The sequence below is a fragment of the Colwellia sp. 1_MG-2023 genome (genome assembly GCF_030546755.1).
Classification (GTDB): domain Bacteria; phylum Pseudomonadota; class Gammaproteobacteria; order Enterobacterales; family Alteromonadaceae; genus Thalassotalea_H.
This window is the reverse complement of the sequence record NZ_JAUOPE010000003.1, coordinates 1-57,671: the sequence shown is the minus strand read 5'-3', so window position 1 is coordinate 57,671 and position 57,671 is coordinate 1. Positions and strand designations below refer to the sequence as shown.

At 36.6% G+C, this 57,671-nt stretch carries 44 protein-coding genes and 2 tRNA genes (1 of these 46 running past the window's edge); 31 read left to right on the top strand and 15 right to left on the bottom strand.

The window, feature by feature from the left end; all coding sequences use genetic code 11:
* The 4 genes from Q4493_RS04120 to Q4493_RS04105 all read right to left on the bottom strand — a co-directional run.
* On the bottom strand, positions 1 to 1,967 hold the 5' portion of the coding sequence (locus Q4493_RS04120; protein ID WP_303449623.1) for an efflux RND transporter permease subunit. The gene continues 1,063 nt to the left of window position 1, outside the view; the window shows 1,967 of its 3,030 coding nt (coding positions 1-1,967); the start codon lies at positions 1,965 to 1,967; its stop codon lies off the left edge, out of view.
* Positions 1,968 to 1,970: 3 nt separating this feature from the next.
* Positions 1,971 to 2,966 carry an efflux RND transporter periplasmic adaptor subunit gene (locus tag Q4493_RS04115; protein WP_303449622.1) on the bottom strand — a complete coding sequence of 332 codons (996 nt, stop codon included), beginning with the start codon at positions 2,964 to 2,966 and terminating at the stop codon, positions 1,971 to 1,973.
* Between the two features lie 159 nt (positions 2,967 to 3,125).
* Positions 3,126 to 3,200, bottom strand: a tRNA-Arg gene (locus Q4493_RS04110).
* A 152-nt stretch (positions 3,201 to 3,352) separates the two neighbouring features.
* A complete protein-coding gene (locus Q4493_RS04105) occupies positions 3,353 to 4,279 on the bottom strand; it encodes a carbohydrate binding domain-containing protein (RefSeq protein ID WP_303449621.1) in 927 nt (308 codons plus the stop codon).
* Positions 4,280 to 4,504: 225 nt separating this feature from the next.
* On the opposite strand from Q4493_RS04105, the gene Q4493_RS04100 reads away from it, so the two are divergent.
* The 3 genes from Q4493_RS04100 to Q4493_RS04090 all read left to right on the top strand — a co-directional run bounded on the left by Q4493_RS04100 (position 4,505) and on the right by Q4493_RS04090 (position 8,442).
* Positions 4,505 to 5,467 carry a PEP-CTERM sorting domain-containing protein gene (locus Q4493_RS04100; protein ID WP_303449620.1) on the top strand — a complete coding sequence of 321 codons (963 nt, stop codon included), beginning with the start codon at positions 4,505 to 4,507 and terminating at the stop codon, positions 5,465 to 5,467.
* Between the two features lie 146 nt (positions 5,468 to 5,613).
* A complete protein-coding gene (locus Q4493_RS04095; RefSeq protein ID WP_303449619.1) occupies positions 5,614 to 6,267 on the top strand; it encodes a single-stranded DNA-binding protein in 654 nt (217 codons plus the stop codon).
* 66 nt (positions 6,268 to 6,333) lie between these two features.
* On the top strand, positions 6,334 to 8,442 hold the full coding sequence (locus tag Q4493_RS04090) for an SHOCT domain-containing protein (protein ID WP_303449618.1): 2,109 nt from the start codon (positions 6,334 to 6,336) through the stop codon (positions 8,440 to 8,442).
* 32 nt (positions 8,443 to 8,474) lie between these two features.
* Here Q4493_RS04090 and Q4493_RS04085 read toward each other — a convergent pair whose 3' ends face one another.
* The 3 genes from Q4493_RS04085 to ccoG all read right to left on the bottom strand — a co-directional run bounded on the left by Q4493_RS04085 (position 8,475) and on the right by ccoG (position 11,769).
* The gene (locus Q4493_RS04085) at positions 8,475 to 9,125 is read right to left on the bottom strand and encodes a thiol:disulfide interchange protein DsbA/DsbL (protein WP_303449617.1); all 651 of its coding nucleotides are present in this window, start codon (positions 9,123 to 9,125) and stop codon (positions 8,475 to 8,477) included.
* A gap of 53 nt (positions 9,126 to 9,178) precedes the next feature.
* Positions 9,179 to 10,153, bottom strand: a complete 975-nt coding sequence (locus Q4493_RS04080) for a serine/threonine protein kinase (protein WP_303449616.1) — start codon at positions 10,151 to 10,153, stop codon at positions 9,179 to 9,181.
* A gap of 179 nt (positions 10,154 to 10,332) precedes the next feature.
* Positions 10,333 to 11,769 carry a cytochrome c oxidase accessory protein CcoG gene (gene ccoG / locus Q4493_RS04075; protein ID WP_303449615.1) on the bottom strand — a complete coding sequence of 479 codons (1,437 nt, stop codon included), beginning with the start codon at positions 11,767 to 11,769 and terminating at the stop codon, positions 10,333 to 10,335.
* Between the two features lie 143 nt (positions 11,770 to 11,912).
* Here ccoG and Q4493_RS04070 point away from each other — a divergent pair, with 143 nt between their 5' ends.
* Positions 11,913 to 12,269, top strand: coding sequence for a hypothetical protein (locus Q4493_RS04070; protein ID WP_303449614.1), 357 nt, complete (start codon positions 11,913 to 11,915; stop codon positions 12,267 to 12,269).
* A gap of 93 nt (positions 12,270 to 12,362) precedes the next feature.
* Here Q4493_RS04070 and Q4493_RS04065 read toward each other — a convergent pair whose 3' ends face one another.
* A complete protein-coding gene (locus Q4493_RS04065) occupies positions 12,363 to 13,724 on the bottom strand; it encodes a formimidoylglutamate deiminase (protein ID WP_303449613.1) in 1,362 nt (453 codons plus the stop codon).
* Positions 13,721 to 14,521 (bottom strand): N-formylglutamate deformylase, encoded by an 801-nt coding sequence (gene hutG, locus Q4493_RS04060; protein ID WP_303449612.1) that lies wholly within the window; start codon positions 14,519 to 14,521, stop codon positions 13,721 to 13,723. Before hutG ends, Q4493_RS04065 begins: the two co-directional genes overlap by 4 nt.
* A gap of 195 nt (positions 14,522 to 14,716) precedes the next feature.
* On the opposite strand from hutG, the gene Q4493_RS04055 reads away from it, so the two are divergent.
* Positions 14,717 to 17,992: a transporter substrate-binding domain-containing protein gene (locus tag Q4493_RS04055; protein ID WP_303449611.1), complete on the top strand. Its 3,276-nt coding sequence runs from the start codon at positions 14,717 to 14,719 to the stop codon at positions 17,990 to 17,992.
* A 45-nt stretch (positions 17,993 to 18,037) separates the two neighbouring features.
* On the opposite strand, the gene Q4493_RS04050 is transcribed toward Q4493_RS04055, so the two are convergent.
* The gene (locus tag Q4493_RS04050) at positions 18,038 to 19,849 is read right to left on the bottom strand and encodes a methyl-accepting chemotaxis protein (RefSeq protein WP_303449610.1); all 1,812 of its coding nucleotides are present in this window, start codon (positions 19,847 to 19,849) and stop codon (positions 18,038 to 18,040) included.
* A 225-nt stretch (positions 19,850 to 20,074) separates the two neighbouring features.
* On the opposite strand from Q4493_RS04050, the gene Q4493_RS04045 reads away from it, so the two are divergent.
* From Q4493_RS04045 to hemN, 8 genes are all read left to right on the top strand, one after another.
* Complete coding sequence (locus tag Q4493_RS04045) at positions 20,075 to 20,305, top strand: VF530 family protein (RefSeq protein WP_303449609.1); 231 nt, start codon at positions 20,075 to 20,077, stop codon at positions 20,303 to 20,305.
* A 123-nt stretch (positions 20,306 to 20,428) separates the two neighbouring features.
* Complete coding sequence (purU, locus tag Q4493_RS04040; protein WP_303449608.1) at positions 20,429 to 21,289, top strand: formyltetrahydrofolate deformylase; 861 nt, start codon at positions 20,429 to 20,431, stop codon at positions 21,287 to 21,289.
* Positions 21,290 to 21,362: 73 nt separating this feature from the next.
* Positions 21,363 to 23,165: a M61 family metallopeptidase gene (locus Q4493_RS04035; protein ID WP_303449607.1), complete on the top strand. Its 1,803-nt coding sequence runs from the start codon at positions 21,363 to 21,365 to the stop codon at positions 23,163 to 23,165.
* A 149-nt stretch (positions 23,166 to 23,314) separates the two neighbouring features.
* Positions 23,315 to 23,845, top strand: a complete 531-nt coding sequence (locus Q4493_RS04030; RefSeq protein ID WP_303449606.1) for a VOC family protein — start codon at positions 23,315 to 23,317, stop codon at positions 23,843 to 23,845.
* Between the two features lie 801 nt (positions 23,846 to 24,646).
* Complete coding sequence (gene yihI, locus Q4493_RS04025) at positions 24,647 to 25,222, top strand: Der GTPase-activating protein YihI (protein ID WP_303449605.1); 576 nt, start codon at positions 24,647 to 24,649, stop codon at positions 25,220 to 25,222.
* 9 nt (positions 25,223 to 25,231) lie between these two features.
* Positions 25,232 to 25,732 (top strand): DUF2489 domain-containing protein, encoded by a 501-nt coding sequence (locus tag Q4493_RS04020; protein ID WP_303449604.1) that lies wholly within the window; start codon positions 25,232 to 25,234, stop codon positions 25,730 to 25,732.
* Positions 25,733 to 26,050: 318 nt separating this feature from the next.
* On the top strand, positions 26,051 to 28,528 hold the full coding sequence (locus tag Q4493_RS04015; protein WP_303449976.1) for an acylase: 2,478 nt from the start codon (positions 26,051 to 26,053) through the stop codon (positions 28,526 to 28,528).
* Positions 28,529 to 28,676: 148 nt separating this feature from the next.
* Positions 28,677 to 30,047 (top strand): oxygen-independent coproporphyrinogen III oxidase, encoded by a 1,371-nt coding sequence (gene hemN / locus Q4493_RS04010; RefSeq protein ID WP_303449603.1) that lies wholly within the window; start codon positions 28,677 to 28,679, stop codon positions 30,045 to 30,047.
* Between the two features lie 56 nt (positions 30,048 to 30,103).
* On the opposite strand, the gene Q4493_RS04005 is transcribed toward hemN, so the two are convergent.
* On the bottom strand, positions 30,104 to 30,640 hold the full coding sequence (locus Q4493_RS04005) for a DUF1285 domain-containing protein (protein ID WP_303449602.1): 537 nt from the start codon (positions 30,638 to 30,640) through the stop codon (positions 30,104 to 30,106).
* 169 nt (positions 30,641 to 30,809) lie between these two features.
* On the opposite strand from Q4493_RS04005, the gene Q4493_RS04000 reads away from it, so the two are divergent.
* Positions 30,810 to 31,211, top strand: a complete 402-nt coding sequence (locus Q4493_RS04000) for a bacteriohemerythrin (RefSeq protein WP_303449601.1) — start codon at positions 30,810 to 30,812, stop codon at positions 31,209 to 31,211.
* A 114-nt stretch (positions 31,212 to 31,325) separates the two neighbouring features.
* A tRNA-His gene (locus Q4493_RS03995) sits at positions 31,326 to 31,401 on the top strand.
* A gap of 52 nt (positions 31,402 to 31,453) precedes the next feature.
* Here the strand turns inward: Q4493_RS03995 and Q4493_RS03990 are convergent.
* Entirely contained in the window at positions 31,454 to 34,222 is a 2,769-nt protein-coding gene (locus Q4493_RS03990) for a methyl-accepting chemotaxis protein (RefSeq protein ID WP_303449600.1), read from the bottom strand.
* A gap of 436 nt (positions 34,223 to 34,658) precedes the next feature.
* Between Q4493_RS03990 and Q4493_RS03985 the strand changes: the two genes are divergently transcribed.
* From Q4493_RS03985 to Q4493_RS03950, 8 genes are all read left to right on the top strand, one after another.
* Complete coding sequence (locus Q4493_RS03985) at positions 34,659 to 35,126, top strand: phosphatase PAP2 family protein (protein WP_303449599.1); 468 nt, start codon at positions 34,659 to 34,661, stop codon at positions 35,124 to 35,126.
* A complete protein-coding gene (locus Q4493_RS03980; RefSeq protein WP_303449598.1) occupies positions 35,123 to 36,139 on the top strand; it encodes an MJ1255/VC2487 family glycosyltransferase in 1,017 nt (338 codons plus the stop codon). The genes Q4493_RS03985 and Q4493_RS03980 overlap by 4 nt, the downstream gene beginning before the upstream one ends.
* A 220-nt stretch (positions 36,140 to 36,359) precedes the next feature.
* On the top strand, positions 36,360 to 37,415 hold the full coding sequence (locus Q4493_RS03975) for a GGDEF domain-containing protein (protein WP_303449597.1): 1,056 nt from the start codon (positions 36,360 to 36,362) through the stop codon (positions 37,413 to 37,415).
* 133 nt (positions 37,416 to 37,548) lie between these two features.
* A complete protein-coding gene (locus tag Q4493_RS03970; protein WP_303449596.1) occupies positions 37,549 to 38,013 on the top strand; it encodes an isoprenylcysteine carboxylmethyltransferase family protein in 465 nt (154 codons plus the stop codon).
* Between the two features lie 9 nt (positions 38,014 to 38,022).
* Complete coding sequence (locus Q4493_RS03965) at positions 38,023 to 38,994, top strand: WD40 repeat domain-containing protein (protein WP_303449595.1); 972 nt, start codon at positions 38,023 to 38,025, stop codon at positions 38,992 to 38,994.
* A 96-nt stretch (positions 38,995 to 39,090) separates the two neighbouring features.
* Complete coding sequence (locus tag Q4493_RS03960) at positions 39,091 to 40,533, top strand: sodium:alanine symporter family protein (RefSeq protein WP_303449594.1); 1,443 nt, start codon at positions 39,091 to 39,093, stop codon at positions 40,531 to 40,533.
* Between the two features lie 177 nt (positions 40,534 to 40,710).
* On the top strand, positions 40,711 to 41,577 hold the full coding sequence (locus tag Q4493_RS03955; RefSeq protein WP_303449593.1) for an SPFH domain-containing protein: 867 nt from the start codon (positions 40,711 to 40,713) through the stop codon (positions 41,575 to 41,577).
* 39 nt (positions 41,578 to 41,616) lie between these two features.
* The gene (locus Q4493_RS03950) at positions 41,617 to 41,805 is read left to right on the top strand and encodes a hypothetical protein (RefSeq protein WP_303449974.1); all 189 of its coding nucleotides are present in this window, start codon (positions 41,617 to 41,619) and stop codon (positions 41,803 to 41,805) included.
* A gap of 272 nt (positions 41,806 to 42,077) precedes the next feature.
* Here the strand turns inward: Q4493_RS03950 and polA are convergent, their stop codons facing one another.
* Positions 42,078 to 44,825 carry a DNA polymerase I gene (gene polA, locus Q4493_RS03945; protein WP_303449592.1) on the bottom strand — a complete coding sequence of 916 codons (2,748 nt, stop codon included), beginning with the start codon at positions 44,823 to 44,825 and terminating at the stop codon, positions 42,078 to 42,080.
* A 543-nt stretch (positions 44,826 to 45,368) separates the two neighbouring features.
* Here polA and Q4493_RS03940 point away from each other — a divergent pair.
* Positions 45,369 to 45,707: an iron chaperone gene (locus Q4493_RS03940; protein WP_303449591.1), complete on the top strand. Its 339-nt coding sequence runs from the start codon at positions 45,369 to 45,371 to the stop codon at positions 45,705 to 45,707.
* Positions 45,708 to 45,768: 61 nt separating this feature from the next.
* Here the strand turns inward: Q4493_RS03940 and Q4493_RS03935 are convergent, their stop codons facing one another.
* Complete coding sequence (locus Q4493_RS03935) at positions 45,769 to 47,133, bottom strand: sensor histidine kinase (RefSeq protein ID WP_303449590.1); 1,365 nt, start codon at positions 47,131 to 47,133, stop codon at positions 45,769 to 45,771.
* Between the two features lie 105 nt (positions 47,134 to 47,238).
* On the bottom strand, positions 47,239 to 48,594 hold the full coding sequence (gorA, locus tag Q4493_RS03930) for a glutathione-disulfide reductase (RefSeq protein ID WP_303449589.1): 1,356 nt from the start codon (positions 48,592 to 48,594) through the stop codon (positions 47,239 to 47,241).
* Positions 48,595 to 48,883: 289 nt separating this feature from the next.
* Here gorA and prlC point away from each other — a divergent pair, with 289 nt between their 5' ends.
* The 7 genes from prlC (at position 48,884) to ftnA (ending at position 57,574) form a co-directional block, all read left to right on the top strand.
* Positions 48,884 to 50,929 (top strand): oligopeptidase A, encoded by a 2,046-nt coding sequence (prlC, locus tag Q4493_RS03925; RefSeq protein WP_303449587.1) that lies wholly within the window; start codon positions 48,884 to 48,886, stop codon positions 50,927 to 50,929.
* Positions 50,930 to 51,069: 140 nt separating this feature from the next.
* Positions 51,070 to 52,230, top strand: coding sequence for a GGDEF domain-containing protein (locus tag Q4493_RS03920; RefSeq protein ID WP_303449586.1), 1,161 nt, complete (start codon positions 51,070 to 51,072; stop codon positions 52,228 to 52,230).
* Between the two features lie 72 nt (positions 52,231 to 52,302).
* Positions 52,303 to 53,004 (top strand): DNA-3-methyladenine glycosylase I, encoded by a 702-nt coding sequence (locus Q4493_RS03915; RefSeq protein ID WP_303449585.1) that lies wholly within the window; start codon positions 52,303 to 52,305, stop codon positions 53,002 to 53,004.
* 257 nt (positions 53,005 to 53,261) lie between these two features.
* Positions 53,262 to 54,053 carry a class I SAM-dependent methyltransferase gene (locus tag Q4493_RS03910; RefSeq protein ID WP_303449584.1) on the top strand — a complete coding sequence of 264 codons (792 nt, stop codon included), beginning with the start codon at positions 53,262 to 53,264 and terminating at the stop codon, positions 54,051 to 54,053.
* A 133-nt stretch (positions 54,054 to 54,186) separates the two neighbouring features.
* Entirely contained in the window at positions 54,187 to 56,100 is a 1,914-nt protein-coding gene (locus tag Q4493_RS03905) for a methyl-accepting chemotaxis protein (protein WP_303449583.1), read from the top strand.
* Positions 56,101 to 56,427: 327 nt separating this feature from the next.
* On the top strand, positions 56,428 to 56,901 hold the full coding sequence (locus tag Q4493_RS03900) for a peroxiredoxin (protein WP_303449582.1): 474 nt from the start codon (positions 56,428 to 56,430) through the stop codon (positions 56,899 to 56,901).
* Positions 56,902 to 57,046: 145 nt separating this feature from the next.
* Positions 57,047 to 57,574: a non-heme ferritin gene (gene ftnA / locus Q4493_RS03895; protein ID WP_303449580.1), complete on the top strand. Its 528-nt coding sequence runs from the start codon at positions 57,047 to 57,049 to the stop codon at positions 57,572 to 57,574.
* Positions 57,575 to 57,671 lie beyond the last annotated feature (97 nt).

Below are 57,671 nucleotides of genomic sequence, written 5' to 3'. Positions count from 1 at the left end.
GGACCCTGAGTAAACTCTTTAATGGTGATGTGGGCTTGGTGCCAAGTTGAAAAATCTTTTCTAAGCGCGGTGACTAAATCCGTAGATTTCTGCTCATCAAACTCATTTAACACAATTAATAGTTGGCCGTAATGTGCAACTCCACGTTTGGGAATTTCATTGTAGTAAATTCTTGGGTTTGAGTTACCAACATTTAGCGCGACTTCTTTAATCAATGAATACTTTTTCAAGCTTTTAGCAATGTCTTGCATTACTTGGTTTGTATAATTAAGTGATGAGTTAGCAGGAGCTTCAACATCAATCAAAATCATTGGTTTTTCAGCTTTTGGAAATAAACTTAAGCCGACTTTACCAAACAGTGAAAACATAAAAACAAGTGCTGCAACAAAAACCATCACGACAATCATTTTTCGATTCATTAATACTTTTAAAAAACGAAGATAACTATTGCCAGCAAATTGATTAACGTAGTGTTGTAATGTTTTAATTTTACTAGGTTTAACTGTAAACAACTTACTCGCAAGTAATGGCGTAAAAGCTAAAGCTAATATCAATGAAGCTAATAAAACAAAGACAACCGTTACCGGCATTGAACGAATAAAATCACCCGTGTCTGAAGCAATCATTAACATTGGAAGAAAGGCGAATAAGGTCGTTACCGTACCACTTGTGATTGCCCAACCTACTTTACTAGTACCTGAAGCTGCAGCTTCTTTTAAACTAGCAAACTTGCCTTTCTCTCGATGGATACTTTCTGTCACCACAATAGCGTTATCAACCAATAACCCAAGGGCAATAATTAAGCCGACAATCGACATTTGCTGCAAGCCAAAACCCGCAAAATCTAACCAACCAATGGCGATTAAAAAAGATAAAGGAATTACCGCAATAACCACTAGCGCTTCACGCAGCCCTAAAAATAATAATGACATAACGCCGACTAAAATAAGGCCTTGCCACAAATTATTAAAAAAACCATTTACTCTTGTTTCTACACTTTCCGCTTGTTCAAATAACACATCTAATTTGATTTGCTCAGGTAATTGCTTTTTAAAATCAGCAACTTCTGCGTTTAATTGGTTCGTTAAATCAAAAATATTTGTGCCTTTGCGTTGCTCAAGCGTGATAAAAATGACGGGATGTTCATTAAAATAAGCCAAATAAGAGGGCTTGCCATCAGAAAACGCAATGCTGGCAATATCTTTTAATTTGATCACCAACGCATCATTGGCATAAACCACTGTTTCTTTTAATTGCTCAATTTCCTGAAAGTTACCACTGGCTTTAACGTTAAAGCGACGGGTACTAGCATCAACAAAGCCCGGCGTGATATTTAACGCTCGTCTTTGTAAGATTTGATTCACAGAATTAACGGTAATGCCGTAGTGCTGTAATAAATCCAGATTAAGGTCAATAGCGACAACTTGTTGAGGGTAACCCCAAATATCTGCTTTTTTAACGCTAGAGATCGCTTCTAATCTTTTCTCTAACTTTTTGGCATAAAACTCCATGGTTTTATAATCGGTAGGTTCAGTCCATAACGCGAGCTGAGCCACAGCAACACTTGTCGGGGTTGCCTTAAGTACTAAAATATCTTGTACACCATCAGGTAGATTTGGCTCTATGGATGCAAGCGCTTGTTTAATTTCATTAAAGGCTGTTTGCGGATCGCTGCCATATAAAAATTTAATTTCTATTCTGGCGCCATCATTTTTAATTTGCGCTTCAATACGTTTGATCCCTTCAATATTAGAGAATTCTTGCTCTAAAGGGGTAATAATAGAAGTTTCAATATCATGAGAAGAGGCGCCGGGATAAATAACTTCGATTAAGGTGATTGGGATATCAAATTGAGGATCTTCTGAACGAGGCATAGTGAAGTAAGAGACAATTCCTACTAGCACCATTAAAATAACAATCGTCAGCGTAAATTGGGCATTTTTAATCGCGGAGCGCGCTAACTTCATGCGTTATAACTCACTTATGTTCAGTTGTTGCCAACCATTCACTACAAACTCAATTGCATCATTATGACTTTGCGCACGTAAATATATTGATTGTGTATCAATATTTAACACATCAAACGATTGACGCATTAACTTTCCACTGCTCGCTTTAGTAAACAACACTGCAGAGCCTTGTTCATCGATTTCGATTAGAGCACTAATTGGCACCTGATATACTGAATTTTCAGTGGCAAAATGAATAGTAACTTGCGCTAATTGACCTGCCACTACGCCTTGCCCCGCTTGAATATCTTCAAGTAACACTTCAATTAAATATAAAGCGCCTTCGGCATTACTGGTAACTGGTATTTTTGAAATCACTCCGTTAACTCGGCCAATATTCGGCAAATCGACAGCGACCTTTTGGCCTAATTTAACAAAGCTGATTTCTTTATCGGTTAGTTTTACTTTTACCACTAAATTTTTATTAATCGCCGCGACTTCTAATACTTCTTGACCAGGAGCCTGAAATTCAGCTAATTCAGTGTATCTTGCTAAAACAACGCCATCAAAAGGGGCGTAAATTTCAGCTTTTTCAAGGTTGTAGTAGGAAACTTGATAAGCTTCACGCGTGGTTTCAACATTGGTTTGTGCTAATTCTAACGCCTGCTCAGAGCTTAATTCTTGCGCCAGTAATTTTTTCGTACGATTGACTTCTCGCTTAGCTTGCAATAATTGTGCGTAACGAGAGTTTTTTTCTGCGATGAGTTCTTCCGTATTTAAAGAAGCAAGTAATCGGTTAGCTGAAAAGAAATCCCCTTCGTCTACAGAAAGCGTTTTTAAATAACCACTGCTTTTAAAAGACAATTTTATTGTCCGTTTAAACGCAACTTTTCCTGCTCGCTTAACTGATTTTTCAAAAGGAGTAACCGAAACTTGTGCAAGCTCATAATTTTGAGCAGTCACCATCTGGCTAAGAAAAACACTTGCGATGAATATATAAGTAAATATTGATTTCATATAATTACAATGAAACTACCTTGTTGATGTAACTAACATTATTATAGGCTCTACTTTAATATTGTATGGATTAAATGTACATTTTTTTCAATGTGTTTCAATTGTGGGACAAAGCTTTGAATGAATATTCAATATATTTAAGTAAGAAGTAGTCGTTAATGGCGCTCTCGGCAGGAATCGAACCTGCGACTTAGACTCCGGAGGTCCACGTGATATCCACTTCACCACGAGAGCTGCATTAAGAGGTTGCGATTCTAGTCAAATCACTGTCTCTTTACTAGTAGTAGCCAATAAAATTTCATGAAAAATGTGAAAAACATCGTTTTCAATTCTTAACTTCTCGCCATTATTTGTTGCTTCAATGAATTTCACCTTAACTAACCGCTTTATTTTAGGGTTATCTTATCGATATAAAGTGTTTTTTCTTCTGTTAAATCAATCATAAAAAAGCCTATTCGGCTAATTTCGGCTAGATTCAATGTTCGTGTCTTCGGCGCATTGCGAATCTTGTCGAGTGGGATTTCAATAACATTCTTACCGTATGCCAAAGTAGAGCAATAATTAAAACGATCACTATATTCATGACTACCCTCGTCATGACTTAAGTCTGTGATTTTAATACACAGCTTTTCTGCTTTTTGGGATTCACTGCGTAGGTGAAATTCAATAAAACGATAATTGCGCCAATCTTGATAAACTTCATTAAAAGTAAAGCCAGAATATTTTTCACCGGTTGCCAAGGTAAATTTCAATGATTGCCGATGATTTTCGCTCTCATTCGTCATTAACTCCCCCTCAGACCAAAACATTACTTCACCTTTTAGCGAAAAGTCCGCAAGAATAGGTAATTTTTTATACTGTTGATATTTAAGTGAAAGTACTGAAAATAGTGCAAATTGCTCAATAACAATAAGCACTGTGATAAATGCTAACACTGTCATCGTTATTTTATTTTTTTGCCGGCTAAAAACTTGATAGCACAAAATACCTAGCAAACTACCTAGAAAATTTCGATACAGATCTGCATAGTCCATTTCTCTGTTAAGATTGGATTGCACCACTTCTACCAGCACGCCAAGAATCAAGGTGTACAGTAAGGTCAGAATGATCACGGAAAATAATGAATACGAACGTTTAAGCAAATATTTCATGATCATAAAACTGGTCATACAATAGAAAATGATATGACCATTATTCCAGAATAATTTACTTTCAATCGGCGAGTAGTAAGAAGGCCCCCCGATAAAAAACAGAAGAAATAAAGTGATAATAATTAGTAATAATGCAAGATTAATGCGGCGATGCTCTAACAAATTAAGTATTTCTTAATAATGAATATAAATGATGATCTTATCAGGAACAGTAAAAAACGCCATTTTCATAGGTTTTAGCAATTCTGTCAGTTATTTTTACACTCTCATAACCAAGAATAATTCTTTGTATTTTTTTACGTTAAAATACAAAGAGCTAACACAAAGGCACTTGATATGCATAGATATTTATAATTATTAGCAACTAAGCTAAATATGGATAAAAAAATGAATAATATTATTAAGTTATTAAGTTTATCACTTTTCTTAGTTTCTCATTTCTCTTTCGGACAATTGATTGTCACGGGAGATTGCAATGTACAAAATGCTACTTTAACAACAGTTCAACTATCTGATTTAGATATTAACAATAATACCGGCGGTTCTACTGGCGCCAATTTATTACAAAACGGCCCTTATAACGCTTCAGAATGTATTGGTATTTATGCTGGTAATGACAGTCAGCTAGAGAGCCACTTAACACCTCATTTGAATATAGGTCAATTGGGAGATGGATTACTTAATGGTGGCGGTCCTTTAACTGGTAACGAATTTATCGACGGACTAGTTGATGGTGTAGCTAACCCTTGGTTTGATGGTGACAAAATAGATATCGATAATAATGGTAATGCAACTGACCCTGGTTGGATTAACTTAGCAAAATTTGATGTTGACAATAATTCTACGACTTATAAATCCATTACCAATTACGATGAGACTATCTCGCTATTAATTTCGGACGTACTAGAATTCACTTTTGAATGTGTAAATGTAGGTGGAGACTGCTCTTCAATTAATTGGACTTTAACTACAGATAAGGATATTGCTGAAACAGTTGGCCAAGTTTTAAATCGCTCGACATTTGATCATTTAGCTTTTGTTACCAAAGCAGGTAGTGGCAACCAAAACGGGCAAGGTAACCAAGACGATAAAGGTTGGGCAGTTTATGACTTTAACTTTTATGAAATTTTTGGCAGCGAAGCTCCAGGTGCTTTTAATTTTGAAACTGCATATTCACTAGCAGGCTCTATTGATGTTAAGCCTGGTGATTTTAGTGCAGGCCTTTCTCATTTGACTGTTTGGGCAAGAGACCCAATAGGGGATTCAACGACAACGATTCCAGAGCCGTCAACCATTGCACTTTTTGGATTATCATTAGTGCTAATCGCAATCAGAAGAAAACATATTTAACCTAATTAATGTCGAAAAAAAACCATCATATTTATGATGGTTTTTTTATGTCGCATAAGTGACGATAATTAACTCTAGGCACTTGAACAATGTACAAGGCTGACGTAATGTTCAAAACAATTCAATTTATTAAATAACTAAACTAAATGTCATCATCACTCCCACAAAATCACTTATGTAGTATCACCTTATTGGGTAATTTAGTGAACAAACCTGAAATCCGTTATCAAATAAACCCTGTCATAGCTATTGCGGAGTTTGTGGTTGCAACCCATTCAAAGTGGTTCGATAAAAAAACAAATCAATTTAAGGAGTGGACGCATTACCACACGATAAAGATGATTGGTGATGTCGTTGAACGCTCGTTATTACATGCAGAAAAAGGCGATGTAATTTTAGTACAAGGCCATTTGGTCAACAGTAAGAAAACCAACCGTGAAATTATTCACGCGACCTATGCCCATCGTTACCCAAAAGGTTATTCTCGTTCGATCAATCAATTACAGTGCAGTGGAAAAGTATCTAGCGAAATAAAACTGGTAAACACAGAAAACAACAAACAATTAGCTGAACTGCAATTGGCAATAAATTTTTATAGTTTTTCACCCATTACACAAGAATTACGCAGCATTAGCGTTGAACGAACAGTGCATGTTTGGGGCAAACAAGCCGCTTACTTAAAAGATAATGCCACGATAGATGACGAGTTAATTATTAATGGTAGATTAAGTTATTTAAAAGACGCGACAAAATCTCAATTGATTGATGCACAAGACATTATTTTACAAAAAACCAATTAAGGTATATATAATAAAACTGACTAGTTAGGGAATTTATAAAACCAAAGAAGGTTTTAGCCATTTTATATGCACTATTTAATTTATAATTTTAGTAATAAAATCGCCTTCAAGGCCTATTACACGCTAATAATTCTGCTAACTTTTTTAGGAAAAGTTCACGCTGAAGCGTTAAATTCATCTTTAAAGGTTTATCATCATTTTCAAAATCAGTCGAACATAAAATGGCAAGCAATTAACAAAAACCCTTCGACAAAGCAAAGTTACTTTGTACATGATGATGTTGGAAATATTCACCTAGTTAAAGACAATGAGATTAACGCAGAACCAATTATTCATTTAAAGAAGCACTTCCCTCAAGCACATTTATTAAATGATATTTCACTTCATCCAAGTTTTAAACTTCAACAAGATTACGGTTATTTAACTTTATATACGGCACATATAGAACCACCGGATAATAGTAAATCCGCCTTACGAATCCATGACAACAACCAACAAAACGAGCACAAGTTTGAAATAGTGATTAGTGAATGGCAATTTGATAATGATAAATTTACGTCGTTTAAAACGACTAAAAACCGACCAAGAGAAGTACTCAGAATTCCAACGTTTTCAATTGATAATGGCATTACCCAACTAGGGTTTAACCCTTATATGAAGTCTTGGAACGATAATTATGGCAATCTCTACTTCACATTAAAGGCTGATCCTAATAAACCTGATTCAGCATTATATTCAGGCAGTATTCTTAGAATCAACCCCAAACGATTTGGATTAAAAAACTATTCAATTCCAGAGAGAAACCCGTTCATTAATACAGAAGATATTAATAATGAAATTATTGCCACCGGATTAACGTCACTTTTCGAAATTCATTGGTCAAAAGATGGCAAGCAACAACTTCTAGTTACGCAGAGTAATCCTCAAACGTTTAGTGCCGCAACTATCAAGTACGGTGAGGATTTCCGTAAAAATAAGACTGAGCTTACCTACATACAAGCACCGCTGCCTCAGCAAAGTAATAGTGTTATTTATCGAGGTATGAAATTCGCGAAATTTAGAAATAATATTATTTATTTAACCTGGGATAACCACTGGAAATTAATCGCGATAGATAATGAACATCCTTTTGAAGTTTCAACCCTACTAACTATCAAAAATAATGATTTTTCCAAAAGCAGTAAGTTGGCCTTGCTGACAGATGAACATGATGAATTGCTTGTTGTCGATAAATCATCGAATGTCATTTTCACCGTTAATTCACCCACAGAATCAAGTCATCCAAACAAAAAACAAACGGTTAATAAGACCCCTGCACAGCAGGATTATGTAAATTTTTCTTGGATAATTTTAATACCTTTATTTATAGCTAGCATAGTTATATTGCGTCGCATGAAAAAGTCTAACTTACCGAAAGCATTATTACGGAAGCAGTTTGCAAAATATGAAGTTCATGAAAATAAAAAGCACCTCACTATTTATAAACGCCATGAAGAAATAGCAAGCACCGAAGTTAATATTTCCGAGATTAAACGATGCGAAATCTTCCTCAATAATAACTTAATCTATTCATTTAATAGCAGTGAGGCACAAAGTTGTTTTTCAAACGAAAAAGAACAAATGCTCAATCTCTCTTTTTCTACAGAAAAAAGAGGAAAAATGATCGATGATAAAGTGCGTAAAATAGAAATGGTGCTCACTGACCAAACGTCACACACTTACCCTATATGTGTTTATCTACGAAAAGGCAATCAAAGACTTACAAGTGGTAAATATGAAGAAATCTGTAAACAGCTAATTGATTGGTGTTGGTTATTATCCCAAACAATATTCCCTGCATTAACAGAAGAGCGCATTATTTTAAAACCTGTTGTGCCAAATACGCCCAATATGAATAAAACGAATAAAAGTGAAACTACAGATGCTCAATCATTGAATAAAAACCACAATGTCACTGGAGCAAACAACGCAAAACCACAGGAGCCAAAAAGTTTATCAACTACCCCTACCGATCATAATACAGCAGAGGTAGATGAAAGCGTCGAACTTAAAGATATATCACTGATCAATGCGTTAGATAAATTAGGCAAGCTTAAGCAACAAGGACTACTCACCGAAGAAGAGTTTAATCAAGCAAAAGCAAAAGTATTAAATAATCTCACCCAAAACGATTAACCTCATTCAAGGTTAATCGTTGCTATATTCGATTACTTCAAGGTCAACAAATACTTCACTAAATCATTATATTCTTGCTCAACATTTTCTTCACTCGAACCATGATCATGAGAATGACCGTGCCCAACAACCATATATTTCCCATTAACAACAATGCTAGGTACACTTCTCAAATCGCCACTTTTAGCTAAAGTGTCTTGGTTGTTTTTCATCTCTTCAACTTTCTTAGTCACTTTTTCGCTGTTGAGAACTTGGTCAAACTTATCGCCGTCTATACCATTGAGAATAAAAACATTACGTACATCTTTAACTGAAGTAAATACTGCTCTATGCACATGAATGTATTTGAAGATAGCCGCTATTTGGCTTTCTGCTACATTTAACTCTTGGGCAGTGATCAAGGCTCTTGATAATAACGATTGCATTTTTTGAGAAGCACCCGGTAAGAAATCAACGTGATTTTTAACAAATGTTACATTCTCAGGTAGGTTTTTCTTGATAGATTTCGCCATCACTTCAAATTTATAACAATGGCCGCAATAAAAAGAAAAATACTCTCTCACTTCAGGAGAATCTACAGGTAACTCGTGTACTTTAACGTAATGCTTGCCTTCTTGATAATCACTGGCATGGGTAAAAAAAGATAGCGTTGCAACAACGAGTAGACTCAATAACTTGTTCATTCAATAAACCCTTATTAATTTTTTAATGATAAATTTTATATGATTGCTTCGATTTATGGCATTAATGTGAGCGGCGGTTGTTGTAAGGCTGACATTTGCTCTTTCAGCATCAACACTTGCTCTTCCCAATACCTTTGAGTATTAAACCATGGAAAACTATGCGGAAACGCCGGATCTTGCCATCGTTTGCATAACCAAGCCATATAATTTACTACCCGCATAGTACGCAAAGATTCTATCAAGGCAAACTGTTTTGTATCAAATTCATAAAACTCTTCATAGCCCATTAACAGGGTATCAAGTTGCAAGGTTTGCTGTTGTCTGTCACCCGATAACATCATCCATAAATCTTGAATCGCTGGCCCCATACGACAATCGTCTAAATCAACAAAATGAGGACCGTCATCTGTCCATAAAATATTGCCTGCATGACAATCACCGTGTAGCCTAATTTCATCTTTTGGTTGGTATTGCTGACACGCCAACTCAATTACTTGTTCTAAAATCGTGTAAAAAGCATTTTCAATATATTGCGGGACAAAAGCAGATGCTTTGATAATGTCTCGAGCTTGTATCAGAGATTCTTCTTTACTGTAGATTGGTCGTGTTTGAAAAGGAGATTTGCCAGCAACGGCATGTATTCTGCCAATAAACCTGCCCATCCATTCTAAATGATCTAAATTATCCACTTCAAATATGCGACCACCTCGACATGGATAAATGGCAAAGTAATAACCTTGATGCTCAAATAATGATTGACCAGAAAACTTTAACGGCGCAACTATAGGTAACTCTTCGTCAGCAAGTTCAAAAGCAAAGTCGTGCTCTTCTTGTATTTGGGCTTTTGACCAACGTTGTGGACGATAAATTTTAGTGACATATTTGACTTTATCTTCATCATGAAATTGATAAACACGATTTTCATAACTATTTAATGCCAGTAAGCCACTATCAACCTGCAAGCCGATACTTTCTATGCCATCAAGAATTAAATCAGGCGATAACGAGGTAAAATCAAATACGGACATAAGTTCTCAACGAGTAAAGTCGTTATTACAATTTAATAACGTGATGCCCTAGGATACAGGAGTTGATAAAAGGCGGAAAGCCAAAACCACTTCAAATAATTCACAAAAAGCATGTCTGCGTCATAAAAAAATAGACGCGTGAGTAATTAATTATCACGCATCTATAAATTTAGTTCAGCTTAACGCTTATTAAAAAATCGACTTTCTTTTTCAAGCTTTACTTCGTCTTCATCAGAGATTAATTCAAGCACAAATGAGATATCACTCATATAAGCGCCACCAAGCTCATAAGGGTCAACCGAAATACTCATAGGTAACGTACGCACAGAAGCGGCTTTAACAAATACTTCTTGTTCGCCATGCCATTGGGTATTTTCAATGCCGATAACGGATAAACGATAGCGGTTATCCGTTTGTGACTTATTAAGAATTTTCAATGTATAAACATTTTCAATTTCACCGTTAAAATTCTCTTTAGCAAGTTCAGTTCTATCACGAATAATATCCAAGGAAACTGGTACACGATTAACAATTTCAAGTATCAGTAAACTGCTCATAATCAATAAAACAGCCGCATAACCCAAAAGTTTAGATCGTATGAGATGAACTTTTTTACCTTCTAATTCATGCTCTGTTGTATAGCGAATTAGCCCTTTATCATATTTCATTCGCTCCATGACGCCATCACAAGCATCAACACAGGCTCCGCAGTTTATACATTCGTATTGCAAACCATTACGTATATCTATACCAGTTGGGCACACTTGCACACATAAATTACAGTCAATGCAATCACCTAAACCAAGTTCTTTCGGGTCTTGTTTTCTTGAGCGTGCGCCTCGATTTTCACCGCGATTCGCATCATAAGAAACGGTATAAGTATCTTTATCAAACATAGCCGACTGAAAACGCGCATAAGGACACATATGCAAACACATAATTTCACGCATCCAACCAGCATTTCCATAGGTACAAAGTGCAAAAAACCACACAGTTGCCGCAATGGCAAATGAACTATTAAAAGTAAAGAAATCTAGAAATACCGCCTGAACAGGCACAAAGTATCCGACAAAAGTTAATGCGGTTAATAATGAAAAAAACAGCCAACAAGTATGTTTAAGTGTTTTTCGCCAAAACTTATTAACATCGAGTTTTTGAGAGTCTAGCTTTTTACGCTGATTTGCCGTGCCTTCAATTTTTTCTTCAAACCAAATAAAAATGAACGTCCACACCGTTTGAGGGCATAAATACCCACACCACACTCTGCCTAAAAAGGTCGTGACAAAAAAGAGTAAAAAAGCACTAAGAATAAATAACCAAGCGAGTAAGGTTAAGTCTTGTGGCCAAAGCGTTAATCCCCAAAGGGTAAATCGCTGTTCGACAATATCAAATAGAATCGCTTGATTGCCGTTATATTGTAACCAAGGTAACACCGCGAATAAGGTTAAAAAGAAAAAGTTCATTTTGCGGCGTAACGCTTGAAAAAATCCTTTTACTTTTCTGACATAAATTTGATCGCGAGGTTTATAGTGCTCAACCTGATTAGGCTGATGAATTTTGATGTTTTTAATCGGTATTTTAACGTGTTGCTTGCTTTGTTCTTTTTCTGATTTCACTGTGAATCCTGTGCAATAAAACCCGTGAAAAATCGAGCTGCGTCCTTAAATTAACGACCAATGCATGGTTAATATTTAAAGAAGATGTATTGTTGACGCAAAATTGATTATTCTATTAATAAGTTAACATTATACGACATACTATGAAGAATTTATTGATCTTAATCGTAGCGATTGCAATTTATTTGCACTTTTATCCTCAACCTGAATTAGAAAGTTGGTTTGAAGAACAAAAAACTATGGTACTTTCAGAGTTTTCAAACGCAACGGACACTAAGGTCCGACTGAATCCTGATAAAATTTATAAGGATTTACAACCCAATATTGAACAATTTAATACTGATGAACTCGCATTTGTTAAGAATGTCACAAGCTCTAGAGAATCTGTTAAAGAGTTTTTCAAGAATTATTGTAAAGAAAAACGCCCTACACCTAAACTTCATCAGAAAAATCAACAATTACTTTGTACTAAAATCAGCAATTATCAGTCGCTGTTTTAAGCCAAAAGGCTTTTCATAGTTGCTTGCCACACAAAATCGCATTGATTGAAGTCAACCGACATATTCTTCAATCAATGCTTGTTATCACCAATGCTAAGCTGAAATTCTCGCCAACATGTCAGCAAACGCTTTGGCTGCACTTTGCTCTTTCGCATGCGAGCCAGCTTTGACAACCCAACACCCATTGACCATGACATCTTTTACTACATTGGTTTGCGTGGCAAAAATAACACTATCTAATAAATGTTGTTCATCATTAGCAAATAACGCTAACGTTTGATCGTTTAACACTAATAGGTCTGCTTGCTTACCAATCGCTAATTCACCGGTATTACTATGGGTACTTTGTGCGCCACCTAATGCGGCGCTTTGCCAGAGGTTTTGCCCAACCGATAGTTGTTTTTCATTAGCAAGAATAGCTCGTTGTTGTTTAATTAACCGTTGCGCGTATTCAAGCCAACGTAACTCTTCAATTGGATTCACTGAAATATGACTGTCTGAGCCAATAGCGAATGTGCCTTGTTCTGCTAAAAATTCAGTCGTTGGAAAAATACCATCGCCTAAATTCGCTTCTGTTGTTGGGCAAATACCGGCAATACCTTGCGAAGCGATCATCCCTTGTCGCTCTTGCTCATTAATATGTGTGGCATGAATTAAACACCAGTGTTTATCTAATGACATATTGTCTAATAACCATTGTACGGGTCTTTTACCATAGTGAGCGAAACAATCATCCACTTCTTTTTGCTGCTCTGCGATATGAATATGAATTGGCGCATTAGCATCTAAGGCGCGCACATGTTCAACCGCATCCGTTAATAAAGCTAAATCAACAGCACGCAATGAGTGTGGAGCTATACCAACATTAGTATTTTCATAGCTTTCACTTAGCCTAAAACAATCGCTAACAAGTTGATTAAATTGCTCAGCGTCGTTAATAAAACGTTTTTGACCTTCGGTAGGCGCTTGCTGTCCAAAACCACTATATCGATATAATACCGGTAATAATGTCAGCCCTATGCCTGAATCTTTCGCGGCCTCAAAAATAGCATTCGCCATCGTCGCCAACTCCGCGTAAGGCTCGCCGTTTAAATCATGATGTAAATAATGAAACTCAGCCACGCGGGTGTAGCCCATTTTAAGCATTTCAATATACAGTTGCGTTGCGATCACCTGCGCATTTTCAGGAGTTAATTGCGCTAAAAACTTGTACATGACATTGCGCCACGTCCAAAAACTGTCTTGCCCTTCACTGCCTTGTTCACTAAAACCAGCGAATGCCCGCTGAAAAGCATGAGAATGACAATTCACCATACCAGGTATAACCGTATCAACTTTTTCAGCGCCAGTTTGCTCGCCTGATTCAATCGCTTTTATTATGCCGTGCTCAATAGTAAGTGTTTGCTGCTTTGCCCAACCTTCGGCTAATAAAATACGCTCTGCAAATATCTTCATGGCTCATCTCTTGTTTCTTGTGCAAATTCAATTAAACATTCTACTAATGCTTTTAATTTAGGTTTCACTTGGGCAGCAAGCGTTTCATTGTATGCTAACGTTGCTTCATTCATGTAGGTGATCTGCGATAGTTCGAGTTGCAATGCATGAATATTATTGTCAGGTTGACCATATTCACGAGTAATAAAGCCACCTTTAAATCGTCCATTACTAGTCATGCTATATGGTGAAAAGTCTAATGATTGTACTTTTTGTAGCATAGTTTCGCTGCAGCTTTTTCCATCGGCATTGCCAAAATTAAAATCGGGTAATCGACCTTCAAAAAATCGTGGCACATGAGATAGGATAGAATGCGCTTCTAACAAAACCGCTTGGCCAAACTGCTGTTTTATTTCAGCTAAGGTGTTACTAATAGCCTGATGATAAGGTTGCCAATATTGCATGATTCTACGCTTAATTTCTTGTTTATCAGGGGTATATCCATCTACATATAATGCTGACAAGTCAAAAGCGGTAGTCGGACAAAGCTCCGTTGAGTTAGCACCTGGATATAAATCAATTCCGTTTGGATCACGATTTAAATCAATAACATAACGATTATATTTAGGGATTAAAATATAAGCGCCTAATTCAACAGCAAAATCATAGAGCTTATCTTTATACCAATCGGTATCCGGTACCTGTTGTGCTTTCTCGCTCATTTTACTAGCGATATCGGCAGGAATTTCTTGACCGTTATGCGGCATGCTAATCAGTAATGGTACGCGACCTTTGATTAGTTGATAACTTGATGACATAACCTTCCTTAAATTGTATATACAACTTTGTTGCTGTTAATTTACCATGTCAGCTAGCATCCAAGCAATATTATTTATCGCGCAAAATATATTTGCTGGATTAACGGTTATCTAATATGGTTAGTTTAAGGGATTAACTAATTAAAAATACTTAACTTTATGCAGAATAACCAAGTCGGGCAAATATTAAGATATTTGAATTTTTTTTCCCAAAAAAAGTGGTTACATATTTTACCGCTTATCGTTATTTTTATTGCTTCGTTTAACGTAACTATTGCTTTTGCTCGTTCGTCTGCCAGTCCAGTTCAAGAAAATAACATTGTTAACAAAGATCGCGTTATTCGCATTTCATTTCCTGATCAAGCCAGTATAGAAGCAGCGGCACCAGAACGCGTACAACAAGTGGTTAATTTTCTAAAAGAATATTGGCAAATTTGGGCGATAGATAATGAAGTAGATGTGCAATTCGTTTATTTACCCACTATTGAAGCGTTAAAACAACTTCAAGAAAATACTGTTGATGTGGTCGCAATAAATATTTACCTACCAGAATATTCCAATGTTCTTTACAGCATACCGTATGCCAAATTTAAACAAACGCTTTTTCAACGTATTAATCAAAATGAATCTGACGGCTTTCAATTAGCGATTCATGCTGAGGATAAAAATACCCTGAGATTTTTATCCGATAAAGTTTCTCGACAATATTTTACAGACCTTTCAGAGCTACTAAATAATATTGAAAACTTTGATGCTATTTATTCTTCAAAACCTTGGCTGATAAAAAAAGCACTAGAAGAATTATCGATGAGTAATCAATTTTATATTAATAAAGATGCGATGGAGGATATTAATTTACACTTTACTACCCGTAAAAATGATCGCGATTTACTCGCATTAATTAATGATAATTTACGGCACGTAAAAAAGGCTCAAGTCAAACTATGGCAAGAAAAGTATTTATCCAGTGAGGAAAGTAACTTTCAATTATCACTCGGCAATTATACGCAAGAACTTACCGAGCAAGAAAAACAATATGTTATTGATCACAATATTGTTCAATACCCAATTACTCATGAGGGCTTTCCTCCTTATATTATCACCCAAAACCAGAGTAATATTATTGAACGAGGTTTCGCTATCGATTTATTACATTATGCGTCGGAAAAGCTCGGTATCATTTTTAAACCTGTCTATGTCGATAATTTTAATAATATTATTGAAGAAGTGACAAAAGGAAACGCGGAATTATTAGTTAATATTGAATATGACAAAACGCTTGAGCAGCAATTTAGCTATAGTATTCCATACTTACAAGCTCGCTATAGTATTGTTTACAACCCTTCTATTCCACAAAACCAACAATTTTCAAATTTAAATAACCGCACTATTTCCGCCATTAATAATTTTAAAGCGACAAAATTACTGCAACAAGCTTACCCAAAAGCGACCTTTATTTTGTTCGATACCCTTGAATTGGCACTAACGGCTGTTTCTCAAGGAAATGCTGACGTGTTTATTGGCAGATCTTTAGCAACGTCTTATTTAATTAAAAAAAATCAATTATCTAATTTAACTTCACAACCTTTACCCGACTTTCACAGCGATGCACGGTTCACTTTCGCCACCACTAAAGCCGAACAAACTTTGGTGTCATTATTAAATAGAACCATTAATGCGCTATCTGCTGATCAATTTGAAAACTTATATGCAAAATGGAGCCAAGCTTCGTTTCCAGAAGCTAATGTGCAGGCACAGGTTAATGTAGTTTATCGACAAGCCAGTTATGTGTTCTTTGCAATTTTATTGATCGCATTAATTATTTTTTGGATTTACTACCGTCAACTACAAGTCAGAAAAATAGCACAAGCAAAAGTTGAACATGCCCTTGCGATCGCTGAATCTGCTAGAAATGAAGCCGAAAGGTCAGCACAAGCAAAAATAACATTTTTAGCGCGTATGAGTCATGAAATAAGAACACCAATGAATGGTATTTTGGGTATGGCTGAGGCGCTTAATTTTACTCCTTTAAACCATGATCAAAAGGAACTTCTTGATACACTTGGCGGCTCTGCCCGACACTTGCTTGCCTTATTAAATGATGTGTTAGATTTCTCTAAAATGGATGCTGGAAAACTGACCCTAGAATCTGTACCGGTTAATTTTCATTTGTTAGCTAAAAACGTGCTAAAAAGTTTTGAAATGGTCAATGATCAGAAAAATATTCAATTATTATGCGACGTTGATAATGACATCACGCATAGTTATTTTACCGATCCAACCAGACTAAACCAAATACTCAATAATTTAGTGAGTAATGCCATAAAATTTACCGAGCAAGGCTCAATAACGTTATCGATAAAACATAAAGAAACATTTATCGAAAATGATGGTATTTATGACGCCATTAGAATTTCGGTTCTCGATACCGGAATAGGCATATCAACACAAAAACAATTACAACTTTTTACTCCATTTATTCAAGCGGATGATGATATAACCCGTAAGTTTGGCGGCACTGGCTTAGGTTTAAGTATTTGTCAGGAAATTGTAATGGCGATGGGTGGAAAAATTCATATTAATTCGATTGAAAACAAAGGCAGTGAATTTTATTTTGACCTGAAGTACAAGCAAGCCGGTTTTGAAAAAGATACCGAAGATAGAAGAAAGCATAGTCGTCATGAAACTACTTCACAAGATGATCGTTTTAAAGATATACAGGTATTAATCGCGGAAGATAATTTAGTCAATGTCAAAGTGTTAACCGCGCAATTATCACGATTAGGGATTGAAGCTGATATCGCCTATGACGGTGTTGAAGCGTTCGCTATGTATCAATCTAAGTCGTATCAGTTGATCATTTCAGATTGTCATATGCCTAATATGGACGGTTTTGAGTTAGCACAAAAAATAAAGGCATTAGCCCTTGAACCTATTTGGTTAATTGCAGTTACTGCTGATGCGCTAAGCGGCGCGGCGGAAAAATGTTTACTGGCTGGTTTTGATGATTATATGGCGAAACCTTGCCCTCAAGAAGAAATAGCCAATAAAATTAATCACGCTTATCGAGAAATTCAAAAAAAGCAATTGTTAAAAAGCTTACATCATGACAACAAGCAGCATTCATTATTTAATGAGGCAGCAATTCTCGTAAAACATAACCATGATCGCGAACAAGCCGAGCGAGAGATACAAGCCTTTATCAATACTTGGGAAAATGAAAAATGCTTAATACTTTCGGCGTTAGATCAGTTAGATATCGCCTCATTATCTGCACGTTTAAATACCATTCTCAAACAAGTAGAGACTTTAAATCACTCAGACATTTCGGCATTAATTAATAACGTATTACTTGTTTTAAATAATGCTGAAACATCGTTAATTAAAGCGGCGACTTTAAATATATATAATAAACTCGACCTATTTTATCTTGAAATATTAACTTGGCGAAACCAAGCAAACGAAAGTTAATCGATATGCAAACTTTCACCACATTAAAAAAACTCAGTGTTTAGGCTACACTTTAAACTTCCCTATCAAGCTGTTTAAATCACTAAATTCCGCTTGTAAGCTATCACAAGCCTGATCCGTTTGTTGTAAATTCTCAACACCTTTTTGATTTAATTCCATTAAATGTAAAATATCTTCATCGATTGATTTAATTACATCACTTTGTTGCAGAGTAGCATTAGCAACTGCATGGTTTTCATGATCAACTTGCTGTAAGGCTTGAATAATTGCTTGCATTTTATCATCGGCAATAGTGGCTTTTTCAACACTTTCCGCGCTATTTCGTTGACTTTCTTCCATGGTATTGACCACAGAAATAGTGCCTTGCTGAAGGTTTTCGATCATTTTCTCAATTTCAACCGCGGCTTCTTGAGTGCGTTGTGCTAAATGTCTTACTTCATCGGCAACAACAGCAAAACCACGGCCTGCTTCACCAGCACGAGCAGCTTCAATAGCAGCATTTAACGCTAATAAATTTGTTTGAGAGCTTACGCCTTTAATAACATCTAAAATGCTCGCTATATTTTGGGTTTCCGCATTTAACTTCTCAATATCATCACTGGAGTTTGCCATCGTGCCTGATAATTGATGTATTGATTCAATATTATCATTTAGTGCCTGCATACCTGCCTGTGACTGCTCTTGCATATTACTGGTTAATTCTGAGGCTGTAGCAGCATTATTAGAAATAACACCTGAAGAATCATTTAGTTGTGTAATCGCATTTGAAACATTTGCCCCTCTATTTAGCTGCTGCTCAGTCATCTCAATACCGTGATGCGCACTTTGACGTACTTGTTCAATTTGTTGATTAAGTGTGTCGGTAGATGCTTTTACTTGCTGCATAGAGTGATGAATCGTTTCTATAAATCCATTAAAATTTAACGATAGTTGACCAATTTCATCTTTAGTATCAACAGATAAGCGCTGTGTTAAATCGCCATCCCCTTCTGAAATATCCTTAATAGCATCATTTAAATGATAAATAGGTTTCATTAAATGCCCGAAGAGAAAATGTAGTAAAACTATCGTCACTAATAAACTCACCAATCCAACTAAAACAGCCGTATTTCTTGCTGAAACAAGTGATTGATAGGCTTTATCTTTGTCAAGAATGACACCAACATACCAATTAACGGACGCGATGCCTTTAATAGGAACAAACGACACAATATTTTTATCGTCCAGTTCATTTAAAGTGGAAGTAAAAGCGGGTTTACTACCTAATAAATCGCTGACATTTTTATTCACCATTTTGCTATTGGGATGGCTGAGTATTTTCCCCTCTGAAGTAAGCAAATAGGCGTAACCTAAGTCTAGAAAGTCAATTTGATTTAATATTTCAGAGATATCATCAAGCACAATATCGCCACCCGCCACACCAACAAATTCACCATTAGGCATAACCGGAGCTACCGGAGAAATCACTAATTTATTAATGGTGACATCTAAATATGGTTCGGTAAAAGAAGACTGTCTCGCTTGTTTAACTTGCGTATACCACGGGCGTTGTCTTGCATCAAAATCCGCCGGTAAAACCAGTGATTCATCATCTAAAATAAATTTACCACTGCGTTCAACGCCAACATAAGCATTTTTAAATGCGCCAGCTTTAGCCGCTTGTTGAACGACTTTTAGAACTGTGGCTGTTTCTAGGTTTTCTGAGGTACTTTGGGCAATAGAGTCAACTATACGTAGCTTTCCATTTAACCAGTTAGCGATATTCCCCGTGACAGAATAACCGATTTCGTCGATGGCTCTATTGAGATTCGCTTGCGTATCATTTTTTATTGATATGTAATTAATTGTTGTCGACACTGACAAAGCTAAAATTAGAAGTATTACGCTTACTGCTATGATTTTATGGGCAAATTTAAATTGAAACACTCACAACTCACTTATTATTATTAATCAACTTCTACCATATCATCGCCATTGTTAAGTTCCAATAATCGGTAGAAATTTCATGGATGAATTTTTGTAAAGTATTAACAACTCTTAACTGATAAAATATATTTTCAAGTACTAGAATGAGCAAAAAATTTGAATAATCAGCCTTATAACCCGTTACATGGCATTACTTTAAAAGTATTAGTCACTGAGTTAGTTGAATATTTTGGCTTTGATACTTTAGGTAAAGAAATTAAGATCAAATGCTTTACTCATGATCCAAGCATTAAGTCATCATTAACTTTTCTAAGAAAAACGCCTTGGGCGAGAGAAAAAGTAGAAGCTTTTTATATCAAAAATAAGCAAAAGCTCCAAAGCAAGTAACCTTACCTTGGTAAAAAATGAATATGCTTATTCATTAGTTTTCTAATTAAAATGATAAATTTGATTGTTAATCCCTTTAAAACTGGCAAACTCTTTTCATCATCCCTAAAAATTTAACTTCACATGAGTGAAATCAATCATTACATATTAACTTGGCAATGCCCCGATACCTCAGGGGTATTAGCAAAAGTAGCACAAAACTTATTTGAGCATGGCGCCTTTATTACTGAAACGGCACAGTACAGTGATCCAGATACCGATACTTTTTTTTCACGTATCGCCTTTGATGATCGCAACATGACAGTGCCAATGACAGAGTTTAGTCGCGGTATTGAAGAGCTAGCAACGCCATTAAATATGCAATACCAATTACGCAATGTTGAAGATGTACCGAATATTGTTATTGCCGTTTCAAAAGATGACCATTGCTTAGTGTCACTATTAACGAAATGGAAAGCCAATGTTTTGCCGGTAAATATTGTTGCTGTAGTTTCAAATCATCGTGATTGTCAGCCACTCGTTGATTGGCATGATATTCCTTTTCATTATTTACCAATGAAACAAGGACAAAAAGCGCAACAAGAAGCACAAATGCTGGCCATCATTGAAGAAACGCAAGCAGACTTACTGGTATTAGCGCGCTATATGCAAATACTCTCAGATGATATGTGTGATAAGTTACGCGGTCATGCCATTAATATTCATCACTCCTTTTTACCCAGTTTTAAAGGGGCACGTCCTTATCATCAAGCACATAAACGTGGCGTAAAAGTCATTGGTGCTACCGCTCATTATGTTACGGCTGATCTTGATGAAGGGCCTATTATTGTGCAAGAAGTCAAACCTATTAACCACGCATTTACTATCGAGCAAATGGTACATTTAGGACATGATTTAGAAGCAGTTGCCTTGTGTCATGCCGTGAAAATGCACGCTGAACAACGAATTTGTTTAAATGGCGATAAAACGATTATTCTAACTTAGGGCGTTAAAATAATTTTAGGTTTTCTCATTTTGGCGTTATGAATTTACCTGGCATTAGGGTATAAAAGCCCTAATGTACAATGAGAGTTCAGCCATTATGACCGTTCAATATAAAATTTCTCCTTCAAATCTCAATAGTCACTTGTTTGATGTAAGTATTCACTTTCAAAGTGAGTCAGATAAAACCTATACACTTTCACTTCCGGCATGGTTACCCGGTAGCTATATGATCCGTGATTTTGCGAAGAACATTATTACTATCACAGCAACAGATGAACACAATGATCAACTTGAGCTACAAGCCATCGACAAACAAACTTGGCAAGTAACCGCAACAAACAAGCAAATCAATATTCATTATCAAGTGTTTGCTTTCGATTTATCTGTGAGAACGGCCTATTTAGATAACCAGCGTGGTTTTTTCAATGGTAGTTCAACGTTTTTAGCCATTGAAGAGCTCAAAGACCATGCGTGCTCTGTAGAAATATCTGCGCCAGTTGATCAAACTCATTGGCGTGTAGCTACGGGGTTAACTCGCGGCAAGAACACCCCTAAATATGCCTTTGGCGAATATCATAGTGATGATTATGCACATCTTATCGACTGTCCAGTTGCCATTGGTGACTTTGACAGTTTTGAATTTGAAGTGGAAGGCGTGATTCACCATATGGTTTTTACCAGTAAACATTATGGTGACCGTGCACGAATTTCGGCCGATGTTAGTAAACTTTGTCAACACCACATTAACTTATTTGGTGAAGCTCCTTTTAAAGAATATTGGTTTATTACCCATTTATTAGCCGATGGTTTTGGCGGCCTTGAACATAAAAACTCCACCATTTTGCAAGCGAGTCGTTTTGACCTGCCAAATCCTAATCAGCCAAATGAGCTATCAGAAGACTACCAAGCCTTTTTATCATTATGTTCTCATGAATATTTTCATGCTTGGAATGTTTGTCGCATTAAGCCTAAAGCTTTTATTCCTTATCAACTAGATAAAGAGTCTTACACTGAACAGTTATGGGCGTATGAAGGTATTACTTCTTATTATGATGATTTTTCACTATTTCGTGCGGGGATCATTACTTTTGAAGCCTATTTAGCGATATTAAGTAAAGCTGCAACACGTGTATTTCGTGGTAAAGGCGAGCTTAAACAAAGTGTCACCCAATCAAGTTTTTATACCTGGACCAAGTTTTACCAACAAGGGCCTGACGCCGTTAATAATATAGTTAGTTATTACGTAAAAGGCTCTTTAATAGCTCTATGGCTAGATTTAACCATACGTGAAAAGTCGGCCGGTCAATACAGTTTAGATAATTTAATGAAAGAGTTATGGATACATTTTGGTCGCCCTAATGTTGGCACGCAGCAAGAAGATTTTATCAATATCGTGAATATTTTGTGTAATGAAGACATCAGCGACGATTTTAAAAACTTGCTGAACACTGCAAAGCGCGTTGAATTATCTGAATTATTAAACAAGGTTGGCGTTACATTTAGCACCAGTAAATTCAAAGAACTCAATAAAATTGAGACCATTGCAACTACCGACTATGTACCTTATATCGGCGCGCAATATAAGCCGCAGCCTATTGGTTTAAAGGTCAGCCAAGTGATTGAAAATTCACCAGCTGCCCAGGCAGGTTTAGCGGTGAATGATGTCATTATTGCTGTCGATAATATGCATGCTACTGAGAAGTCATTACAAAAGTTAGCGAATTATTTACCTGAAAATAGTGAAGTAGACTGCCATTATTTGCGTGATGATCAGTTACTATCAAGCAAATTACAGTTTACAGATTCACCGTTAACTGGCGTCACTTTAACTGAAACAGACAAAACACTTAGTCAAAAATGGCAGGTAATTATTTAAAGATGACAATTCTACCTTGACACTAAGTGTAAATATTAACGCACAATATCGTCTATATCGTTTGCCGTTGAGCTAAGTGTAAATTAGTAACAAAAGTTACTTTATTATACACTTAGCCAAAACATGACAATCACAGCAGAGATACTAAAATGATTAACATTGAAAAAGTGCATCACGTTGCTTATCGTTGTAAAGACGCTAAAGAAACGGTTGAGTGGTATAAAGATAAGCTAAACATGGACTTAGTTCTCGCCATCGCTGAAGATGAAGTACCATCAACCAAAGCACCAGATCCTTACATGCATATTTTTTTAGATGCAGGTATGGGCAATGTGTTAGCTTTTTTTGAATTACCAAACTCTGATGATATGGATCGCGATCATAACACGCCTGCTTGGGTGCAACATTTAGCCTTAAAGGTTGCTGATGTTGACGCATTAATTGCTGCGAAAAATTCCTTGGTTGAAAAGGGCGTCGATGTGTTAGGGCCTGTACACCATGGTGTATTTAAGTCTATTTATTTTTTCGATCCTAGTGGTCATCGTTTAGAGCTAGCGGCTGATATTGGTACGCCAGAGCAATATAAACAATTAAATGAAGTTGCGCATGCCATGATAGACGAATGGGCCGTCACAAAACGTGCCCCTAAACATGCTGCTTGGTTACACGAGCACGATTAATCAATACTCATTATTATGAAAGCCCATATTGTCGATATGGGTTTTTTTATATCCTGAATTCTTACTTTTCTTATCAAGTTAACTCTTTCAATTATTGTTACTAAAAACCACAAGGAAGCTAATGAACACGTTACAACGAATATTTTCGTACAATATTCAAACAAATCACACCTAAGATATTGGCTATTTTTTTTGTAAGACATTGACCATTTTTTATGTATTCATTCAAATCTTTAAAATGATTTAAATCAAGTTTAACTTTATAAAACAGAAAGATAGTTCATAAAAAACTATACCTTTTAAAATAATATTTATTTATTACTTGCTCCATTTTCTCACTTAGGTAAAGTATTTCTAGCTACAAAGTAGCAATAATAAAAAGGATGATGTCGCAAGGACAGTGATATATATTCAAAGAATATGTTAAATTCGAATAAGGATGATTGCCTAAAATCAGGAAGATCGTTTATTTAATTGTCCAGGGGGACAGTAAGGATAGCCCAAAAAAGTGTTAGGATGACCAAGAAAAACAAATAAATATGGAAGCTAAATAACAATACTGGAACATTGTAATAATTGCTAAAAATAACAGGGACTGTGCTAATAGGTTAGGATAACCATTTAAGAATTGGACTATAAATTTTGCAAGTTAAGTCAAAATTATAATCTCCTGAACGACGGCTTTGCCGTCGTTTTTTCTTTTCTATCATAAAATATATATATATTTTTCACTGAACTTACCTTTTCTTAGCAAACTAACGTAAAATAGCGTTATTGCTCGATAAACAAACTTCAAAAATTATGTCACGTAAGAAAAAATCAAGAAAGCCTGGTATTGCTCCAATTAGCGCCAACAAAGAAGATAGAAAAAAAACTATTGAGGTGAGCAATAAAAGAGTAAAGAAAAAGCACGGTAAAGCACCAGGTAACCGTCAACAAGAAGCACAAATTAAACAAAATAAAAATATTACTTCAAGTACAAATAAAGATCCTAGAATTGGCAATAAAACGCCTATTGTTCTAACGAAAACAACCCCAGCGGAAAAGCAATCTACGCCGAAAAAAGTTAAATCGTCGCCGATTGCCGCTATTAGAATGATCGATAATCAGCAAGCTTATGAAGAAGAGTTATACGAAATTGAAGCGGATCCTCGTATTCAACAAATTTTACAAAAACAAGATGAAGATATTACGCTTAGCGAAGAAGAAATTGACTACTTTAATTTAACAATGGATCGTCACAGCACATTAAGAGAAAAATTAGGCTTAACTGACGACGATGATGATATGGAAACATCAGAGCAACCTCAGTCTGAAGTTGATGAAGACGCCTTATGGGATAAGTTAGACAACAATAAATTTTCAGACTTCGAGTAGGATATTTCCATGTTAGAAAATCCTTGGAGTTACTTAATCGTTATCGCTGTGATTATTGTTGCATCTTTGGCGTTTTACGCGATCAAACTCTTAAATCAATTAAAAGTACAAACGTCCCAACAAGCGCAAGCAGAGCAAGAACGTCAGCAGGCGCTTAATCAACATGATAAAAAAATCCTCGACAGTATTGTTATTATCGTCAGAGCAATGAAAGAAGAGCAATGTGACATTTCGGAAGGCTGTTGGCGATTGTCAGTACTGCTAGAATCACTGAAAACTAGTGAAAATCATCCTCAGCAATTCCCGGCAATTTTTGAGCTTTATCAAGCAATCAAACATATGCCAATTTTGGAAGCACGCAAAAAACTAGCAAAACGTGAGCGCATGAAGCTGGACTTAGAACGAATAAAAGTAGAAGCAAAATTAACAGACGGCGTAAAAGAAGATGTTAACAACTTGCATCAATACGCTAACGAAAGAATAAACGAACTCATGCAAACAGTGGAGTAATTCCTTACTCCACTGATCATCGCAAACGCAGTGTCATCTAAATAAAACCAACACACGCAAGCCCCCATACTTAGTCAAAACGAAAGCATACCCTGCAATATTCAGCAAAAGTGCTACAGTAAATAATTGTTAATATAACTATCAATTTTTCGTTCTTGTTAATGTGTCATTGCATTCATGAAATTATACAAATATACAATATTGTGTTACAACTGGTAAGAGCATCTACCAGTAATAAGATAGTGCACTATAAAATATAATAATTAGTTAATTGGGGAATAAATTTTGAAAGAATCATTAAAGCAACTCATCAAACCTATGACGGTTTTAAGCCTCTCCTGCTTACTTGCTGCCTGTGGCGGAGATTACAAATATAATAACACCTCAACCTTCGAGCCAGCTCAACCAACTGAGCCAACAACACCTCCCGCACAAGCTGTACCTGTGCCAGCATTTGATAGTGATGGTATTCTAAGTGCCAATATTCGATGGACAGATTATGGGGTACCTCATGTTACTGCGGATAATCTTGAAAGCATGTCTTACGGGGTAGGCTACGCTTTTGCCAAAGACAATATTTGTGTCCTCGCCGATCAAATTCTTAAATATAACTCTCAACGTGCAAAGTATTATGGTCCAGATTTAACGCCAGGTTCTGGCGATTCCGAACATTTAATCAATGATTTTGGCTATCTCACCTTAGAAATTCGTGAGCAAGCCGAGAAAAACATTCACTTTATGTCAACGAATAGCCAAGCATTACTTTCAGGTTATGCACAAGGGTATAATAAATATTTAGCCGATACCGGCTCTGCGAATATAGATCCTGCATGTGCCGGCCAACCTTGGGTGCAACCAATTACGGATGTAGACATGCTTACCTACTCATTAGGTGTGGCATTACTACCTGGCGCATCAAATTTCCTTGGCGCCATGTTTTTAGCCGCTCCTCCTGGCGAAAGTTTTTTACCTTATTCTGTGGCGACTAACCAAGCAACTCAGCTAAAAATGCAGCCTAAAATTCCACTCCCTGAAAAAAATCCAAATGACTTAGGGTCAAATGGCTGGGGCTTAGGAAAAGACAAAACAGAAAATGGCATGGGCATGGTTTTAGCTAATCCTCATTTCCCACATACGGGTAATTTACGCTTCTGGCAATTTCACACCACGATTCCAGGACATTTAAATGTTATGGGTGGCTCTCTCATGGGAATGCCTGGCGTTGTTAACATTGGTTTTAATGAGAATGTTGCGTGGACGCATACTTTTTCTACCGCTGAGCATTTTGTTGTCTATCAATTAGCAATAGATAACAGTGTACTAGGTTCGTTGAATCAGTCAGTTGATGGGGTAGCTCGCCCGATAGAAAGTAAAGAAATAATGATTGATGTCGCCGTAGCTCCAGGTGTCACCATCAAGCTTGCTAAGAAAAGTTACTCGACATTACAAGGCCCTATGATTGTTGTTCCTGGCAATTTCGAATGGACATCAACGGGGGCATATGCGATTAAAGATGCGAATACAGAAAACCTTGATATTGTTGATCATTGGTTAGCAATGAATTTAGCCAATAATATTGATGAGTTTAAACAAGCATTTAAAGATTACGATGGGGTAATCTTCAACAATACGATGTCAGCCGATAAAAATGGGGATGTATTCTATATTGATGATTCTACCGTACCAAATTTATCTGATGTTGCTATTACGAACCTTACAACAAACCCATTATTAATTGGTGCAAAACAAGCGGCTGGTTTTACTATTTTACCAGGCCACCTTTCAGCATTTATTTATGATAATGCTGTACCTTATGAAAAAGCACCAAAATATGCTGGCACCGATTATGTTCAAAACTCGAACGACAGTTTCTGGCTAACTAATGCTGAAAACCCAATTACCGGTGTTTCACCGCTCTATGGCAAGGTTGATAATCAGCAATCTTTACGCTCTCGTATGGCACATACATTGTTAAATGATGAAGCAGGTGCTGATAATTTGTTTTCAATTGCTGAAGTTGAACATGCCTTAATGGGAAATCGTAATTACCTCGGTGAAGCAATTCATAATGATCTATTAAGTGCTTGTAGCGCACAAGGGACTGAATTAGTTAATGGTATAGATATTAGCCACGGTTGTTCTGCACTGGCTTTATGGGATGGAACCATGAATATAAATAGTGTAGCCGCTCACTTATTTCGTGAATTTGCGTTTCAATTTAGTACCAATCCACAATGGGAAACGCCGTACGATCCAAGTAACCCATTGCATACTCCGTCAGGTTTAATCAATAACGAAATAACCTTAGCACAATTTGCTCAAGCTATTCAGAAAGTAGAAATGGCGGGGATCGCACTAGATGAAAGCCTAGGAAATGTTCAGTTTGTTGAACGTAGCAAGCCAGATGGCACTGCGTCAGGCGTTAAAATACCATGGGCTGGTGCACACAATATTGAGGGTGGATTTAACGTATTTAATACTAGAACGGGCAACGATGGTACATTACTGCCACGCCATATTTACCCCGCTCAAGATGCTACGTCGATATTAAGTGATTTAGCAAAAGGTTATCATATTGCTTACGGAAGTAGCTGGATGAGCGTAGTCAACTTCACAGAAGATGGCCCCGTAGCTAAAGGTTTACTCAGTTATTCACAGTCTCATACTTACGGTGAAGAACAGAATACTGACCAATCAGAGCTCTATTCTGCCCAACCTCAGTTACGTCCATTACGTTATACTGAGGAAGATATTGAGGCGAACATAATTGCTGAAATGACAATTACTTCTCAGTAAGTTAAGACGGCAAATCAATTAATTTATCAAACCAGTCTTTTTAGGCTGGTTTTTTAATGTAAAACTCACCTGAAGCTTGAGCGTGATCAATAACCTAAGCTGTCACTTCATTATAATAACCTCACAGTTTTTAGTTTAGTGAACGCTCATGCAAGCCAATCAATTTTTCGACAGCACACTGTTAAGCAAATACAACACGAGTGGTCCGCGCTATACCTCGTATCCAACGGCTTTGGAATTTCATAATGAATTTTCAGATCAAAACTTTATCAACGCTATAAAAAATTCCCCTAATCGTGAATTATCTTTATATGTACACATACCGTTTTGTCATAGCCTTTGCTATTACTGTGGCTGTAATAAAGTGATTACGCGCCATCGCAGCAAAGCTGATACTTATTTAGAGTATCTCGCGGAAGAAATTAGTGCTCGGGCAGAGTTATTCACTGAATATACAGTAAAGCAATTACACTGGGGCGGCGGCACACCTAGCTTTTTAACGCATGAACAAATTACAAAACTAGTGACCTTATTAAAAACGAAATTTCATTTTGCTGAACAAGTGGAAATGAGCATTGAGATAGATCCGCGTGAAATTGAAATGAACTTGGCTGAGCATTTATATGATTTAGGGTTTAATCGTATCAGTATTGGTGTACAAGATATCGACCAAAAAGTGCAAGAAACCATTAACCGAGTGCAATCTACCGAATTTATCAGTGACTTTATTGCTCATGCCAAGAAAGTCGGCTTCAAGTCCATCAATATAGATTTAATTTACGGCTTGCCTCATCAAACTATCGACACCTTTACCAGAACTTTAAACAAAGCACATGAAATGGATGTAGATCGTATTTCATTATTTAGCTATGCCCATTTACCGAGCCGCTTTGCTGCACAGCGTAAATTACGTGATGAATGGCTACCAAACGTACAACAAAAATTTGCGTTAATGAAACTCGCTATAGAGAAACTTTGCGGCTTTGGTTACGACTTTATCGGCATGGATCATTTTGCTAAACCGAATGATGAACTGTCTATCGCACAAAAAAATGGCACCTTACATCGAAACTTCCAAGGATATACCACCCAAGGAAGTTGTGACCTATTAGGACTAGGTGTTTCATCAATTAGTAATATCGGACATTCTTTTAGCCAAAATATTAAAGAGCTTCAAGACTATTATAAAGCGATTGAAACGAGAAAAAACGCTCAAGTTAAAGGCGTAGAGCTAAACCAAGATGATGTGATCCGCGGTGAAGTTATCCGTGAACTAATGTGTAATCTTCACTTAGATAAAAATGTTATTAATGAAAAGTACAATATTCAATTTGATGAATATTTTGCAGAAGACTTACTGCTATTAACACCTTTCATTAATGATGGTCTTATCGAATTAACGCCAGATGCCATTCATGTCGAACAAAAAGCACGTTTATTGATACGTATTATTTGTATGAGTTTTGACGCTTATATGAAACAACATATCAACCAGCAACGCTTTTCACGGGTGATCTAAATAATGGTTAAATTCAACGGATATCATTCAACAAAGTAAAAGTGATATCCGCTTGTTTATTCAAGGTACCCTAAAGTAAACTGGTCTCCTGCGCTTTCAATTGCTAAAGCAACTCTGTTTTCTTGAATCACTTCTTTGGCAAAATTTACCCACTGGTAATAAACATTTCGATGTACTTTTGCCATTAAATTTCGACGAACGTTGACATAAAGGCCGCCTTGTTCAGAAATAATTAAGGGGTGTTCTTGAGACAAGATAAACGTATCTTCTAAGTTAGTATTCAGTTGCATGATTGTTTGTTTATCATCTAACCAAGACCATTGCGTGATTAACAAAGGAGCATCTTCAACAGTGATTTTGACTTTTTCTACTGGGGTAACGAGAAAATATTCATCGGCTTCTTTTTTTAAGACCGAAGCAAATAATTTCACAAGTGACATTCGTTTAAAAGCAGTGCCATTATAAAACCATTGGCCATCAGCTTTTATTTGCAGATCTATTTCGCCACAATAAGGAGGGTTCCATAGCTCAACAGGTGGCATTTTTTGGGTGGCGCTGGATTTAAGTTGTTCTGATAACTTATCTAAAGACATGATTTCACCTAACAAAAGTAAGCGGTCAATTATAGTAACAAACGATGAGATTGTTTGAAAAGCAAAGTCAAATATTCACTCTTTTGACCACTTTTGCAATTAAGACAATATCGATTATCTTTAATAATAGTGTATTAATCGCTAATGCTAAGGAGAATACTTAAAGTCGATGTCTTTAATTGAATGGGATGATGCAACCCTAAGCGTTGGCATTAAACATATTGATAATGAACACAAAGCATTACTTAATTATATTAATGAGCTATCTGCATGCCTAGAAAACAACCTTGCTAAAGAAAAATTAACCTTGTTGTTTGAGCAACTCATTCAATATACCCAAAACCATTTTGCTAGTGAAGAACGCTACTTCTCTCAATTAAACTTAAAAGATCTCCGTTTACATCAGTTACAACATAAGCATTTTATGGAACAGTTACATCTGTTGAAAAAGCAAAATGATGATCATGTTAGCCAAGATTTACTTGAATTGTTACTAGATTGGCTTGTCATTCATATTCAATGTGAAGACATGAAGTTTATTCAAGACAATAAAATACCACAAAATAAATAAATCTTAGCAACCGGACGCTCAATTCGAAAAAGCGAAGATTTTTCTTGTCAATCTACACATAAATGCAATATACTCTCCGCGCCTTATCACAAGGCGTTTTAAGTAAGTTCAGTGGTGGCTATAGCTCAGTTGGTAGAGCCCCGGATTGTGATTCCGGTTGTCGTGGGTTCAAGTCCCATTAGCCACCCCATTTTCTTACAAAATATTTATCTTGCCCAATTTACCGAAATCAATCCTTAGCTTTATTTTGTAGTAAACGCTGATGACTCTTTTTCTAATTCAGTGGCTAATCTAGCAAGTTCGACACTTGATTCTGCAATATTGTCAGTAGCATGACTTGTTTCTGTGACGCCTGTATTTAAGGTTTCAACGTTTTGTAAAATTTCTTCAACAACAACCGCTTGTTCTTCTGCTGCAGTCGCAATATGTGCACTTAAATCAGTGATTTGATGCATTTCACCTTCAACCACTTTATTTAGCTCCATCACTTCTTTAGCGTGTTCCTGTACATTTGTGGCATGAGTCACACTACTTGACATAATTTCAACCGATGAGTTTGCGCCATTCACAATAGTGTTGATCATATTATCTATTTCTTTGGTTGAGTCTTGCGTGCGCTGTGCTAATTGTCTTACTTCATCAGCTACCACAGCAAAACCTCGCCCTTGCTCTCCGGCTCTCGCCGCTTCAATAGCCGCATTTAATGCTAATAAGTTAGTTTGATCGGCAATACCTTTTATCACGCCTAGTATATTAACAACTTGATCAAAATCACTTCTAACGCGTTTGACACTTTGCTCTGATTCTTGAATTTGAGTCGCCATGTTCATAATTGATTGATAAGTCTCATTCAGTTTATTTGAACCCTCGAGTACTTTTCCTTGAATACTATCTACTGCTGTTGACGTGGTTGCTGTACTTTGGGCTATTTCGTTCACTGTTGATCCCATTTCTTGCATCGCCGTAGCCAACTGTTCTGAAATAGATTGTTGTTCAGCGACGGTTCTGTTGGTTTGAGTGGTTATTGCCGCTAATTCCTCAGAGGTAGATGCTTGTTGTAAGGAAATACCTGAAATTGTACTCACCATGCTAGAAAGGTTTGCCACCATCAGTTGTATGGCTTTTTGTAATTGGCCCACTTCATCATTTGATGTTTGCTCAATCGACATAGTTAAATCGCCACTTGCCACCCGTTCTGCAACAGCGGCTACTTCGATGATAGGAGTTGAAATTCGTTTCGCAAACCAGAAACCGGTTACCCCAATAATAAGGGTGAATATAAACATTAATCCCATCATGAAATAGGTATTACTTCGGATAGAAGCAAAAGCTTCTGGCTCATCAATTTCTGAAATAATCGCCCAATTAAAGGCGCCAAACTCAATGCGGTCAAACGAAGATAACACTGGGTTACCATTATAATCGTCAATAATATTGGTATTTTTTTCGCCTTGTAATGCCCGCTTAACCGCCTCAGTATTAACACCATTTTTTGCCACAGTGCCAGCAAAACTCGCTTTTACTGAGTGACCTTTAGGGTCGAGAAATGAATTGCTTCGCATCTTAAAATCGCTACCAACTAAGTAACTTTCACCGGTTTGCCCCATACCTTCCCTAACACCCATGATGGTTTGTATGCCTTCTAGTGGTAATTGCAAAGCGACAAATAATGAAACTTCGCCATTCACGCCAAGCAGTGGCTGGGCAATAAAAGCGGCAGGTTCATCATTACTGGGGGCGTATGGGGCAAAATCGATGAGGTCGTATTGTTTCGTTTGACTAACTTTCTTAATTAGTGTGCCTAGATTTGAGCTTGCATAAGTGCCACTTAATATATTGGTATTGAAATCAGCTTCTTTAGTAACAGTATAGAAAATATGGCCATTGGGATTAATCAGAAATAAATCGTAATACCCGTATTTTTCAATATAAGTTTTGTAAAACTCTTCATTACTGGACGTCATAGGATTAAACGCTTCAGCGACATCAATCTCAGAAATAATCGCCCATCGAACGCCGTTATCAAGTTGAATATAGTCCCAACTACTTACGACAGGATTATCGTTATAATCCATAATAACTTGCGTGCCTTTTTCCCCATTCAGTGCGCTGTTTGCCGCTTGAGTGTCTACAGTATTACCTGCTGAAAAAGATGCTGTTACAGAGTATTCGGTGGGATTTAAATAAGAGTTTGATCGCATTAGTTTGTCTTGGCCCACCAAATATGACTCACCAGTTTCTCCCATTCCTTCTCTATTACCTAAAATGGCATTCAGCTTATCGATAGGTTGTTGGTAGGCAATATAACCAATACGTTTACCCTTAACTGAAACAGGCTTAACCGCAAAAGCAGCCGGATCATTATTGCTAGGCGGATAAGGAAGAAAGTCACCAAAGTGACTGTCATTGGTATCAGCGTTACTCGCCAAATTGAACGCTTTTTCAAAAGAAGTACCTGATAAATCAAGGGTAATTTTTTGGCCTAAATCACTTTCTCTTGTCACGGAATATATAATGGTGCCCCGTTGACTGATGATAAAAAAATCATACCAACCAAAGTTAGTCAGTAACGATTTATAATCCTCATCATATTGATCTAGCAATGCTCGCCACTTAGGTTTATTTGCAAAGTTTTCAGTTAACACATTTATGGAATTTTGAAGTTCTCGATTGTTCGCGAGCATTTCTAGTTGAACGGTATTATTTGCAAAGTAATCTTCCACTTGCGTTTTCTTAAGTGTAGTAATAGCCGTTAATTGGTTAAATGCTTGAGTTTTCATGGTGTCAGCAATATTGACCAGTACTCCCATATCACCTTTACGTTCATCAAAGTAATTTGTGATGGTTTGCTTTTTTATCTGGTTTATTGCTGTTAACTGGCTATATACCTTATTTGAAACATCATCGGAGCTATTTAAGGTTGAGATAATACTGATAACAATCGCAGGAATTAAACCCAATAAAATAAACGCTGACGTAAATTTATTTTTCAACGTATTAAATTTAAACATGATGATTTTGACCTTATCGGTTATTTAATTCATTAACTATTTGCTTGATTGTGCAAATTATTATTTGCAATAAGGCTATTTATGAAAGCGCTTACTATCTAGAAAAATATAGTAAGGCGATCTAATTCGGTCAATTTTCAACAACAAAGTTCTAATACCAATAAGTTATTAAAACGATTTTTGATCGCATAAGCTTATTAATCGCGTTACCAAAGGTTGGTAATTGAAAAGATTTGGCAGAATTATTTAAACTGGCTATTTGCAATTCATTAAAAAATTAAACGTTTCAGCTTTCACGGTTATTTTCATCGGTTATAGCTTTTTAATTTAATTGGCACACTTCTGTCACATGTTTGTCATATCTTCGCTCTACTGTGAACATATGAACATAATAAATAATGTTTATCGGCATGACTGCCGAATGCTACTCTGGTGTGTGAAGTCACATAGTTATCGCCGTTTTATTATGGCAATTAAATGGCTTTCACGATCAGGTGATGGTTATATGCAGCTTGTGATTCCGTTGATTTTTCTCATCAAGGATGGACAAGCAGGGTACGACTTTTTCATGGTCGCTCTCGCCGCCTTTGCTTTTGAGCGAAGTATATATTTTTCCATTAAAAACACCTTAAAACGACCTCGCCCTCCTGCCGTTATTCCTTACTTTTTAGCCATGGTTTCGCCAGCAGACCAATTCAGTTTTCCGTCAGGGCATTCTATGGCGTCATTTCTTTTGGCGACATTAGTCGTGGCTTACATTGGCAGTGCAGCTTTTCCAATTGTTATTTGGGCAGTATGCGTTGGACTTTCAAGAATAATTTTGGGCGTACATTTTCCGACAGATATTTTAGCTGGGGCTAGTTTAGGTACCCTCATTGGTTATATCGCAAGTGGATGGTTATGAAAATATTATATGGAATTCAAGGCACTGGAAATGGACATATTTCTCGCTCTCGAATCTTAGCAAAAGAATTAAAAAAACAAGGGATCATGGTTGATTTTTTATTATCAGGTAGGGCGAAAGAAAAGTTTTTTGATATGGAGGTGTTTGGCCAATTTGAACATCGAAGAGGCCTGACATTTATCACAGAAAATGGCGAAGTAAACTACCTGAAAACAGGGTTAAAAAATAATATTTTTAAATTTCTTGCTGATATTATCCAATTAGACTTATCAAAATATGACTTGATAATTACCGACTTCGAACCTGTTACTGCATGGGCTGCAAAAATTAAGGGAGTGCCAATTATTGGTATTGGTCATCAATATGCTTTTGGCTCAAATACGCCCAAATCAAAAGACTCCTGGCTAACACGAAACATCATGAAATACTTTGCTCCTGCTACGTATCGTATTGGTTTACATTGGTATCCATACGACGAGTGTGTTTTTCCGCCTATTGTCGATATTGAATTAGCTCGTCGAGAGAATAAGCAACACATTTTGGTGTATTTACCTTTTGAAAACCAAGAGAGTATCACGCAACTATTACAGCAATTTCCTAACACTCAATTTATTCAATATTCACCTGATTTAAACGATGGAAAAACAAATAATGTCAGTTTACGCAAAACCAGTCACACCCAATTTAAACATGATCTCATGCATGCCAATGGTGTGATCTGTAATGCGGGATTTGAATTAATCAGTGAATGTCTACATATTGGAATTCCAGTGTTAACTAAAGCATTAAATGGACAAATGGAGCAACACTCAAATGCCTTAGCATTGAAACAATTAGACTATGCAACCGTTATAGAAACGTTCACTTTCGAACAAATAACGTATTGGCTAACACATAAAAAATCAGCGAATATTCCACCTTTGCCAAATGTTGCAGCCGAAATTGCCACGCTTATCGCTAATAATCAATATCAAAATATTAGCCAAAGCCCTTTAAAATTATGGGCAAATTAATTTAAACGCTAATCAGGCCTTTCAACCTACTTAAGTATGTGTGCCTTAATTTGCTGTTAAGTTGAATTATTAAGCTTGGCAAACCATACTTAATTCATGCTTTCATGCAATCTGAACAATATGTATGAAAGTAAAAACAAATATAAAATAACAACAAATTTGAAAACATTAAACTTTACATGATGTTATATATCTTTAAAGACCATAAAGGCTTGATACTTTGCTGAAAGAAATAAAACATAATATATATAGTGAAGTCCCTTATAAGCCGTCAATTATCTTACTATTTTCACTTATTGGTATAACAATTTGCGCCAGTATGGGGCTTTGGGGCGTATATCAAGAAAACTATGTACTTGCAGCGACGTTGTTTTTAGCTAGTTTTATTTATTTTCTAGCCTTTTATATCTGTAAAAATCACAACAAAATTGGTCTTAGTTCTGTAATCGTTCTTTATTCGCTATATCTATTGATGTTTTATTTAGTTTTTACGGGTGGAGTTGATAATACGGGGCCTTTATGGATTTATATTGTTGCTCCGGTTTCATTATCACTTCATGGTTTAAAGCGAGGTCTATTCGATATCGCTGTCTTTATTGCCTTAATTATTGCCATTATGTTTTTGCCCATAGAATACGGTAGTCATGCTATTTACCCTACAGAATTTAAGTTACGATTAATTTATTCCTTTCTAACCGTCACGTTTTTATCTGCGTTATACGAATATACGAGAGATCATGCATTAAAGAAAACATTAGAATTAAGTCATAAATATCAATTACTCGCGAATTTCGATCCGTTGACCAATTTATCTAATCGTCGTATCGCTTATAATATTTTAAAACAAGAGCAATCTCACTTAAGTAGAAACCAAGAAACCTTATCCATTCTGATTAGTGATGTTGATTATTTTAAACGGATTAATGATCAATTTGGTCATAGCGCTGGGGATAGCGTTTTAATTGAGTTAGCAAAAATCTTTAATGAACAAGTAAGAGAGCAAGATTGTGTTGCCCGTTGGGGAGGAGAAGAATTCTTATTTATTCTTCCGCAAACATGTGCCAAAAACGCCGCGATCATTGCTGAAAAAATTCGTCAAAGAGTTGAGAGTCATACGATTATTTTCAAAAATAATAAAATTAACGTCACTATTAGCGTTGGCGTTGCACAATTTGAAAAAAGCTCCAATATTGACGATATCATCAATAGCGCGGATAAGTGTTTGTACAAAGCGAAAGAATCAGGTCGAAATCAAGTGCAATCAGTAGCCCATTAAGTCGTAAAAAATAAACCATAAAATAAATTGATATCGAGATAATAATTAACTTCTCAGTGATAAAATTTATCGTGGAAAATAGCAGCATTTTTTGATTTCAGTTATGCTTAATATTAAAAAAGAAATGTAATTGATGATGACCAAACTTGAATTAAAAGTTCCACCACTTTTATTAGTCTTAATTTTCGCTACATTAATGTGGCTTTTTCAGCCCTTTTTTCAAATAAAGGTTTACGACCCGCTTGTTGCTCAAGCATTGTTCATTTTTTTTGAGTGTGTGGGTGGATTAATTATCTTGATGGGGGCTTTAGCCTTTAAAAAAGCCGAAACGACCGTTAACCCAACAAAACCTGAAACAACATCTTCATTAGTAAAAATGGGCATCTATCATTTCACCCGTAACCCTATGTATTTAGGAATGGCATGTTGTTTAATTGGTTGGGGATTTTACCTTAGCAATCCCAATGCACTTGTTTTTATTCTTGGCTTTATTCTTTACATCAATCGTTTTCAAATTAAGCCCGAAGAAAAAATTCTTACCGATATGTTTCAACAAGAGTTTATCGACTATTGCACGTCTGTACGTCGGTGGTTGTAGAGAATATCTATGCAAATTATCTACTTATTGTTAAGTGTATTAATCCTTTCTGCATGCTCAGACAGTAACATTCAAACCTCATTAGCAAGTAAACAACAAATGTACAGCGATACATTAATCAAAGCGGCTGACATATCTGATGATGGCCACTATTCATTGATCAGTGATAATCAACAAGTATGTTTATGGGATAATCAAACAAATACTAAAAAATACAACTGCTTACAGGGGTTAGAAGCTCAGTTAATCGAATTACTAGGCATATCAAAAACTAAACGTTATTTTTACACGTCAAACCGCATCAATGTACATTTATATGATTTAGCCAGTGGTCGATTAATTACAGTGTGGACAGCCGGTGATAATATTATCAATGATATCGCGATGTCAGACGATGAAAGTACTTTGATTTTCGGTTTTCGAAGTGGCCAAGCCAGTATCGTTTCCATGAAAAATAATAATATCACGACGTATTCACCCCATAGGCTCGACATTAACAGCGTCAGTATTTCTGCTGATGGCACTAAAGCATTTACTGGTTCAAGTGACAAAACCGCAGTACTTTGGCAAACAGCAAACGGAAAGGAACTGCAGACATTTACACATGCCTCTAGAGTTAATCATGTTGTGATGAGTGCTGATGCAAAAGTTGCTTTTACCTTAGACGCCATCAAAGATCGTTCTTTTTGGTTATTAAAAATAGGTAAGAAATTTTCTGAATTAGCCAGTAGTATAAAATTTATCGAGTTTAATGATTCATTGTTCACTCACAATAATCAATGGTTATTAAGCGCTTCTCCCAAGCAAAAATTACAATTATGGCAAGTGAAAGACGGCGCCTTACTTGGTGAATGGCACGCCTTTAAGCATCAGGATAAATATCGTGCTTCTGTTTTAACCATTAAATTAATTAAGCCGACTGAAATCGCCACTATCAGTAGTGACGGTGTTTATGAAGTTTGGCCAATTAAAGCGATTTAACACCTTTATATTTTTGATACCACTAAAGCAGATTATGAATAAATGAAACTGTCAATAACCCAAATATTTACTAACCGACATATAAGGCGATAATCAATGAGTTCGGTATCGACTACAACGATAGATCAACATATTGACACTGTATTAGCCCCGGTTGCAGACCTCTTTACTCAAATTATTTTTTATTCTATTTCGATTAACTCAATTGATATTCCCTTAATTGTTTTATGGCTAATTATTGCCGCGTTTAGCTTTACTTGTTATTTCGGCTTTCTCAATATTACGGGGTTAAAACATAGCGTTAAAATTATTAAAGGGGATTACTCTTCGCCACACGACCAAGGTGAAGTGAGTCACTTTCAAGCACTCACAACAGCGCTTTCAGGTACCGTTGGTTTAGGTAATATTGCTGGTGTTGCCATTGCAATATCAATTGGTGGACCTGGAGCTACATTTTGGATGATGTTAGCTGGTTTAATGGGCATGTCAGCCAAGTTTTTAGAATGCGCTTTAGGGGTAAAGTACCGTCAAATAGATAATAAGGGCATCGTTCGCGGTGGCCCAATGTATTACTTAAGTGCGGGATTATCGGATTTAGGACATAAAAAACTTGGTAAAGGTTTGGCGATATTTTTTGCTATTTGCTGTATGACAGCATCATTATGCGGCAGCAATATGCTCCAAGCTAATCAAGCATATAGCCAGTTTATGGTTGCCTTTGCCCAAGACAGTAGTTTTTGGCAAAACCGAGGTTGGTTATTTGGTTTAATTCTTGCCACGATTATCGCTGTTGTCATTATTGGCGGCATAAAAAACATTGCCAAGGTAACCTCAAAAATAGTGCCGTTAATGGCGACAATCTACCTCATTTCCGCTCTCTTTATTATTTTTTATCACTTTGAAAAAGTCCCTTCAGCATTTTATTTAATTTTCACTGAAGCGTTTAATCCACAAGGTGTTGTTGGCGGCTTAATTGGCGTAATGATACAAGGCTTTAAACGTGCGACTTTTTCCAGCGAAGCAGGTGTAGGGGCTGCTGCCATTGCGCATGCAACCGCAAGAACAAATGAACCTATACGAGAAGGCTATGTTGCCCTACTAGAACCTTTTATTGATACTGTGGTTATTTGTACTATCACAGCTTTAGTGATTGTTATTACCGGTGCTTACACTTCAGTTGACGGGGTTGATGGCGTAGCGTTAACGTCAAGAGCTTTTGCCAGTGTTATTTGGTGGTTCCCTTATTTATTAAGTATCGCCGTGTTGCTTTTTGCCATATCAACGATGATTTCATGGGCCTATTACGGCTCGATAGCCTGGCAATATATCATGGGTACCAATAAGTATTTAGACCTATTATATAAATGTATTTTTTGTACCTGTACCGTGATTGGTGCTTCCATTAGTTTAAATTCAGTTATCGCGATTTCTGATTCGATGTTTTTTTCGATGGCGATAGCCAATATTGTTGGTTTATATATGTTGGCTCCCATGATGAAAAAAGAACTATTCAGCTATAATCAAAAATATCGTCAGTAAACCTGCACCTAAATTAACCGCTTAATACTTTGAAAATTAAAGTTAATTTAAATTTTCTTTTACATAGATAATGTTAACGTAACTTGTTGTTACAAAGACCTCCTGATATTTATTTGCCAAAACAACAAAGTGATATCATAATGATATCATCTTGTTTAAATATTCATGGAGAATAACATGATCACAGAAAAAGAAATAAAAGCACCAAACGGTATTATGTTCATCTTTGTATTACTGGCTTTACAAATTGGTACCATTGCGATTGTTGTTAATGGTTTAATGAATCAGTCGGCAGGCCAAGCTATTCTTGGGTTAGTCGCTGCAATTTTAGTGTTTATCTGCTGGTTTGGCTTTTTTATGGTTAATCCAAAAGAAGCGAGAGTTTTACAATTATTTGGAAAATACTCAGGCACGGTTCACAGCTCAGGTCTTCGCTGGGCAAACCCTTTTTATACCAAAGCACGTGTTTCGATGAGGGTGAGAAATTTTGAAAGTGGCAAACTTAAAGTCAATGATAAAAATGGTAACCCTATTGAAATTGCCGCAGTTATTGTTTGGGAAGTGGTTGATACTGCCGAAGCAGTTTTTCAAGTCGATGATTATGAAGACTTTGTTTCTATTCAAAGTGAGTCTGCCCTAAGAAACCTTGCGACAAGTTATGCTTATGATCATCATGAAGAAGAAGACATTTCGCTGCGCAGTAATCCCAATGAAATATCGAACGCCTTAAAAACCGAAGTACAAGAACGCCTTGAAAAAGCCGGTGTGCGAGTAATTGAATCAAGAATTAGTCATTTAGCTTACGCTCCAGAAATCGCCAATGCCATGTTACGTCGTCAACAAGCGATGGCAATAATATCTGCACGAAGAACCATAGTAGAAGGGGCTGTAGGCATGGTTGAAATGGCGTTACATAAATTAGAAGAGCGAGAAATTGTTGAGCTTGATGCTGAACGAAAAGCTGCAATGGTGAGTAATTTACTAGTGGTATTATGTAGTGATGAAGCCGCACAACCTATTGTAAACACAGGAACCTTGTATTAATTACTTATCAGTCCTTAATTTTAAATTAGAGCAGAGGTAATCGTGGCTAAAAAAGCCTATCCGTTGAGAATTAACGAAGAAATTCTTAATGCCATGCAGCAATGGTCTGACGATGAGTTACGTAGTTTAAATGCACAAATTGAATATGTTTTACGCGATGCGTTACGAAAAGCAGGGCGAAGTAAACCACGCCCTATTGAGCCAATTATTGATCCTATTGATGAATAATACCGCACATAAAGATATTCAATTTCACAAATGAAATTTAGTTACGAATTTATCACTAAACCCATATTGTCATTCTCATATTTTTGGCATAAAAAAAGCCGATAACACTGTTATCGGCTTGTTAGCTATGAGGAAGCTAGAATATACAAATTATTACAACAAGCGTCCGTTAAGGAACGAAAAGAAGTATAGAATAAGTCTATATTCTTTGTAAAGCACTTTTTGTAATAAAATTACAAAAATGTAATAAAACACCCGTTTTGTTAAGGTGATTAATGTGCTTGCTCCCAATTATCCCCTTCGCCAGCTTCCGCAATTAATGGCACTTTCAATTCAACCGCTGCATTCATAATTTCAACTAACTTCGCTGTGGTGCTTGAAAGAATATCTTGATGAATTTCAAAAACTAATTCATCGTGAACCTGCATAGTCATTTTAATACGGTCATCATTTTGTTCACATATCCACTGATCAACCGTCAACATAGCTTTTTTAATGATATCGGCAGCCGTACCTTGCATTGGCGCATTAATGGCTGCTCGTTCAGCACCTTTTCTGCGCATAGCATTTTTCGATTTTATTTCAGGCAAATACAAACGGCGACCAAATAACGTTTCAACGTAACCTTGCTCTGTTGCTTGTTGGCGAGTATCTTCCATATAGGCAAGCACATTAGGGTAACGTTCAAAGTATTTGTCCATGTATTCTTGGGCACGGTGGCGAGGAATATCTAATTGTTTTGCTAAACCAAAGGCAGACATACCATAAATTAAACCAAAGTTTACCGCTTTAGCGCTGCGACGTTGATCGCTAGTTACATCAGCTAAATCAACATCAAAAATTTCTGCTGCTGTAGCTTTATGCACATCACGACCTTCTGAAAAAGCAGCAACTAATCCAGGATCATCAGATAAATGCGCCATAATTCGCAGTTCTATTTGTGAATAATCTATCGCAACAATTTTATGATCTTTTGGCGCAATAAAAGCAAGACGAATTTTTCGTCCTTCTTCACTTCGAATAGGGATGTTTTGTAAATTAGGATCCGTTGAAGATAAACGCCCTGTTGCAGCAACCGCTTGTTGATATGACGTATGCACTCGTCCTGTATTACTGACAAGTAACGGTAATTTATCTGTGTAGGTAGATTTAAGTTTACTCAAACCACGATTTTCTAAAATAACTTTCGGCAATGGATAATCAAGCGCTAACTCTTGTAACACTTCTTCTGCTGTTGAAGGCGCACCTTTTGGCGTTTTTTTAATGACCGGAATCTTTAGCTCTTCAAACAATATTTTCTGTAATTGTTTAGGCGATGATAAGTTAAAGGTTTGTCCAGCAATGTTATGGGCTTCAACTTCTAATTCTTGTAGCCTCATACCAATAGAATGGCTCTGTTCGTTCAATAAATCACTGTCAATCAGTACTCCATGTTGCTCCATACGTGCAAGCACCGGCACTAAAGGCATTTCAATCTCACGAAATACGGCAAGTTGTGTTTTGCTTTTCTCAAGTTTTGGATAAATAGCCTGATGTAAACGCAAAGTAATATCAGCATCTTCAGCGGCATAATGGCCCGCTTTTTCAATATCAATTTGATTAAACGTTAACTGTTTAGCACCTTTTCCGGCAATATCTTCAAAGTGCACGGTTTTATAGCCCAAATATTTTTCCGCTAACGCGTCCATATTATGGCGAGTGGCAACGCTATTTAAACAGTAAGATTCAATCATAGTATCAAAAGTAATACCTTGCATGTGAACCCCATAATGAGAAAGCACATTAGCGTCATACTTTAAATTTTGACCCACTTTTTTACGGTCGCTATCTTCAAGTAAAGGTTTAAGCTGAGCAATTACCCACTCTCTATCTAATTGCTCAGGTGCGTCAATATAATCATGAGCAACAGGCACATACGCGGCTTTGCCAACTTCAACAGAAAACGATAAGCCAACTAACTCGGCCTTCATATAATCAACGCTGGTGGTTTCGGTATCAAAAGCAAAAAGATCTGCAGCGATTAATTTTTTTAGCCAAATAGCAAAATCATCTTTATTTAGAATAATGTCGTAATCTGTTTCTATATCATCTACAACGACTGACTCTTCTTCATTTTCTTCTTCACTAACAACTGCCGGAGCTGTTGTATTTTCGCCTTTTGTTAAATCGGCCAATAAACGACGTAATTCAAATTTGGTATACAGCTCAGTTAATTTAGGGATATTGGGCTCTGTCGGTTGTAATTGCTCAACTGACTTTTCTAATTCAACGTCTAATTTAATGGTCGCTAGCTCATACGAAAGAGGCAGGAACTCGATTGCTTCACGAAGATTCTCACCAATTTTTCCTTTTACGCTATCAGCATTTGCGATAACATTTTCTAGCGTTTCATGTTCAGTTAACCATTTAACGGCAGTTTTTGGACCACACTTATTAACCCCTGGAATGTTATCAACTTTGTCACCCATCAAGGCAAGATAATCGATAATTTGATCAGCACGTACGCCAAACTTTTCTAAGACACCGGCTTGATCCATTTTTACATTGGTCATGGTGTTATAAAGTGTGACATGGTCATTCACCAACTGCGCCATATCTTTATCGCCGGTTGAAATAACGGTTTCAATGCCGGCTTTACTGGCTTGGTCAGCTAACGTACCAATGACATCATCGGCTTCAACACCTTCTATCACTAATAAAGGCAAGCCCATTGCTTCAACAATTTCGTGAAGAGGGGCAATTTGCGTACGTAAATCATCAGGCATTGGAGGACGATTGGCTTTATATTCAGGATACATATCATTTCGAAACGTTTTACCTTTCGCATCAAAAACCACCACTACATTGCCATTAGGGTAATCTTTTTTCAGGCTATTGAGCATATTTAGTACACCGGTAATTGCTCCTGTAGATTGACCATCTTTGGTTGATAAGGCTTGTAAATAAGGCACATGATAAGCACGAAATAAATATGAAGAACCATCAACTAAAATGAGCGGAGATAATGAAGATTTGGACATGATGATTTGTATCGCTAGAATGAAATTTGGCTAAGCATGCCATAAAGCCTGAAGACTCTCTAGCAATTAACCATGAATGTTAGAAAAAAATGAACATAAATGTGGATAACTTTGTTGAAAAGCAGCAAAAAATACCATAGAGATAAATCATCAAAATGGGCATTAAGAAGTTAAGTTTATGTTTTATATGGAAAAAGGTAAGAAAAAATCCTTTTATCTATATTATTATTATTATTTTATAAATGTGGATAAGTATTTTTTATAACTTGGCGATTGCTTGAAAAGCAACCAACTATCCTTACCAAGGGAATAAGAGATTACCAGAATTTTCTGTCATTACCAGCCTATTATTAAATTATTTTTAAAGAAATATGACACATGCAAATAACAAAAAAATATAAGTGAGAAATGACAGGTGACAGCGCTTACTTTAATTATTTTTAATGTAATAATTATTTTAAAAAAGGCTATTGTTAATATCAAATATCTCGCTAATTGCTAACCAATATTATTGAAGATAAAAATCACCTATTGAGAATTTATATGAACCTAACAACTTATCTTAAAAATATTCCAGAACAGAGAAGGGCGCGCTTTAACGCTATTCACTCGTTAATTTTAAATATGTATCCTGACGTAGAACAATCGATGAAATATAAAATGCCTACTTTTTCATTGGGAAAACATTGGATTGCTCTTGCTAACCAGAAAAGTTATCTATCACTTTATACCTGCAGCGCCGATCATTTAGTCGCTTTTCAAAAAATGCACCCAAAAATTAAAACAGGTAAGGGGTGTATCAACATTAAAGATAATGATCAGTTTGACATCACTGACCTAAGCTCAGTGATCACAAGTGCGCTCACAGAAAATGTAACGTAATTGAATACAATATTACGGCAGAAAAGACTCAGGCACTGCAAGGTTTATTGTCTTACAGTTATTAAGCCAAATTAAACGATATTTCGAAACAGGCACCGACACAATAGTCAGGATTATAATGGATCTGACCTTTTAAAGATTGTGTGACTAAATTATAAACAATGTGCATGCCAAGTCCCGTTCCTCCTTTACCTCTTTTAGTGGTAAAAAAAGGTTCGAAAATATGCTCAATATTTTCTTTTTTTATTCCTTTACCATTATCAGAATATTTAATAGAAACTAATTCACCAACTTGTGATATTTCAATATCTATATGACCTTTCTCTATGTCTGAAAAACCATGAATACATGAGTTACTATATAAATTAGTAAATATACGGGTAATCGCATCGGGATCTTGAGTAATATAAATGGCTTTATCGCCATAAACATTCGCGGTTACTTGGGTATGTAAAGTTTTATTATGAGCAACGATTGTTTGCAGTATTTCATATAAATTAAATGTTTTAGCGCGCTCGTCACTTTGAATAACCGCCGCTTGCTTAAAATCAGAAATTAAACTGGCAGCTCTTTTTAAATTGCCTTGTACCATATCAATACTTTGTTCGATATCGTTCACATAAGTTGTTAAGCCTGACTTAGTCACCGTATTATTGGTTAATGTTGATTTTAACTCTGAGGTACTTTCATGAATAAGTGATGAGGCGGTAATCGCAATGCCTAGTGGCGTATTAATTTCATGAGCAACACCAGCAACCAAACGGCCAAGAGAGGCCATTTTCTCAGCTTCTACTAAATTGGTTTTAGCTTCGGTTAGACTATTAATGGTTTGTTGAAGCTCTTGAGTTCTGTTTTCAACTTTTTGCTCTAATTCTTCTTGATATTCTAAAAGCTTTTTATTGGCAGAGGTGAGGTCGGATCCTAATAACTTAATACTGTAGGTCACGACGGATAAAATAATGATGATTAGAATCGCTGACTCTAATCCGGTTCCTGCAACTGAATGATGGTAAATAGCTAGTTCATTCACTAGCCCCATAGACATGACACTACAAGCAATTAACGCATAAATAGACCACAAAAATCTATCCGTTCCTGTTAGTACTGCAAAGCTAATTAATGCCGGAAAAACTAATAATACTTCATCTCTTATTCCCTGATTCATCACACAAAGCACTAAAATAATGACAGTTACTGACAAGGTAACTAAATTTGAACCATGATCTAACTTATTCTTTTTTACCCAATATCGACTAACAGATAAGCTAATAAAAAAAATAATAAGTATGGTTAAATTAATCCAATTTTTACTCATCATCGGAAAAAATGAAGCCAATAACGTTGCCGATTGTGCTAGCCATGTCACTTGAATTATGCGTTTTTTTCGATACTCATCAGGATTAAATTTATTTGCTTCCGTTTCCAAGGAGATCCCCTATTAAGCTTATAAAAAAGCCTAAACATCCAATTATTTAGGCTCCTAATAACTATAGTGCTTATTTTTTAATTTAGCTAAAAGTAACGATGTTTACTAGGTTAATGTGACAAACTCTTCGGCAGATGTGGGATGTATTGCAACGGTATTATCAAAGTCAGCTTTTGTCGCGCCCATTTTCATCGCAACCGCAAAGCCTTGTAATAATTCATCACTACCAAAACCAATAGAATGAATACCGACAATTTTTTCTTCTTTGCCAATACAAATTAGTTTCATGCGCGTCGGATCACGATACTCTTCAGTGATCGCTTGATATAAAGCCGTAAATTGTGAGTTGTATACTTTTACTTGCTCTTCACCATATTCGGCAATGGCTTCTTTTTCAGATAAACCAACGGTGCCAATAACCGGATGACTAAAAACTACCGTGGCGATATTTGAATAATCAAGACATTCATAAGGTTTATCATTAAATAAACGTTCGCATAATCTACGACCAGCCGCTACTGCAACGGGGGTTAATTGTGCGCGTCCGGTATTGTCACCCACCGCATAAATACCTTTTACATTAGTATTTTGATATTTATCCGTAGGAATAAAACCACGTTCATCTAATTCGATGCCCGTCGATTGCAGGTTAATATTATCAGTCGCGGGTTCACGACCAATTGCCCAAATTAAAGTATCTACCGGTCCAACAGTTTTTCCGCCTTCAAGGTGCACCGTTAATTGACCATTATCGTGTTTCTCAATGTGACTAGGCGTACTGTGGTTATGAAGCGTCGGGCCATGCTTTGCCATCTGCTCAACTAAGGTATCACTGAGCATGTCGTCAAAACCGCGTAGGGGTTTTTCTTTACGCACTAATAAATGAGCTTCCGAGCCAAGCGCATGAAGCACGCCGGCAAGTTCAACGGCAATATAACCTGCACCGACTACCGCAACACTTTTAGGTTGTTCCGTTAAGGCAAAAAAACCATCTGAATCAATACCAAATTCAGCACCTTTAATTTTTGGAATACTAGGGCGACCACCTGTAGCAATAACAATATGATCTGCGGTAATTTTCTCGCCGTTAACTTCTACGGTATTTTTATTGATGAATTTGGCAAAACCATTGATCACAGTAACATCATTACTCGCAAAGCCGCGCGCATAAGCCGCATGAATTCGTACTATATACGCCTCTCTATTTTTAACTAATTTTGCCCAATCAAAGTTTTGTAGAGGTGCTTTAAAACCGTAGTCGGCTGCATAATGTAAAGCATCGGCAATTTGTCCTGCATACCACATCGCCTTTTTAGGTACACAACCCACATTTACACAGGTACCACCAATGTGTTTAGCTTCAATTACGGCTGCTTTTTTACCAAGTTTTGCTGCACGGTTTGCCGAAGCAATTCCGCCACTACCAGCGCCAATGGCGAGAAAATCAAAATGTTGTGTCATAGGTAAGTTCCTAAATAAGTGTCATTTAATATATAAGACTCAATCAAACAAGATTCAAGTTCATCTGTATGACGAAAAAAGGAAAAATCATTTATCATAAGATGCTTTCATTCGCTGATATTACCAATAACGTATGCGTTAAGGCATTACTCTTTTAATATATCTACACGGTTAATATTGGCAAAACACAAAAAAACCTTAAATTAGCAGATTACTTTTACCCTTCACTTGAATATCTAAGCAAATGTACTTACATCTATAACCAAGATATTCAAAAATGAAGAAAAATATGAGCAATCCACTTTTAGCACAAGATACCCTTCCATCATTCTCATTAATCAAACCTGAGCACGTAAAACCAGCCGTCGAAAAAGCGATTGCTGATTGTCAAAAAACCATTGCTGACGTGTTAACTCAAGAAACACATACTTGGGATAATTTAGTCGCGCCGATTGATGAAGTGGATGATGTACTTGGCAAGTTATGGTCGCCGGTTTCTCATATGAATTCTGTGGTTAATAGTGACGAATTACGTGAAGCCTATGAATCTTGTTTACCGCTACTGTCTGAATACAGCACCTTCGTTGGTCAACACCAAGGACTTTTCGAAGCTTATCAAAGTCTTGCTAATAGCCAAGAATATTCAACCTTAGATACTGCTCAGAAAAAAGTCATTGATAATGCCTTACGTGATTTTAAATTATCAGGCATTGCCCTAAACGATGAGGACAAAAAGCGATACGGCGACATTGTTACTCGCTTATCAGAATTAAGCTCTAAATTTGGCAATAACCTGTTAGATGCAACACACGCCTATAGTGTCAATATAACCGATGAAGCAGAGCTTGCCGGTTTACCCGATAGCGCAAAAGAAGCGGCAGCAGCCTTAGCTGTAGAACAAGAAAAGCAAGGCTGGTTATTTACTTTAGACATTCCAAGTTACCTGCCCGTCATGATGTATTGCGATAATGCCACATTGCGAGAAAAACTCTATCGCGGTTATGTCACACGCGCTTCAGACCAAGGACCTAATGCTGGTGAATTTGATAACAGTGCAATTATGAATGAACTATTAGCACTGCGTCATGAATTATCGCAATTGCTCGGTTTTAATAATTTTGCTGAAAAATCGATTGCCACCAAAATGGCAACCTCAACTGATGAGGTGCTAGGATTTTTAGAAAACTTAGCGGAAAAATCTAAAAAACAAGGCCAGCAAGACCTTGATGAAGTAAAAGCATTTGCCCAAGCTGAATTTGGACAAACAGATCTGCAAGCGTGGGATCTTCCTTATTACAGTGAAAAATTAAAACAAAACCGATACGCAATTTCTGATGAAGAATTACGTCCGTATTTTCCTGAAAGCAAAGTAGTATCAGGATTATTTGAAGTAGTGCACCGTTTGTTTGGTTTAACCATTCAAGAAAAATCAGGTATTGATACTTGGCACAAAGATGTCAAATTTTATGATGTGTTCGATGAAAATCAACAATTACGCGGCAGTTTTTATTTAGATTTATACGCGCGCGCTAAAAAGCGTGGCGGTGCTTGGATGGATGATTGTGTAGGTCGTCGTGCATTAGCTAATGGCGATATTCAATATCCTGTTGCTTACCTAACTTGTAACTTTAATAAACCTGTTGGTGATAAACCGGCATTATTTACTCACGATGAAGTAGTGACCTTATTTCATGAATTTGGTCATGGAATTCATCACATGTTGACGCAAATAAACGCCAGCGGTGTGTCGGGTATCGATGGTGTGCCATGGGATGCCGTTGAATTACCGAGTCAATTTTTGGAGAACTGGTGTTGGCAGCCTGAAGCATTAGCCTTTATTTCTGGCCATTTTGAAACCAATGAGCCTTTACCTCAAGCGATGCTTGATAAGATGCTTGCGGCGAAAAACTATCAATCGGCAATGCAAATGCTTCGACAACTTGAGTTCAGTATCTTTGATTTCACTATGCATGCTGAATATAACCCGAACAAAAACAACGACGCATATATCCAGGAAATATTAAACAAAGTGCGCGACAAATATGCCGTGATCACCGCCACTGACTTTAACCGCTTTCAACATAGTTTTAGTCATATTTTTGGTGGAGGTTATGCTGCCGGATATTACAGCTACAAATGGGCAGAAGTATTATCTGCCGATGCCTTTAGTCGCTTTGAAGAAGAGGGAATATTTAGTCGCGCCGTAGGTAAAGACTTTTTAGAAAATATTCTTGAAAAAGGCGGTTCACAAGAACCAAGTGTGCTTTTTAAAGCCTTTAGAGGACGCGACCCTAAAATAGACGCGCTATTACGTCATTGCGGCATAAACGGTTAAGCGCCAAAAGCCTTTGATTTAGATAAAACCCATCTCACATAAATGGGTTTTATCTAACTGCCATTCTCAAAAAAGTTCTATTTAGGATATAATAAGGTTAATTTACTCAATTCAACCATTCATCATCCTGGAAGTGAGCATTGCACGAATATCTAGTCAGCATGTCATATTTTTCTGCACTTTCAATCGTGTGTATTGTGCTTTATGCCTTTACTTATTTTCTTCCTACGCCTGAAAATCAGAACAAAGCCCGCTCTACTTTTTACTTTAGATTGTTACTGTTATTTACCATTGCAGCCTTCGAAGCCATTTTATTACGTTTTGAGTATATGCTGATCGCATCTGCGATTGTGACTAATTTATTTATTTTATTGATTTCATACTTGTTGATGTTCGCCATTTATACTCGGTACGATTGTGAAATAACACTAAAACATTATTTATTTTGTGCCTTACATTGTGTGTTTTTTACCGGCTTAATTTATCTCGCACAACTATATCTCAGTGCGGGTTATTTAAGATCTGCCTTGGTGTTAATGAATGTATTCATTCCATATGCGTTAACACTTAGAAAATGCAATCAACAATTTAAAATGCATCGGGTTGGCGATCGAATTTTATACGGCTCGTTATTACTCACTTTACTTATCTTTGTCGCATATGTGGTTATTTATGCATTATTTTTCTCAGATGAACAACATATTCCGCTTTCGTTATATTTTACTGCCCTCTTAAGCTTTATCTGTATTCTATTTTTTGGCTTTGCTTTAAGTATTATTTACTCGTTAGTTGGGAAGTTAAGAAAAGAAATTATTACCGATAAGCTAACTGGGGCAAAAAATCGCAATTACCTAAACGATGTCGCACAAAAAATGTATTCACTCTCAAAAAGACGAGATGAGCCACTTTCTGTCATATTATGTGACATAGATTGGTTTAAGAACATTAATGACAATTTCGGGCATTCTGCTGGCGATAAAGTATTAGTGAGCTTTTCTCATGTTATAGAATCATCATTACGAACTGAAGATATCTTGATCCGTATTGGTGGTGAGGAATTTATTATTTTATTACCTTATAACGATATTGAAAAAGCCATGTTCACCGCAGAACGATTGCGTAAAGCCATTAATGAAGCGTCCATGGATATTGGTGAAGAGAGCATTCAAATATCCGCCAGTTTTGGTGTAGTGCAGGTAGATATTACGAAAAGTATTGATGATAATATCAATCATGCCGATATCGCCTTATATGAAGCAAAGCGCAGTGGGCGCAATAAAGTTATCGCCTATAGTCGCTAATATTTCCACCTAAAATTCAGCAATGAACTAATCAATAACAAAATAAATAAAAAACAATAATAAGAGTATTTCATGGAATCATACCAAAAAATTTATGAACGTGCCTGTGAACGTAAAGGCGGTGAGCAAGCATTAGCACTATTACTAGGTGAAGGAAATCAAGATCCGTTGTTAAAGCACTTATCTGACGATCGTATCTTATCTGCGTTTACCAAAAAAATATTCCAAAGTGGCTTTGTCTGGCGCGTTGTCGAAAACAAATGGCCAAATTTTGAAGAAAGCTTTTTTAATTTCGACATTGAAAAAATATTAATGATGCCAGAAGAAATGCTTGAAAGAAAAGCGGCAGATCCTAAAATCATCCGAAATTTCAATAAAGTAAAAACCATAAAAGCCAACGCGCAAATGATGTTTGAACAACAAAATAGTGATGACAATAGCCATCCAAGTTTTTCAGCCTTTATTGCCGATTGGCCAACTGAAGATATTATCGGCTTATGGACGTATCTGAAAAAGCATGGTCAACGTTTAGGAGGAAATACTGGTCCGTACGCGCTTCGTGCATTAGGCAAAGATACCTTTATTCTGTCTCGTGATGTTGAAGGATATTTCCGCACTCATGATTTAATTAGTGGCGGTATTCAAACAAAATCAAGCTTAGCTACTATTCAAAAGTGCTTTAATCAATGGCAACAAGAATCGGATCTATCCCTTAGCCAGTTGAGTCGATTGATTGCTTTCGCCACCGGCGATAATAACGTGCAAGTAGCGTAAAAAAACATTGCGGCACTAAATTGGGGAAGCACATCGAAATAAAGGTAAAGCAGCAAGTCGAACACTTTTTTTGAAAATCATTACGTTCTTCATTGATATATCATAATAAAATTCCAATGTCGGATTTATAGATGCTTTGCATCACAAAGATATTTAAATCACTTTAAATGTTTTACAATCAACGCAGGAGTTCATCACAATAAATAAGATGAAATCGCCATGCTAATGTATGCAACTTATCAACAGGTAATAACTTAATGACACAAATAGCGGTTGGTTATAAAGATAAAACAGACATTGATTTAGCTAAAAAAGTCGCTCAGCAATGGCAACTTGAATACATTGGCGATGTTGCTTCTGTAAACCAGCAGTCAGGTTTACTATTTTTACTGCAAGTACATTTTCAACAAGTAGAACTTATTAAGTTAGATGAACCTAAGCTTGGCGCGATTAAAGTAGATTTTGTTGAAGGGGCTGTTGCCCATCGCCGGAAGTTTGGGGGTGGCAGAGGACAAGATATTGCCAAAGCTATCGGCTTGAAACACGGCTTTACTCCCCATGTTTTAGATGCAACCGCAGGCTTAGGAAGAGATTCTTTCGTGCTGGCATCTTTAGGTTGCCAAGTTACTATGATGGAACGCATGCCAATTGTCGCGGCATTACTTGAAAACGGCCTAGATCGAGCAAAAATCAATCAGGAAGTAGCCGAAATTGCACATCGTATGAACTTGATTTATGCATCTTCTATCGATGATATGCCACTGGCAAACGCCCCCGATGTGATTTATCTCGATCCTATGTATCCACATCGTGAAAAGTCCGCCGCCGTAAAAAAAGAAATGCGGGTCTTTCAATCTTTGGTTGGCGAAGATCTAGATGCTGATAATTTATTAACTCCTGCTCTTAAACTCGCAAAATATAGAGTAGTGGTAAAACGTCCAACCTATGCAGAACCTCTCAACAATAAAGCGCCATCAACGAGTATCAAAATGAAGAAAAATCGTTTTGACGTTTATGTCAACCAAGCAATACCTAAGCCTTCAAATTAAGTACATCAATTTACCGCTGTCATAAAAGTGTAACAACCCTGTCGTAAAACCTTCATAAAACTCACATAAAATTTCAACTCTTTTGTCCTACCGAGTAATGTTTGTGCGGGTTTCGAGTTTTTCCAAAATTTCAGTGATCGCAATTAGTATCTTTGCCATCATTTTTTTAGCCACTATGTATCATGTCGCTAATTCATTAACACAAAGCCAAATTCAATATACTAGCTATCAAACACTAAAGTCTCATACCACGATCAAGTTCAATCGTACGATCAATCAATACTTACAAAATGGTGATGCGAGTTTGTTAAATGATACCGAGGCACAACTTGACGAAATCATCGCCATTACTAAACGTTTAGGCATTAAAACCTTAACCGACGATATCAATGAACAAGCGAATCTACTGAAATCCGATATAACAACAAAATATCGAGCGCTAGGGAAGTTAAGTGGCGATCCCTTCGCTTTGATTCGTAATAGTGAACAAACTATCGCAGCAATTATATTAGACTTAGCAAAATACGCCTTTCAAACCACGACGCTCAACCCCCAACAAAAGTCTGCTTATTTAAAGCTGACGAATGAAAGCTTAAAAGCACTTTACGACTTAGTAAAAGGGCGCGAAACAATGTTTAGTGAAAATCAGCTGAGCAACCAATCTGTCACAATAGCATTAGACGAGCTGATCAATTTAACGGATCAAATTGCCACTTTTCCGTCACTCGAAATTTTTCCAGAAAGAGACGAAGACGAAGATGACTTTTTTGATGATGAAGATGATCTAGAAGATTTAAGCATTGAAGCATTGTCTGAATTAACGTCACTGCTTCACCGCTACCAAAATGAATTAAACAATACCTTAAGCCTTCAACAACAACGCTCACAAGGACTACAAGATTTAGCCGCTCAAGTTGATAAATTGGAAACAATCATAGTGGCTAGAGAAGTTACCGTAACCGAAGAGCAGCGCAAAATAAATGAAACATTAACGAAAGTGGTATTCGGCTTATTAACATTTTTAGTTATCTTTCTAACCGCAAATTATTGGTTAATGCGCAGTGTTATTCTTAATCCTCTACGTAAATTACGCGATAGTTTTGTCACTTTAGTTAATGAAGGCAGAGTCGACAATATCACTGGCATTTCTCCTAAAACTGAACTCGGTGAAATATCAAATAGTTTCAACCAAATGGTTTCAAAACTTGCCCAAGAAGATAAACAAAAAGCAACACAATTAAAGCTTGTTTCCAAAGCTATGCAAACCATGGAAAGCCAAGCACAAAATATTTTAAATTCATCATCAACTACCAGTGAACATTTAGTAGAAGTGGGCGATATCATGCTCGCGCTTTCTAATGTTACTGAACACGTTAATACACTTTCTCAACAAGTCGTTGATAGTGCAAAAGCCACACAAATGGCAATGAATGATAGCCAAACTCAAGTCAGCGAAGTACTGTTTGCTAGTGATGAAACAAACTCGGCTGCCAGCGCAGGGAAAACATCAATAGAATCATTACGCCAGTCCGTTGAAAGCGTTGGTACCATTGTTGACGTTATTAGTTCAATAGCCGATCAAACTAACTTGCTAGCACTGAATGCCGCCATTGAAGCAGCGAGAGCAGGAGAACATGGTCGTGGATTTTCAGTGGTTGCAGATGAAGTTAGGCAACTTGCAGGTAAAACCCAAGATTCATTAAAACAAGTCAGTCAACGTCTAGAACAACTTAATCAAGCTAGCGCCGCCCTTACCAGTAATATTTATGGTATTGAAAAAGCGTCTGATAAACAAAAAGACATTGCCGTTTTACTAAAAGGTAACGCTGCCAACGTGGTTGAACAAGCCATTAATTCTGCAAATATTGCCGAAAATACCTTAGCGCAAATAACCCAACAACGTTTACATTTTTCTGATTTTGAGCAAGCGATGAATAGCGTCACAACAGAGGTGAATCAATCGCGTGAGCTTGCCGCCAATATTTCTAAAGATGTCAGTGAACAAGTAAACGACATAAATCAAACTTTACATTTAGTCACGCAATAATGCTTTCAATCAACTAGCTAAAGCTAATACAAGGTAGATTGCCGTATTTTTTCTGGCAAAAATAACAAGTATTGATAACTAAGTCGTGCGCAAAGCCGATCATTACTCTAAAATTATAAGTAGTATTTTTTTGGGGGAGATTAGTTAATGGCTAAATCTTTGTGCAAGTGGAAGAAAAAAGAAATTGAAAAGGGTTTGCACGAACTCGCCCATATTGTCGACAAACCCCGATATATCTGCAAAGATTGTGCGCGCAGTGCACATGACAAAGGCTTTTTATGTAAAGCTATAAAATTACCACTATCACACCCATCTTAAGGTTTAATTATGATTCAAGAAAACATGAAAATGCCTACCGGCGAATTACAACAATTACAAAATGGCGAGATGATCTGCCACAATAGCGATGAATTATTCGCCAATAAAAAAGTGGCTCTGTTTGCAGTGCCTGGCGCTTTTACCCCAACCTGTTCTGCTGCTCACTTACCGGGTTATGTCGTTTCATATGATGAATTTGTTGCAAAAGGCGTAGATAAAATTATCTGTTTATCAGTAAACGATGCTTTTGTGATGAATGCATGGGGTGAAGCACAAAATGCTGAAAACATTATGATGCTTGCAGATGGTGATGGCAGTTATACCAAAGCATTAGGGCTAGGCATGGAAACGGCTGGTTTTGGTGGCTTTCGCTCTCAACGTTATGCCATGATCATTGAAAATGGCGAAGTAAAAAGCTTACATATTGAAAAACCAAAAGAATTTGAAGTCAGTAAAGCTGAAGTGATTTTAAATTCGCTTTAATGAAATAGAAACGAAAACAATTTGCATTAGTAATACATTGTTTTTATTAGGTTTTTTACTTACTATCCTTGAATTTATTGGCTAACTAAGGCAAAATCCTCACATATTCACAGCGTTAGTGCGCGAAAGATTAGTAGGAAAAAACATGCTAAAACCTGAAATGGTAAAACAATTAAACCAGCAAATAAATTTAGAGTTTTACTCGTCAAATTTATACTTACAAATGAGTGCTTGGTGTGAAGAACAAGGGTTTGAGGGTGCTGCTGAATTTATGCGTAAACATGCGCTTGAAGAAATGGATCACATGACACGTTTATTTACTTACGTCAGTGAAACCGGCGCTTTGCCTATTTTGGGAGCGATTGATGCTCCTCCTCATGAATATGAGTCGTTAGCGGATGTTTTCGAAAAGACCTATCAACATGAGTGTGAAATAACAGAACAAATTAATACATTGGCACATCAAGCATTTACTAACCAAGATTATTCTACCTTTAATTTCTTGCAATGGTATGTGGCTGAACAGCATGAAGAAGAAACGTTATTTAAAAGCGTGCTAGATAAAATTAATTTGGTTGGCCATGACGGTCATGCATTATTTTTTGTCGATAAAGATTTAGCTGAAATGGCTAAAACATCACCAACAAGTATTATGTCAAACCCTGCCGAATAATACTGTTTGGCACAATAAAGTGTACTAGCTCAGACTTGATCTGACAGTTACCCGTTTTTTAATCGGTGACTGTCAGTTTAAATTTGAGCTAAATTCT

What these genes read in the sequence shown, in the direction of transcription:
- Q4493_RS03980 (WP_303449598.1), top strand. Translation starts at nt 35,123, where the DNA reads ATGAAAATATTATATGGAATTCAAGGCACTGGAAATGGACATATTTCT.
- prlC (WP_303449587.1), top strand. Translation starts at nt 48,884, where the DNA reads ATGAGCAATCCACTTTTAGCACAAGATACCCTTCCATCATTCTCATTA.
- Q4493_RS04065 (WP_303449613.1), bottom strand. Translation starts at nt 13,724, where the DNA reads ATGAAGATATTTGCAGAGCGTATTTTATTAGCCGAAGGTTGGGCAAAG.
- Q4493_RS04115 (WP_303449622.1), bottom strand. Translation starts at nt 2,966, where the DNA reads ATGAAATCAATATTTACTTATATATTCATCGCAAGTGTTTTTCTTAGC.
- Q4493_RS04085 (WP_303449617.1), bottom strand. Translation starts at nt 9,125, where the DNA reads ATGAACAAGTTATTGAGTCTACTCGTTGTTGCAACGCTATCTTTTTTT.
- yihI (WP_303449605.1), top strand. Translation starts at nt 24,647, where the DNA reads ATGTCACGTAAGAAAAAATCAAGAAAGCCTGGTATTGCTCCAATTAGC.
- Q4493_RS04005 (WP_303449602.1), bottom strand. Translation starts at nt 30,640, where the DNA reads ATGTCTTTAGATAAGTTATCAGAACAACTTAAATCCAGCGCCACCCAA.
- Q4493_RS04000 (WP_303449601.1), top strand. Translation starts at nt 30,810, where the DNA reads ATGTCTTTAATTGAATGGGATGATGCAACCCTAAGCGTTGGCATTAAA.
- Q4493_RS03900 (WP_303449582.1), top strand. Translation starts at nt 56,428, where the DNA reads ATGATTCAAGAAAACATGAAAATGCCTACCGGCGAATTACAACAATTA.
- Q4493_RS03960 (WP_303449594.1), top strand. Translation starts at nt 39,091, where the DNA reads ATGAGTTCGGTATCGACTACAACGATAGATCAACATATTGACACTGTA.
- gorA (WP_303449589.1), bottom strand. Translation starts at nt 48,594, where the DNA reads ATGACACAACATTTTGATTTTCTCGCCATTGGCGCTGGTAGTGGCGGA.
- Q4493_RS04070 (WP_303449614.1), top strand. Translation starts at nt 11,913, where the DNA reads ATGAAGAATTTATTGATCTTAATCGTAGCGATTGCAATTTATTTGCAC.
- Q4493_RS04015 (WP_303449976.1), top strand. Translation starts at nt 26,051, where the DNA reads ATGACGGTTTTAAGCCTCTCCTGCTTACTTGCTGCCTGTGGCGGAGAT.
- Q4493_RS04080 (WP_303449616.1), bottom strand. Translation starts at nt 10,153, where the DNA reads ATGTCCGTATTTGATTTTACCTCGTTATCGCCTGATTTAATTCTTGAT.
- Q4493_RS03990 (WP_303449600.1), bottom strand. Translation starts at nt 34,222, where the DNA reads ATGTTTAAATTTAATACGTTGAAAAATAAATTTACGTCAGCGTTTATT.
- Q4493_RS03970 (WP_303449596.1), top strand. Translation starts at nt 37,549, where the DNA reads ATGATGACCAAACTTGAATTAAAAGTTCCACCACTTTTATTAGTCTTA.
- Q4493_RS03965 (WP_303449595.1), top strand. Translation starts at nt 38,023, where the DNA reads ATGCAAATTATCTACTTATTGTTAAGTGTATTAATCCTTTCTGCATGC.
- Q4493_RS04100 (WP_303449620.1), top strand. Translation starts at nt 4,505, where the DNA reads ATGAATAATATTATTAAGTTATTAAGTTTATCACTTTTCTTAGTTTCT.
- Q4493_RS04020 (WP_303449604.1), top strand. Translation starts at nt 25,232, where the DNA reads ATGTTAGAAAATCCTTGGAGTTACTTAATCGTTATCGCTGTGATTATT.
- hemN (WP_303449603.1), top strand. Translation starts at nt 28,677, where the DNA reads ATGCAAGCCAATCAATTTTTCGACAGCACACTGTTAAGCAAATACAAC.
- Q4493_RS04035 (WP_303449607.1), top strand. Translation starts at nt 21,363, where the DNA reads ATGTACAATGAGAGTTCAGCCATTATGACCGTTCAATATAAAATTTCT.
- Q4493_RS04095 (WP_303449619.1), top strand. Translation starts at nt 5,614, where the DNA reads ATGTCATCATCACTCCCACAAAATCACTTATGTAGTATCACCTTATTG.
- Q4493_RS03915 (WP_303449585.1), top strand. Translation starts at nt 52,303, where the DNA reads ATGGAATCATACCAAAAAATTTATGAACGTGCCTGTGAACGTAAAGGC.
- Q4493_RS03940 (WP_303449591.1), top strand. Translation starts at nt 45,369, where the DNA reads ATGAACCTAACAACTTATCTTAAAAATATTCCAGAACAGAGAAGGGCG.
- Q4493_RS03955 (WP_303449593.1), top strand. Translation starts at nt 40,711, where the DNA reads ATGATCACAGAAAAAGAAATAAAAGCACCAAACGGTATTATGTTCATC.
- Q4493_RS04030 (WP_303449606.1), top strand. Translation starts at nt 23,315, where the DNA reads ATGATTAACATTGAAAAAGTGCATCACGTTGCTTATCGTTGTAAAGAC.
- Q4493_RS04090 (WP_303449618.1), top strand. Translation starts at nt 6,334, where the DNA reads ATGCACTATTTAATTTATAATTTTAGTAATAAAATCGCCTTCAAGGCC.
- Q4493_RS03910 (WP_303449584.1), top strand. Translation starts at nt 53,262, where the DNA reads ATGACACAAATAGCGGTTGGTTATAAAGATAAAACAGACATTGATTTA.
- ftnA (WP_303449580.1), top strand. Translation starts at nt 57,047, where the DNA reads ATGCTAAAACCTGAAATGGTAAAACAATTAAACCAGCAAATAAATTTA.
- purU (WP_303449608.1), top strand. Translation starts at nt 20,429, where the DNA reads ATGAGTGAAATCAATCATTACATATTAACTTGGCAATGCCCCGATACC.
- hutG (WP_303449612.1), bottom strand. Translation starts at nt 14,521, where the DNA reads ATGTCATCAAGTTATCAACTAATCAAAGGTCGCGTACCATTACTGATT.
- polA (WP_303449592.1), bottom strand. Translation starts at nt 44,825, where the DNA reads ATGTCCAAATCTTCATTATCTCCGCTCATTTTAGTTGATGGTTCTTCA.